The sequence below is a fragment of the uncultured Algoriphagus sp. genome (genome assembly GCF_963974365.1).
GTDB lineage: Bacteria > Bacteroidota > Bacteroidia > Cytophagales > Cyclobacteriaceae > Algoriphagus.
The window spans coordinates 173,015-230,685 of sequence record NZ_CAXBBX010000008.1 but is presented as its reverse complement, the minus strand read 5'-3'; the positions used below and the strand labels follow the sequence as shown (position 1 = coordinate 230,685).

Sequence of the window (57,671 nt, the reverse complement as noted above, 5' to 3'; positions counted from 1 at the left end):
AGTGACCTTCGATTCTACGGTCCAGTGCCAAATACTGTCACGCAAAGCATCCATTCCATACATGTCATTGGATACAGGACGGGTAAATCCTGTAGCGGCAGCTGTTTTATAGTAATCACCTCTCCAGCTACCAGCTTGCACCGTCCGGGCATAATAGGGAATAAAAGCTACCAACCCAGCCTCATGAGCCATTACGTCGCTAAGAACCATCTTCCCTTTATTCGTTCCTTTAAGCTCTGGTAAGTAGTCTTCCAGCGAATTTTTCATATTTATTTCCCCTCGACTTTCTAGGAACATTACCGCTTGAGTAGTTGCCAAAACCTTTGTAATGGAAGCCAAATCGTAAACTGTTTCTGAATTGACCTTTGGACTATCCTTGTACTCCAATTTCCCATAGGACCTTTCAAAGACAACTTTTCCATCCTTCACCACCAATACATTAGCTCCAGGTGTAGCCTGGATCCTGATCGCCTTTTCAGCGACAGCATCTATTTTATCCAAAATTGAACCATCCAGTCCCACACTCTCTGGGGTGCCGTAAGAAAGTCTATTACTAGGTGCCAAATAACCTCCGACACCATGGGAAAATTGCCCATTTATCGTCACGGGCAAGATACCTTTGGCAGCTCTACCACCAAATAAGACCTGAGGAGCAAGTTCTTGAGTTACGTTATTATTCTCATAGGCAAATACCACGTTGCCAAGGCCCTCCAATTGCTGGGATGCATATGCGTTTCCAAAAAGAACGGTCACTACCTTTTGGCGCTTTTCCAAATCTCTGATTAACTGAACGTCTGCAGGAGCTACGCCAAACTTTCTTTTTGGGCTATTCGTCACACCCATCAACCCGATCACGATCACGTCGTAATCTTCCAGTTTTTTCAGGGTGTTATTGTGCGTAGTTTCATTCGCTGCCTTTTCTATGCTGAAATGATCAAACTTTGCATACTTGCTCAGGTACTTTTGAAATTGCTTGCCTTCATCCCCAATACTTAGGCTTGCAAAACTTTTCAGGTCAAGTTGCTTGAAGGGAAGTAAATCATCCTTGTTTGTCGCCACGGTGAATGCATCTGCATACAAGTCCTCGATGATAGTCTCAGTATCAGGTGTATCCAACCTTTCCACCAGTTTGTGGGTGTTTATGGGCTTATATTTGTTGAGGCCAGCCCAGTATTTTGCCTTCAGTATTTTCTTCACCCTTCGGTCAATTTCCTTTTCCGAAATTCTCCCATCAGCTACCGCTTGTTTTATCAATGCTTTGGCTTTTGGCACATCCTGAGAATAAAGTAAAACATCATTCCCCGCCAATAAGGCCTTCAGATCCACTTCACCGGGAGAATTCGCTATTGCTACTCCTCTCATATTCAAGGCATCTGTGAAGATCAAACCCTGGAAATTCATCCGATTTTGAAGTAAATCAGTCACCACTTTCTTGGAAAGACTGGTTGGAATATTACCAGTATCATCTAGGCTAGGCACATTCAAATGAGCAACCATGACTGACATTAGCTTTTCCTTGAAAAGCTCCTCATACGGGTATAAATCCACATCCCAAATCCGCTGCTCTGGATTTTTGATCACGGGCAAAGAATAATGGCTATCCGCTTCTGTATCTCCATGGCCTGGAAAATGCTTGGCATTGGCAATCACGCCATTGTCCTGAAGCCCCTTCATGTACGATACGGCATGCTGTGCAACTACTTCTTTTTCTCCTCCAAAAGCGCGGTAACCGATTACCGGATTATCAGGATTGGAATTCACATCCACCACCGGCGCAAAGTTGATATGCATTCCCAGCTCTTTGAACTGCCTTGCCATTTCCTTACCCATGGCATACACTAGTTTTTCATCTTGCACAGCACCAAGTGTCATGGCTTTTGGAAAGTCCGGAACCGAATCCAAGCGCATGCTGATTCCCCACTCGGCGTCCATGGCTATGAATAGAGGCGTTTTAGCTTGTGCTTGGTAATAATTGGTAAGACGGGCTTGTCGATCTGGACCACCTTGGAAAAAAATCAAGCCTCCTAAATTTTCTGTTTTAACCAAATTGCTGATCTCATCAACATGCTTTTGGTCCTTGTTGGAATAGGCAGCCACCATAAAAAGCTGTCCTAAACGCTCCTCAAACGTGAGACTGTTAAATACCGAATCCACCCAATTTACCTGGGCCACTGGATCGCCCGTGATCAAGGGATCCTCTATTAATAATGATTCGTCGAGTTTTCCGGAGGAAAAAGTAAGTGCTACACATCCTATTGCGAAAACTCTCCAAAGCTTGCTGCTCATTCCTAGGTAAATTTTTAATCCTTAACTTTTAAAATAAATTTGTACATCGATAGCATCGATTTCCTTATGGCCTTTGCAAACCAACCAAGTTCCGTGGCTACCCCATTTACGAAGTTTGGAACTTATATAGTTGAAGATACTGAAAGATAAGGTAACATTATGCCCTAATTCAGGTTAAAAAGGTCATAAATTTGATATCTGGTCAATATGCCGGAACTTATTCCTCGAATGTACTTTTACTTAACGTGAGGCTCACATATAAATTCTCAACGACATGAAATCGAGCATGGGGAAGCCAACAAACAATTGGAAGAATAAAACCAATGCGAGACTCAATATGACCAGTGAAAACCAACTTATAATCCTATGAAATTCCCTTCAGTATTTCGTACCGCGGCTCCAATGAGATTTGATATCAAACCTAGATATTATGATCCAGTAAAGGAGGAGATCGAGCAGAGAACTTCCCAGATTAGAAAAGATCTGGAAGCTCAGGGACTTTTGGAAAAAGGGGATGGCTCTTCACAGGATATTGGATCTTATGGAGCTGGTATCAGAGGTTCTTTTGCGCAGCACAAAGGCATCAAAGAACGTGGTGGAGTAAACATGTTTGCTTCCACAGCAATGATCAGAACGTTCATTTTTCTTTTACTTCTAGGCTCCATTTTTGGATACGTTTATTTGGGTCCTGTGATATTCGAATACATCGCGTATGTGGCAGTTCTCGTAGGAGCAATTTATTTTTTCTTCAGGCTAAAACCCAAGAAGAAATATGAGTGATATTATCCAACTCCTTCCCGATGCGATCGCTAATCAAATCGCAGCAGGAGAAGTAGTTCAAAGGCCGGCATCTGCACTAAAGGAGCTTCTTGAAAATGCAGTAGATGCCGGTGCTACCCACGTACAGGTGGTGGTAAAAGAATCTGGAAAACAGCTAATCCAAGTAATAGACAACGGAAAAGGCATGTCTGCCACGGATGCGAGGATGAGTTTTGAGCGTCATGCTACCTCTAAAATCCGTAGCTCAAATGACCTTTTTTCGATCAGAACTTTTGGCTTCCGCGGAGAAGCACTGGCTTCCATCGCTGCGGTGGCACAGGTAGAATTAAAGACCCGACAAGCTGAATCTGAACTTGGAACACTCATACAAATCGAAGGTTCTGAAGTGAAAAAGCAAGAGCCTTTTGCAGGAAATGTAGGAACATCAGTTTCTATGAAAAACCTATTTTATAACGTCCCTGCGCGCAGAAATTTCCTGAAATCAAATCCTGTGGAAATGCGCCACATTGTGGATGAATTTCAGCGGGTAGCCCTTTCTTACAATGAAATCGGATTTTCGCTATTTCAGCAAGATCTGGAAGTATATAGCCTCACACCAGGCAAACTCAGTCATCGAATCGTTGGCCTTTTTGGTAAAAACTATCAAGGTCAACTTGTACCATGTGAAGAACTGACCCCACATGTAAATGTGAAAGGTTACATAGGTAAGCCTGAAAATGCGAAGAAAACCCGTGGTGAGCAGTTTTTCTTTGTGAACAATCGCTTCATCAAAAGTAGCTACCTGAATCATGCTGTAAGCTCAGCTTTCGAAGGGTTGTTGCAATCAGATCAGCATCCATTTTATGTGCTTTTCTTAGAAATCGACCCTTCACATATCGATATCAATGTCCATCCGACTAAAACGGAGATCAAGTTTGACGATGAGCGGACGATCTATGCAGTCATTCGATCTGCGGTAAAGCAGGCGCTGGGTGCACATCACGTGGTTCCATCGCTGGACTTTAGCCTCGATGTGAATTTCAATGAAAAATGGGACAATGATCCAGAAAAAAAGGCTCAGGTAGATCGGGAATACAGCTACAAATCTTTCAATACCCCGGAGTTCAAGCAGGCCAGCACTTCAGGATGGGAAAGGCTATTTGAAGGAACTCAACAAGAAGCTAAAGCAATCGACAGATCTACTCAATCCGAAGAAACAGAAATTTTAACTTTTGAAAGCAGAGCTAAACCAGACGAAGCCACTGAATTTATTCCAAGACCGACAAATACCGAGTCAACCGGAACTACTTTTCAGGTAGAGTTAAGCTATATAGTTGCGCAGATGTCCACGGGCTTTCTGATTATTGATCAGCAGACAGCACATGAGCGCATATTATATGAGCGCTATTTGCGTCAGCTGAAACTCGCCCAAGGCACTTCCCAGCAATGTCTTTTTCCGCCTACTGTCAACCTCGGACCTTCAGATTATGCCTTGGTGATGGATATCATGCCTGAGCTCCATAGTTTGGGATTTATGGTATCGGAGTTTGGTAAGGATACCGTGCTGATCCAAGGCGTCCCGGCAGATTTGCCAGTGAAAAATGAAAAGGAGCTTTTCGAAGGGCTTCTGGAGCAATACAAACATTTCAAAAGTGAGCTTTCCCTTGATACCAGAGAAAATCTAGCGCGTTCTTTGGCTCGCAAATCGTCCTTGAAAAAAGGACAAAAACTAAATTCACAAGAAATGGAAACGCTCGTTGGACAGCTTTTTGCCTGCCAAAACCCAAATTATGGACTGGGCGGGAACAAAACCTTCGTGAAATTAGATTTAAGCAGTATTCATTCCTTCTTCGGCAAATAGCATGTTTAGAAATATTACACCGGTAGTAAAAAATCTACTTATTATCAATGTTGGGCTACTTATCGTGTCCAAATTTATCTTTCCCCAATTGAATCAGTGGTTTGCGCTATATTATATCCACAGTCCATATTTTAAGCCTTTCCAGTTTCTGACCTACATGTTTATGCATGCAGATTTCTGGCACTTGTTCGGCAACATGTTTGGATTGTTGATTTTCGGACCCTTGCTAGAGCAGTTTTTGGGGCCAAAGAAGTTGTTGACTCTCTGGATGGTTTGCGGTATTGGCTCGGGTGTGCTTTACTCAGGTTATACTGCTTACCGGATGAATAACCTGGAAGAAAAAGTTGCGATGTTTCAAAGCGATCCAAATCCAGATGCATTTAATAAATTGGTGATAGAAAATAGCGGGTTTTTCAAACGGACGATTTACGATTTTGTAGATGACTACAGCCGTAATCCCGATGATCCAAATAAAATCAGTCAAGCTGAGCAAACCTTAGAAGCAATTCTCGAAGTACAAGGAAATGTGCCAATGGTAGGTGCCTCAGGTGCTTTGTTCGGCGTTTTGATTGCTTTTGCCATGCTTTTCCCCAATACGCAATTATTCTTACTCTTCCCGCCGATTCCTATCAAGGCAAAATATATGGTGCTATTCTACAGCCTTTACACCATATATAACGTATTGGTGAATAATCCGCTGGATAATGTAGCACACTTTGCCCACCTCAGCGGACTTGTGATTGGTGGTGTTTTGATTTACTTCTGGAAAAAAGACAGAAACAGCTTTTATTAATTATGTACGGTAACTTTTGGGATAATCTTCGAAACGCGTTTAAGCACAGCGACAACAGCCTTTTCAAGCTGATTGCCATCAATATCTTGGTGTTTTTTGTTGTGCTTATAGTCGAGGTACCTATGACATGGGGTGGTGCTGAGCTTTTATTCAACAAAGCTCTGAGTAACCTTATGATACCTTCTTCTTTGCCTAAATTAATAACACAACCATGGAGTATTTTCACTTACATGTTCTTGCATGAGAGATTTTTTCATATTCTAGGGAATATGCTTTTTCTTTATTGGTTTGGGCTATTAATTCACCAGTTTTTAGGAAGTAGAAAGTTGGCAAATTTGTATATTCTGGGAGGCTTGTCTGGAGCACTATTATATATCATAATTTATAACCTTTTTCCTTTTTTTAATGATAAAGTAGATGGTGGGTTAATGTTAGGGGCAAGTGCGGGAGTTTTAGCAATAGTGGTTGGAGCTGCTACTTTAAGCCCTAATACGACATTTCATTTACTGCTAATTGGTCCCGTAAAAATTGTTTACATAGCCGCATTTTATGTTATCTATTCGTACGTACAAACAATCGGGCCTAATGCTGGAGGAAATATTGCTCACTTGGGTGGGGCACTTCTTGGCTATTTATATATTATTCAGCTGCGTAATGGAATAGATTGGGGTGTTCCTGTGCAGAAAGTAGGGATCTTTTTTGAGGATCTTTTATCCGGGAGAAAAAACAAGGTAAAAGTCTCCTACCGCAGCAAAGCTAAAACTTCTAATGGAGGCGGATTTTCTTCGTTCAAAAAGACCCCAAAATCCACCCCTGCTCAAGTCAGTTCTGACGAAGCAACTCAGGAGGAAATCGATAAGATATTAGACAAAATCGCTGATCGCGGCTACGAAGCGCTGAATAAGGAAGAGAAGCGGAAGTTGTTTGAGTTTTCGAAAAAGTAGAAAAAGTATCAAGTAGTTAGATACAAGACTTTAGACTGCTGCAACTTGCCCTTTTATCTTGGCTCTCGACTCTAGTGTCTTATATCTAAAGTCTTACGTCTTGATACTTTAAATTACAATGGTAAAGCTAAGCCAACTCTAAATCCCACTTCTCTTGGGTAGGGACTTTGGAAGCGGAATTCTGTACTCAGTCCTATTCCTTCAGTCAGGGCGATATATGCCCCCACGCCTACATTTGCACCTTTTTCATTTCTCTTTGCACCCGCGCCATCTGGCTGAGTGTCTTGCCATGTCTGACTGTATCCTGCCATAAAGTAAAGTTGGGAGGAACCCTCCGAAACATAATAGCGAAGATCAGCACTGAAATTACTCTCTTTTCCTACTTGGGGGAAAACAAAAGTAAAACTCGGCATCAATGCGAATTTATCCACAAAGAAGTATTCAATTCCCGCTCCTGCACCGAAATTCTGATAGCGAAGTCCGTAAGTACCATAGCCATGAAATCTAGCATTTCCCTGCTCCTGAGTTTGGGCAAAAGCAACAAATGAGAGCAAAAACGTGGCACAAAAAATCAGTAAAGCCTTTTTCATAAAATGGGTAGTTAGATTTGAATGAGAAATTAGTTGGCTTTAGGGAAGAAAGCAAATATTACTTCTCCGTCAATTCACCCACTTCATTCTTATTCGCCAATTGTCCACAGGCAGCATCAATGTCCTGACCGCGGGATTTTCTTACTTTGGCAATGATGCCTTGCGATTCCAATACTCTTACATACATATCCACAGCTTCCTGCTTAGCCTGTCGGAATTCTCCCTCGTCGATAGGATTGTACTGGATCAGATTGACTTTAGATGGAATGATTTTACAGAATTTGGCCAATGCCCGGGCATGTCGCTCATCGTCATTGATTCCTTCCCAAATCACATATTCGTAGGTGACTTTGCGTTTGGTCTTTTCATACCAATATTTCAGAGACTCACCCAACTCTTCTACCGGATTGCTATCGTTGATTGGCATGAGTCGAGATCGGGTTTCGTTGATCGCAGAGTGAAGTGAAACAGCCAGATTGAAGCGAACTTCATCATCGGCCAGCTTGCGGATCATTTTGGTGACACCCACAGTGGAAACAGTAATCCTTCTTGGCGCCATTCCCAATCCTTCCGGTGACGTGATTTTATCTATCGCTTCCAGCACATTCGCATAGTTCAGCAGCGGTTCACCCATTCCCATAAAAACAATATTGGTAAGCGGACGCTGGAAGTAGGTTTCTGCCTCATCTTTAATAGCCACCACCTGATCGTAGATTTCATCAGGGTTTAAGTTTCTCATTCTTTTCAATCGTGCAGTCGCACAAAAATTACAATCCAAACTGCAACCCACCTGAGAAGACACACAAGCTGTAATTCGCTTAGTTGTAGGGATCAATACAGACTCCACAATCTTATTGTCATAAAGCTTCACCGCATTCTTGATCGTTCCATCAGAGGAATGCTGCATCAGATCCACAAGAATATGATTGATCTCAAAATTCGCTTTAAGCATTTCCCGAGTGCTGAGGGAGATATTACTCATCTCATCGAAGTTCTTCAAAGACTTATTCCACAGCCATTCATATACCTGCTTAGCACGGAATTTCTTATCCCCCTGCGCCAAGAAGAATTCTTCCAACTGCGCCAGAGATAGCTTACGGATGTCTTTTTTCTGAATTGCTTCCATGATGCAAAGGTAAGGGATTCTGAAGTATCAAGTAGCTAGATGTTAGTATCAAGATTAGAGAGTCAAAATTATAGATCCAAGATTTTAGAATCAAGAATCAAGAGGGTATTCCTTAAAACGAAAACGCTAGGATGATTCCTACATTAATTTAAAATACGGCTCAAAAAAGTCTCAAAATTCACCAAATACGGCTCACTTTACACTAGTTTTGATCCGTATTTTCGTATATTTTGAGCTGAATGAGTTGTTATGAACAAGAATCATCTAATCGTATTGGAATTCATCCAAGGTAATAAACTGGTCTCACGAGCTGAAATTAGTGCTAATTCAGCTTTGGAGGTAAGTGACGCAACTATCAAAAGAATTATTTCTGACTTAGTCAAGGAAAATTGGATTATATCTCTTGGAAAAGGGAAAGCAACAACTTACACATCAGCTCCAAAGTTGGAAATTCTTTTTCCAATTGACTTGGATACTTACTTCTTGGTAGAGCAAGATGTTAGATCAATAAAAGAAAGATTTGACTTCGACATTTTTGAGAAATTATCCCGAACAACACTTTTCACTACGGTAGAGCAAAATCATCTTTCCGACCTCCAACAGAAATTTCAAAGCAAAACATCCGAGTTAACATCCTTGCAATACCAGAAAGAAATGGAGAGGCTTGCTATTGACCTAAGCTGGAAATCTTCTCAAATAGAGGGAAATACCTATTCGCTTCTAGAGACTGAGCAACTTCTAAAAGAAAAGAAGACAGCTTCGGGAAAAACCAAAGATGAAGCTGTCATGCTACTTAATCATAAAGACGCGATTGATTTTCTGTTGGCGCAGCCAGAATATGGAGTTAATCTGTCATTAAAACTCATTGAAGAATTACATAGCCTGTTGGTAAAGGAATTGGGTATTAATAGAAATATCCGAAAACGCAGAGTTGGAATCACCGGGACTAATTACAATCCTCTTGACAATGAATTTGAAATAAAAGAAGCGCTTGAAAAAACATGTGTTCTAGTAAATTCCAGGAAGTCGATTTATGAAAAAGCTTTTCTGACACTAGTTCTAATCTCCTACATACAGCCCTTTGCAGATGGAAATAAGAGAACTTCCCGAATCCTTTCAAACGGAATTTTGATAGCAGAGAATTACTGCCCACTTTCCTTCCGGACGGTCGATCCTCTTGAATATAAGAAAGCTATGCTGGTTTTCTATGAGAAGACTAACATTACGCCCATGAAAAGGCTATTTATTGAGCAGGCTGAGTTTGCTGTAGACACGTATTTCTAATTCAGTAAATGGAACTTCCAGATTAACTTGTCAGAGATTAAACAATTCTCCCCTTCCTTTTTCCTACTTTTGCGGCATGAATTACCTTTCGGTCGAAAACCTCAGCAAAGCGTTCGGTGAGCGCAAGCTTTTTTCCAATATCTCTTTTGGCATTTCCCAAGGTCAAAAAATCGCCCTTGTCGGTATCAATGGTGCAGGCAAATCCACGTTGATGAAAATCATCATGGGCTTGGAGATCCCTGACACAGGTCAGGTGGGAACTAACCAGCAGGTGAAAGTCGCTTATGTGCATCAAAACCCGGTTTTTGAAGGTACGATGAGTATTTATCAGACAATCTTCGATCAAAGTAATTCTGAAGTGCTCAAAGTGATTGAGGATTATCACAAGGCAATGCTGGAAGCGGAGCGTGGTATTGACAACTCAGATAAGATGTCCGTGCTTTTTGAGAAAATGGATGCTTTTCAAGCTTGGGATTTTGAATATCAGGTGAAGGAAGTACTCGGCAAATTGGGGCTTCATGATACCGATCTTCCTGTTGGGACGCTTTCCGGGGGACAGCGAAAGCGGGTTGCTTTGGCGAAAGCAATCCTGGAAAAGCCTGACTTACTTTTACTTGATGAGCCTACCAACCATCTGGATCTGGAAACTATCGAATGGCTGGAAGACTATTTGGCAAAAGCCAATCTTGCACTCTTCATGGTTACTCACGATAGGTACTTCTTAGAGAAAGTAACCAATGAGATCCTAGAACTCGATCAGGGAAAAGTGCATCGCTACTTAGGCAACTATGGCTACTTCTTGGATAAAAAAGAAGAGCGAATGGAGATCGAGGATATAGAACTCGAAAAAGCCAAAAGCCTTTATAAGAAAGAATTGGATTGGATTCGTCGTCAGCCAAAGGCGAGAAGCACCAAAGCAAAATATCGTGTGGATGCGTTCGAAGAGACCAAAGAAAAAGCCTCTCAGAAGCGTGAGGAACGTGATATTCAATTGACCGTGACAACTCAGCGATTGGGTAACAAAATCATTGAGATCGACAAAATAAACAAGTCATTTGGTGAAAAAACCATCGTCAATGACTTTTCTTATACCTTTAAAAAGAAAGACAGAGTTGGAATCGTTGGTCCAAATGGCGCTGGCAAAACTACTTTTTTGAATATGATCACGGGCCAAATGGCTCCTGATTCTGGGAAAGTTTCCATTGGACAAACTACCGCTTTTGGTTACTACAGACAGGAAGAAAGTAGTTTTGATGAGGAAAAACGTCTGATAGATATCGTAAAGGAAGTGGCAGAGGTGGTAACTATCGCCGGAGGATCTGAGATCACGGTTTCACAGTTTTTGACGCAGTTTGGATTTCCTCCTAAGCAACAACATACGCCAATCGCCAAACTCAGCGGTGGGGAGCGTAGAAGATTGCAGCTGCTGATGGTGTTGATCAAGAATCCTAATTTCCTGATTCTAGATGAGCCTACTAATGATTTGGATTTGATGACGCTGAACACGCTTGAGGAGTTTTTGGATACCTTCCCAGGTTGTTTGATCATCGTATCCCACGATAGATATTTCATGGATCGCTTGGTGGAGCATTTGTTTGTATTCGAGGGAGAAGGAGAGATCTCTGATTTCCCTGGGAATTATTCTGAGTTCCGGGAAGTGGAAAAGGACCGAAGTCCGAAGACGGAAGACGGAAGTAAACCAGCACCAAAGAAACAAGAGGAGAAAGTTGAGGCAAAAGAAATTGCTCCGACGAAAGTAAAAGCCAGCTTTAAGCAGAAGAATGAGTTCAAGGAAGTGAATGCTTCCATGGCCAAATTGGAAAAAGAAAAAGCAGAAATCACTGATAAAATAGCCGCAGGAATAGCTGATCATGAAGAACTAATCAAGCAGTCCAATCGAATCGGTGAAATCGATTATGAATTGGAAGAATTGGAATTGACTTGGTTGGAATTGAGTGAGTTGGACGGGATAGAGTAGGTAAAGGCTACGCGTCATTGCGAATGACGCAGGAGTGATGCAATCTTTATCAAAAAATAAAAGAGAAATTTAAATAAGCGAAATGGAAAGTAATCATTCCTATCATTTACTTTTTAAATATGTGCTATTAGGCGCTGGTTTAGTATTAATATCACTGCCTTTGCTCTCACTTCTTTTTCCAAACCTAGTTGAGATAAATGGTAAAACTGGAGCTATGAGTCCTATTTCATCTAGTTTATTTGGAATTATTGGAGTGATTCTGATCGTACTTTTTCTTTCAATAAAGGATAAGTTTGCAGTGGTTGAGATAGGAAATCAAACAATAACGATTAAGCAAAATGGAAAAGTGAATACTTTCCAATGGATGGAGATCGAATCAGTTTCTCAGTTTCAGTTTGTCTTTCCTCCTTTGTATAAACTTACTATCAAAGACAATGAAAAGACAGTTTGGTTTAATACAGAGCCAAACTACACAAGTATTGGAGGTTATTCTACAGACAATAGTGAAATGGGAAATTTGATCAAAAAAAAGAAAAGAGAGTTGAGTCTTTAAATTCTAAAACTACACCTTTCTAAAATCCCCTGCCCCCTTTAAATTACTTTTCGGTTCCAAGCAAACTATGCAATCTAATGGGGAGCTACGGCAATGAAGAGTTGCGCAAGTCTTGGCTCTCGAATCTTGCTACTAATATCTATTGTCTTCCGTCTTGCTACTAATGTCTAGCTATCAATACAAAAACGCCACTTTCACTCCACCATACCAATTTCTCTCAGGCGCTGGCTGATAATACCTACCACCGAAAGGATTCAAATCATTCCCTAACGAATAAAGCTCATCTGTCAAGTTATCCACGCCTGCAAAGGCTTCCAGTTCCCACTTTCCAGCAAAACTTCTTGCCCAGCCAAAACGCATATTTACTAGGTTATAAGCATCCTGATACACTGTATTAGCATCATCGAGCGGGATTTCATCTACGTACTGATGCGTGAAGTTCAAGTAAATTCCAGGTTTGGTGCGTATATCCAATCTAGTTACTAAGTTATTTGGAGGTACTCCCGTTAGCTCATTTCCTGAAAAATCATCGTCTCCTTTCTGGTAATCAGTGAATGTGAAATAATTCCCTGTGAATGCTGTTCCGATTTTTAGATCTCTCACAAAAGCTGTTTGATTTCGGATCAAAGCATAATCTATCGCTGCTTCTATTCCTTTTTGATCAGTGGAACCTGCATTTCTGAATAGCACCACACCCTGGAAATTAGTATAAGTCGTGATTGTTTGGTCAAGCTTGAAATAGAAAGCAGTCAGATCCAGGTTTAATTTCCCTTTACCTAGCCTATAGCCAAGTTCATAATTGACCCCTTTTTCTGCTTCCAAATCAAGATTCAAACTCCCTTCATTTGTCCGAACCTCATCGATGGTCGGTGGAGAAAAACCGCTGCTGATACTTCCATAAACTCCAGAGAACTCATTTAATTGATAATTCAGCGCGAAACGTGGAACTACAATGGGGTCGAATTTCCGGCTTTGCAAACCAGTATCTCCTCCGGAAGCGTCGATTTGTCGGTCCACTTCCAGGCTGCTGAAATTCTCACTAAGTGCAAAAGTCACCATGAAATTTTCCGTCAAATCCCACTCTGCCTGTTGAAACAAAAAGCCAGTAGCGGCCCGCAGTTTATCAGCAAACCGAACGGTGTCTGCTACTCCATTCACATTTCCAAAATTCTGTGCATCCGTCAAACTGCTTTGATATTCACCTCCAGCGATGATTCTCAGGTCTTTTCCGGCTAATTTTCCATCATAGGTGAATTTCGTTCTTCCTCCAAAACCAAATCCAAGTTCCTTTTTGTAATCCAAAAGAAATGGATTTTCGAAATCATTGGTGTTTAGATAAAGAGTAGTTGAGTTCTTGATTTTGGAAGAAAAACGATACAAATGAGCAATGGAGGCGAATACTGATTGTTGGGAAATTGAACTGTTTTGGTTTACTGATCCAGGTCTGGCTTGAGTTGGGTCTTCTGCCACCTGATCTGCATTGAGTCCTCCGGGGATTTGATAATTCAAGTCAGAGATTAACAGCTGAGTTCGGATCTCCTGCTTGTCTGAAACCCTGAAAAATCCTCCCAATTGGAAGACTTGTCTATCCATTGCTGATTGCTCACGATAGCCATCAGATTTTTGGCTAACGTAGGAAGCTTCGAATCCACCATTTCCCACTTGCTGAGAAACTCCCAATCTGTAGCGCGTCATTCCGAAATCTCCTACCATAAAATCAGCTGAAGCTCTACCGCCGATAGCGCTTGTAGGAGTGTAGAGATTCACTACCCCACCATTACCGGCACCATAGATACTACCTGAAGGTCCCTTGATGACTTCAGCCGTTGTGATATTGGATAGATCGAGCAAATTCAAAGCAGTGGTGCCGTCTGGTGCTGTAAAAGGAACTTCATTCCAATACACCTTCACATTTCGCACACCGAATGGAGCACGGATGGAACTGCCACGAATGGAAATTCTATAACTCGCCGGCGCACGCTCTTCTATGCGAACACCTGGTTTGGTGTTGAATGAATTGACAATTGACGTTTCGTTAAAGCGATTAAAATCCTGCTCGGAAACAACTACGATCGCTGCCGATTGCTCTAGGAGTGGGCGCTCAGATTCAAAGGCTGAAACGGTTATTTCGGATAGGTTAAGCGATTTTCCGATTAATTCAACGGTATGCTCACCTTCTCCCAATGCCGCAGTGAGAGGTTCATAACCCGATTTGAAGAAAGAGAAACTCTGATTTTCCGACCCTGAAAAAGCCAAAATTCCTGATGGATTGGTGAGTAGTGCTTTACCTGCTTCGGGTTGTACTCGTACATTTTCCAACGGGGTCTGAGTTTGTGAATCCACCACTTTAATCTGAATTTGCGCCTGACATAAAGTGGAAATCAGCAGAAATAATAACGTAAAAATTCTATTCATAATCACAAATTAAAGCCTTTAGCCCGAAGATAACATTGAGAATCCACCAAAGGTCATTTCTATTGTCTTTAGATTAGATACTTCTTTCAATCTTGAGGCAAAAGCCCTAATTTTCTCACATAATTTATTCCTTATGAAAAAAATACTTTGGCCTGCACTTTTGTTGATTCTTACTTTCTGTCAAGAAAAAGTTGCTCCACCTGCCCCTGTTCTTCCCGTCCCAGATGCAAAGCAGATTGCTTGGCAAGAATTGGAATATTACGGTTTTGTGCACTTCAATATGAATACATTCTCAGATAGAGAGTGGGGATTTGGTGATGAAAAACCAGAGATGTTTAATCCAACTGATCTTCAGCCTAGGCAATGGGCTCAGGTAGCTGCTGAAGCTGGTATGAAAGGATTGATTATCACGGCTAAGCATCACGATGGATTTGTCCTTTGGCCTTCAGCTTATACGGAGCATTCTATCAAAAACAGCCCTTGGAAAGACGGAAAGGGTGATTTGATCAAGGAGCTCGCTGAAGCTTGTGAAGAATACGGATTGAAATTCGGAATATATTATTCCCCTTGGGATAGAAATCATCCTGACTATGGCAAGCCGGAATATATCACCTACATGAGAAATCAGTTGACGGAATTGCTTAGCAACTATGGGGATATTTTCGAAGTTTGGTTTGACGGGGCCAATGGCGGGGATGGTTATTATGGCGGTGCAAATGAAGCTAGAAAAGTAGATAAACTGACGTATTACGACTGGCCAAATACCTACAAACTAGTGCGTGAGTTACAGCCAGGAGCGATGTTGTTTAGCGATGGCGGTCCAGATGTACGTTGGGTAGGAAATGAGCATGGATTTGCGTACGAGTCCACTTGGTCAAATTTGATGCGGGATTCTGTCTATGCTGGCATGCCTGATTATCCACAGAAATATGCGACTGGTCAAGAAAATGGGACGCATTGGGTACCTGCCGAAGCAGACGTTTCTATTCGTCCGGGGTGGTATTACCACAAATACGAAGATCATAAGGTCAGAACACTTCCACAGTTGATGGAGATCTACTATAATAGTATTGGGAGAAACAGCTCCTTGTTGATCAATTTCCCGGTAGATACACGAGGTCTAATCCATGAAAATGACGTGGAGGCGATTTTGAAGTTTGGTGAAAAAATAAAAGAGGATTTCTCAGTAAACCTGGTCTCCCAAGCAAGTATAAGTGCAGATTTGGAGCGAGGAGCTGGATATGAAGCCGAAAATGTTCAGGATGAAAATTATGAAACCTACTGGACTACTCCCGATGGTGGCAAGACTGGAGAAATCACTATGGACTTTGGTGCAGAGACGACTTTCAATAGACTGTTAATTCAGGAATATACACCTCTTGGTCAGCGGGTGAAAGCCTTTGTATTGGAGAAAGAGTCTGACGGAAACTGGGACAAAATAGCTGAAGGAACTACTGTAGGGCACAAAAGAATTCTTCGATTCCCTGATGTCTCAGCGGCAAAGGTTCGGGTGAGATTCACGGACGGGAAAGAGATTCCTGTTATTTCAGAGATTGGAATTTACAATGCACCTAAGCTCTTGCTCCCTCCAGCTTATTCCAGAGCTACGACTGGTGAAGTGACTTTGAGCGCTCCGGATGAAGGTTTGGAAGTTTATTACACTGTAGATGGCTCAGAGCCAAGAGAAACTAGTCAGAAATATTCGGAGCCTTTCCAAATCGAAAAAGCAAGCACTTTGCTAGCCATATCTGTAGATCCAGCGTCTGGAAAGAAAAGCGAGCCACTTCGGGTTGATGTGGATCTGGCAAAATCAAAATGGGGGGTCTCTAATGAGAAAGCAGCTAAAGCAATTGACGAAAACGCTGGATCCTACTACACCAGTGAGGAGAACAGTCTCACAGTTGATCTGGGGGAAGAAGTAGCTCTGAAAGGATTCACTTATATGCCTATGCAAGCCAGATATCCAAGTGGATTTATCACCAATTATGTTTTTGAGGTAAGTACTGACGGGAAATCCTGGAAACAGGCTGCTTCAGGTGAATTCTCAAATATTGTCAATAGCCCAGTAGAACAGGTAGTTCATTTTGATGCAGTAAATGCACATTTTATCCGATTGAAAGCAACAAAAACTGCAGATGGAAATCCTGCGACTTTTGCTGAAATAGGTATCCTGACAAAATAAAATCACAAAGTAAATTAAAATGAAATCCCAATTAGGTCTAATTCTGGGAGCTGTGCTTTTGCTAGCTTCTTGTGCCAAAGAAGAAAAGAAAGTAACTCCATCTAAGCCCAATGTCATTGTAATCCTTTCCGATGATCAGGGCACACTGGATTTGAACAGTTATGGGTCAACAGATTTGGCTACACCTAATCTTGACCGGTTGGCAGCTTCAGGAGTACGATTCACGCAATTCTACGCTGTTGCTCCAGTTTGTTCACCTTCTCGGGCAGGCCTTTTGACTGGCAGGTATAATTATAATGCAGGACTCTATGGAAACGTGGATATTCCTGCTCATGACCCGGAAGGAAAGTCAGGCATGCCAACCGAGCAAATTACGATGGCGGAGCTATTCAAGCCGGCAGGTTATAGAACAGCTTCCATCGGTAAATGGCATTTGGGACATACCCCAGAAAAGCTTCCAAACGGTCAAGGCTTCGATTATTTCTTCGGGCACCAAAGAGGTTGTATCGATAATTACTCCCACTACTTCTTTTGGAGTGGACCAAATCTTCATGATTTATATCAAAACGAGAAAGAAATCTATCGGCCAGGAGAATTCTTTGGCGACTTGATGGTGGAGGAAGTGAAGGCGTTTACTCAACCCTCTGCAGATCCTTTTTTCATCTATTGGGCGATCAATATGCCCCACTATCCATATCAGGGAAGACCAAGTTGGTTGGAGCATTACAAGGATTTACCAAGTCCGCGAAAAGAATATGCAGCTTTTATTTCCACGTTGGATGAATTAGTGGGAAATGTATTGGATCACTTGAAGGAAACTGGTCAGTTGGATAATACAATCATCGTATTCCAGTCAGACCATGGACATAGCACAGAGGAAAGAGCATACTTTGGCGGGGGAAATGCAGGACCATTCAATGGAGCTAAGTTCAGTATGCTTGAAGGCGGTATCCGAGTACCTGCGATAATTTCCTGGCCAGGCGGTGATCTTCCGAAAGGAGAAGTTAGAAATCAATGGGCAGGAAGTGTGGATTGGTTTCCAACCTTAGCGGATTTGGCTGAAGTAGATGTGCCAAACCCAACAGAGATGGATGGAGTCAGTTTGAGAGATGTAATTTATGACAACGCAGAATCTGGACATGATGTGATGCATTGGGCCACCGGTAACCCAGAAGTTACGACTAACTCATGGGCAGTGCGAAAAGGACCATGGAAACTACTAGGTAATCCCCGGGATCCTGCAAAAAAGTTGACTTTTACTGAGCAGGACAAACTCTACCTTGTCAATTTGTCTCAGGACAGCACAGAGTCTAAAAATCTGAAAATGCAGCACCCTGATGTTGCATCAGAACTATTAACGCTTCATGAGGACTGGCTAAAGGGTGTTCTGGATAGGCGATCAAAAATAAGTGGTAATTAATCGTTGATTTGGCTACATTCAAGCCCCAATTTGCAACCCAAAACCTATTAAAACCATGAATAGAAGAATCGCCCTAAGGCATCTTGCATTGATTTCTGGCGGATTGGCTCTTATTCCATCCTGTGATTTCAGCTCAGATGATATCCTGGTAGCATACGAGAATCTTAAAGTCACCAATTCGCAAAAACAATTATTAGGACAAATTTCCAATACAATTATTCCTTCCGGAGAGCTCAAAGGAGCCTTAGACTTGGAAGTGCCGGACTTCATTCTTGTAATGGTGAATGATTGCATGAAGAAGGAGGATCAAGAACTTTTCACCCAAGGACTTGCTGCATTTCCCGCTTATGCAAAAAATACAGGCGGAGCCAAATTTGAAAAGTTAGGAGCTAAGGAGAAAGAAGATCTTATCCAAAGTGGCCTTAGTCTAGAAGGAGAAGAAAACAAGGCAGTTTCTTATTTCCTCAATACAACCAAGAGATTTACAATGCAGGGATACATGGCTTCAGAATACATTCAAACTGAAATTATCCCTTACTCACTTATTCCAGGCACATACAATGGTGCCGCCCTAATTTCCGATACCCAAAAACCTAGAATTAATGGCTAATTTAAATATTAAAAATAAGCAAGAACGCACCTATCAGGCCATTGTCATAGGTTCTGGAGCAAGTGGAGGTTGGGCTGCAAAGGAATTTGGAGATCTGGGAGTAAAAACCCTCGTTCTCGAAAGAGGAAGAAATGTAGAGCATATCAAGGATTACCCAACGACCAATATGCTTCCATATGAATTCAAGCATAGGGGGAAGCTGCCCCAGAAAGTATTGGACGAAAACCCGATCGTAGCGAAGTGCTACGCATTTGGAGAGGATTCAGAGCATTTTTTTGTCAAAGACGCAGAACAGCCATATATCCAGGAAAAACCATTTGACTGGATCAAAGGATATCAGGTAGGTGGGAAATCTCTACTTTGGGCTAGACAGGTACAACGTTGGTCAGACTATGATTTCGAGGGTCCAGCTCGAGATGGATTTGCGGTGGACTGGCCGATACGCTATAAAGACATAGCTCCTTGGTATAGTCATGTAGAGAAATTCGCTGGAGTCTCAGGAAATAGAGACGGAATAGACACATTGCCAGACGGTGAGTTTTTGCCTGGATACGATTTAAATATCGTGGAGAAGCATTTTGCCCAAAAGCTAAAGGAAACGTATGGTGGGGATCGTCACATGATTTCTGCCAGATGCGCACATATCAATGGTCCTCACGAGCAATTCACCGAGCAAGGCCGTGCCTTCTGTCAAAATAGAAACCTCTGCCAGCGGGGATGCCCTTTTGGAGGGTATTTCAGCAGTAACTCTTCTACTATTCCTTGGGCACTGAAAAGTGGAAATGTGACTTTAAGGCCGGATTCTGTGGTTCATTCTATTATCTATGATGACGAAAAAGGCAAAGCAACCGGAGTAAGGGTGATAGATGCGCATACCAAAGAAATGGAAGAGTTTTATGCAGATGTGATCTTTGTAAATGCCGCTGCAATTAACTCCAATGCTATTTTGATGAATTCTACTTCCACTAGATTCCCTAACGGACTAGGAAATGACAGTGGTGTATTGGGTAAGTATTTTGCTTTTCACAATTACAGAGCTGGTGTAAGTGCCTCTTACGATGGATTTATGGAATACACTACCACTGGCGGTCGCCCAACAAGTGGCTATATTCCTAGGTTCCGAAATGTGAAAAAGCAGGAGACCGATTTCCTTCGTGGCTATGCGGGTGGGTTCAGCGCCTATCGCGGTGGAGGCTATGTAGCTGATGCTAGAGTAGGTATGGATCTGAAAAATAATATGTTGAATCCAACTCCTCCAGATGGACCATGGAGAGTAGGCTCGCACATGATGGGAGAGACAATTCCAAAAGAGTCAAATTTCATTTCTTTAGAAAGAGAAAAACTTGATCCTTATGGACTTCCGACATTGAAATTCAATGTGGCTTATGATGACAACGATGAGAAGATGATCATAGATTATCAGGAACAAATCTCAGAAATGTTTGAAAAAGCAGGTTTCACTGATATTTCCGTACGTGATGATCATCGTGTTCCAGGACTTGATATTCACGAAATGGGTGGAGTAAGAATGGGCAAGGACCCAAAAACATCTATGCTGAACGGAAACCACCAGCTTCATGCAGTGCCAAATGTCTATGTCACTGACGGCGCCTCGATGACTTCTACTTCTACACAGAATCCTACGCTTACTTACATGGCTTTTGCCGCCAGAGCAGCGCATCATGCCGTTAATGAAAGCAAGAAATAAATAGTAAAGTCTAAAAGCTAAAATCTGAAAAGTTAAAAAACCCTCTTAGAAGTAATTCTGGGAGGGTTTTTTAGGATTTGTACTTCAACTTATGGTTCAAAAAGGCAATTTTCCCAAATCGACATTTCCTCCAGAAAGGATAATACCGACTTTTTTTCCTCGGAATCTATCTTGATTTGCAAGCAGAGCTGCTAATGGAACAGCACAAGAAGGCTCAATAACTATTTTCATGCGCTCATAAATCAATCGCATTGCTTCTATGATTTGCGGATCTGTGGCTAAAAGAATATCCGAAACATAGGCTTCTATCAGTTCAAAATTCAAAACTCCCAACGAAGTCAATAATCCGTCTGCAATGGTGTTTGGACCAGATTGAGGAATGATTTTTCCAGCATGGAAAGACTGAAATGCATCGTCTGCCCCCTGAGGTTCAGCAGCGATTACTTCTATGTTTGAATTTAGGTAATGTGCCGTTAGCGCCGTTCCACCTAGCAAACCTCCACCGCCGACCGGAGCCATTATAATATCTAGATTGCTTTGGTCTTCGATTAGCTCAAGAGCGCAAGTTGCCTGCCCTTCGATCACGTCCATAAAATCATAAGGAGGAATAAAAGTAGCTCCGGTTCTTTCAACAACACTTTCCAAGGTAGTCTCTCGAGCTTTCAGGTTAGGCTCACATTCTATGATTTCACCACCATAGCCTTTAACGGCTTTCTTTTTGATTTCCGGAGCATTTGAAGGCATTACAATGTAAGCTGGAATCCCAGCGACAGAAGCCGCCCTAGCTAAAGCCGCCGCATGATTTCCGCTGCTGTGGGTTGCTACTCCTTTTGATTTTTGTGAATCCGTAAGTTTCATCACTGCATTTGCCGCTCCTCGAGCTTTGAATGCTCCAACTTTTTGGAAGTTCTCACACTTAAAAAAAATCTCACATCCTGCGATCTCATTGATTGCTGATGAAGTCAAAATAGGCGTGCGATGAATAAAAGGCTGAATGCGATCGTGTGCAGCTTGGATATCCTCAATTGTTGGAAAAGCAGTGTTCATGGGCTGAAATTAAAGAGAAAAAGATAAAAGAGATTTAGAGATTGAAGAAATAGTTAATCCAGATTGAGATGATTATCTATCTTCAGGACATGAATTGGAATGCGTTGGATTTTTTCCCGGTGATGGGAGAAAAGCTGAATTTAGGAAATAGTGTCAAATTGGACTTCAGTCCATCAAATCCAGATTTAGAAAGTTTGGACTTATCAAATACTGCTGCATTTGATGATTATGTGACTACCCAAATCAAGAACTCCGGCAGTACCTATGGAATTGGTGGGTATTTAGAGCATAGGGCTATTTACCGTAGAAGTGCTGTGTTTGCGACTTCAGAAGCTGATTTCCGTAATATTCATCTCGGTGTGGATATCTGGACTGAAGCTGGAGCACCAGTATATTCTCCTTTTGAAGGAAAAATTCACAGTTTTCAGGACAATGTCGGTTTCGGGAATTATGGAGCTACGATCATTTTAGAGCATGAGGTTTTTGAAAAAAAGCTCTATTCCCTTTATGGTCATCTTTTTCTGTCTGATCTAGAAGGATTAGAGATCGGCCAGGAAGTGAAAGTTGGAGACCTCATCGCTCATATTGGTCCTTTTCCGGAAAATGGCGATTGGCCCCCGCATTTACATTTCCAATTGATGTGGGATTTGATGGGGAATTTTGGTGATTTTCCAGGAGTTTGTTCCAAGCGAGACATGGACATTTATCAAGCGAATTGCCCAGACCCTAATCTCATTTTGCGAAGCGAAGTACTTTAGGAATTCGCTTCTGTAATCAATCGCAATCCCTCCAAGGTCAAGTTTCTGTCGATTTCCTCGAAAACTTCCGCTAATGGAGTTAAAACCGAGGATAGTCCTCCCGTGGCAATTACTTGGAATTTCTGCTTGGTTTCATTTTCAATTGCTTCCAGCATTCCTTTTACCAAGCCTGTGTATCCATATAAAATCCCTGCTTGAATCGCATGAATGGTGTTTTGGCCAAGTGCCGATTCCGGCATTTTCAAGGCTACTTCTGGGAGTTTTGAAGTATTCTGAAAAAGCGAATTGAGCGCAGTTTTCAGCCCTGGAACAATGTTTACCCCTATAATTTCACCTTTGTCATCTACTACAGTAAACGTGAGTGCGGTTCCAAAATCCACTACTATTAATGCCTTTCTGTACTTAGCATGGCCCGCCATCACATTGCACATCAGGTCAGTACCGATTTCATTTGGCCGAAGGCTTTTGATCGGAAGCTTTTTAAAACTTGCTGGTGAAATAAGGTAAGGCTGAGTACCGAAGTAATTCTCACAAAATTGAAGAACCTGCTCATTTATCTCTGGCACTACAGAGCTGAACCCGATCTGATTGATATCTGAGGGACTGATGCCATGCTCCAAAAAGTACATCGGGACTTTCTTGTGAAGCTGAGCAGCGAATTTTGCGGCATGCGTTTCGATACGGAAGTGATTTTTCCAGCTTTCATTCTTTTCATCGTACAGCGCAAAAACCACATTTGAATTCCCCGCATCTATTGCTAAAAACATTGTTTCTCGGATTTGATTAAATTAGCCTTTCCCAAAATTAATCGGATTATTAAACTTTGAACATGTATACTTTAAGAGAAGGAAAAATCGAGGATCTCCCTCGGGTGTTGGAATTGATAAATGAGCTCGCACTTTACGAAAAAGCTCCTGAGCAAGTGACGAATACCATAGCCATGATGGAAGCTGATGGATTTGGTCCGAACCCTGTTTTTGGAATGTTTGTCTGTGAGAAAAACGAAACGGCTGAGATTGTAGGAATTGCCATTTACTATTATCGATACAGTACTTGGAAAGGTAAACGTATTTATCTGGAAGACCTGGTAGTCACTCAATCTGAGCGAGGACATGGTGCAGGGAAATTACTTTTTGACCGCATCATGAAAAAAGGCTTGGAGGAAAATTGCACTGGAATGATGTGGCAAGTGCTCGACTGGAATGAACCAGCAATCAATTTTTACAATAAATATGGCGCCACCCTAGAAGCTGGCTGGCTAAACGCCCACCTGCAAGATTATGAAATCAAAAAAATTCTAAAATAAGAGTCTTGTTGCAAATGCAATATAATGGTATTGCATTTGCGATAAATATATGTAACTTAGTGTGGGTTAATTGAATAGCTATGACACACACATGGAAAATATCGTTTGGAGAGGCTGGTGCTGAGACCATACTTACAGGTCATGATTCTTATTATTTTTTCCAAGAAGCTATTTCCATGGTGAGCGAGCCAGCCGCAGTTTATGATGTTGCGGTTTCATTTCATGATACAGGAGAGATTTTTGACTTTTTAGATTTTACCCAGCAGGATGTATCTGAGATGCTAGAGGTAGATCCGAGTACACTTTCGCGCTGGCGCAAAGAAGATAGAAAACTCTCCAAAATGCTTACAAAGAGTATTTTGGAGATGGATCAAGTCATTGCCAAAGGCATCAGGATTTTCGGTTCCGAAGAGTTGCTATCGCAATGGCTGCACACGGAGAATTCATCCCTTGGAGGTCAAAAGCCATCGATACTTATGAAGAATCCTTATGGTGTCGATCGTGTGAATGAGGCCATTGAGGCTATGTCTTATGGTTCTATTCTGTAGAAAGTGAGGTATTTACGACTAATTGAAAATCTTGCAGGTAGAAGTTCACTCGGCTTTGGTATTGGGGCAGGAAGGTGGAATCAATACGGGACACCAATTATCTATGGATGCAGTGCGTCATCCCTTAATTTTCTGGAGCTTCTCAGTATTAAAGGGGCAGTAGTAACACAAAGTAAGTGGAAGCTGGTCATACTTGATATAGAGGGACAAATACCGGAATTAGATGCTACACTTTTGCCGACTGACTGGAAAAATAGGCCCCATCCTAAATCAACACAGGAGTTTGGTACAGCCTGGGCAAAAGGGATGATTTCTCCTGTTCTTAAAATCCCCTCCTGTCGAATTCCTTTAAAAAGCTATCCAAGTGAGCATAATCTGTTAATCAATCCTCTCCATCCTGATTTTCCAAATTCAGTGAAAATAGTGGAAGAATGGGATGTGAGTTTTGAGGTGAATTCTTAGAATTCTAAAATTGGAAAATTGGAAGATTAAAAATTCTATTGCTAGTAAAACAAAAAACCGGCTAATGCCGGTCTCTTGTCAATATTTCTATTCTCCTAGCTTGTTATCCTTTCAAGCTATAGTTAGGAGCTTCTCTAGTCACAGATACATCGTGAGGATGTGATTCTTTCACACCTGCTGCAGTGATTTTTACGAATTTTCCGTTTTTCTGAAGATCTTCAATAGTCTGAGTTCCGCAGTAACCCATACCAGCCTGAAGTCCGCCTACCAACTGATAAAGAACCTCCGAAACTAATCCTTTGAAAGGAACACGTCCTACGATTCCTTCAGGAACCAGCTTTTTGATATTGTCTTCAGCATCTTGGAAGTAACGGTCTTTGGAACCTGACTCCATTGCTTCAAGCGAACCCATACCTCTGTAAGATTTGAATTTTCTTCCTTGGAAAATGATCATTTCACCTGGAGCTTCCTCTGTTCCTGCTAGCAAAGAGCCAATCATAATGGAGCTTCCACCTGCAGCAATCGCTTTAACCAAATCACCTGAATAGCGAATTCCACCATCTGCGATTACGGGAACTCCGCGACCTTTTAATGCCTCAGAACATTCAAACACCGCAGATAATTGAGGAACACCTACACCTGCAATAATTCTAGTAGTACAGATAGATCCTGGGCCAACTCCTACTTTTACTGCATCTGCACCTGCATCTGCTAGTGCAATTGCTGCTTCAGGAGTCGCTATATTTCCTACAATCACTTCCAGATCAGGGAAAGCATCTTTTATTTTTCTACAAGTTTCGATTACTCCCTTCGAGTGACCATGTGCTGTATCAATAGAAACCACGTCAACACCTGCATTTTTCAATGCTTCTACTCGCTCCACAATATCTGCCGTCACACCAACTGCTGCTCCTACACGTAGTCTTCCAAACTCATCCTTACAAGCATTTGGCTTGTCTTTTCTCTTCAAAATATCCTTGTAAGTAATCAAGCCAGTTAACTTGTACTCCTCATCAACGATTGGAAGTTTTTCGATTTTATATTCCTGAAGAATCTCTTCAGCTTGCTCTAGCGAAACACCAGATTTAGCTGTAATGAGATTGTCAATGGTCATTATTTCCATAATAGGTCGACCTTGATCTTTGATAAAACGAAGGTCGCGGTTGGTAATAATACCTTTCAAAACTTTGTTTTCATCAACCACTGGAATGCCACCAATATGATATTCACGCATGATAGCCTCTGCATCTTTCACTTTTGCATCTACATGCAAGGTGATAGGATCCAGGATCATACCTGCCTGCGAACGCTTTACTTTACGAACTTGCGCGGCCTGCTGCTCGATTGACATGTTCTTGTGAACAAATCCAAGACCACCCTCAAGAGCAATGGCAATAGCCAATTCAGCCTCAGTAACCGTGTCCATAGCAGCGGAAACTAAAGGAATGTTTAGCCTGATTTTCTTGGTGAGTTGGGTAGAGGTATTCGTGTCGCGTGGAAGGACTTCTGAATAACCTGGGACAAGAAGCACGTCGTCGTAGGTGAGTGCTTCGTAGAGGAACTTGTCGGAATTTCTATTCATGGCAAATATTGGTATGGAGGTAACCCTATTTGCCCGTCAAAGTTACACACAAAATTCAATGCCAAACTAATCCTCTCCAAAATAAATTTGGAATACTGGCCTGTTTCTAGTCTAAACCAAATATGAAGGCAGGAAGAAAATAGTTTGAAATTGAATTATGTGGATAGCTAACTTCTTTTTATGTGTAAAATGAGGTATTGTGAAAATCTACTTTTTCTGAAGTCTAGCAATATAGAATCCATCAAACCCGCTTTCCTGCGCTAGTACTTTCTGATCTTCAATTAACTCGAAATCTTTTCCGGCTTCACTAGACAAGAATTTGGCGATTTGGTCTTGATTTTCAGAGGGTAAAATACTGCAAGTAGCATAGACCATCTGGCCACCTGGCTTCACCATGGAAGGATAGCTTTGGAGGATTTCCTGCTGCGTCTGACGCACTTTCTCAATAGACTCTTCACTCAGCTTCCACTTAGTATCAGGATTTCTACGAAGAACTCCCAAGCCAGAACAAGGAACGTCTAATAGTAATCTATCAGCCGTTTCTTTCATTCTTTTGATCGTCTTAGAACCTTCAATCACCTTTCGCTCAATGATGGAAACACCATCTCGGCGCGCTCTAAGCTTGGTTTGCTGTAGTTTCCATTCTTCCACGTCCATTGAGAGAACTTTTCCTTTGTTCTGCATCAAAGCGGCTATGTGAAGGGATTTTCCTCCAGCACCTGCACATGCATCGATTACCCGCATTCCCGGCTCCACAGCAAGTGCAGCGGCAACTAATTGCGAAGAGGCATCTTGTACTTCAAAGTGACCTTCTTTGAAAGCAGGATTTCGGAATACGTTTGTACGTTCATCCAGAATCAAGGCATCCGGATAACCTTTGATAATATGGGTGTGGATATTATCCTCGGCCAATCTGTTTTTTAAGCGCTCACGGGTAGTCTTAAGCGTATTTACACGCAAAACTACTTGAGCTTCCTGATTCAAACTGTGGATTTCAGCTTCCCATTTGTCTCCTAATTCTTTCTTTCCTAGATCAAAAAGCCAATCAGGAACAGACTCCAATTTGGCTGGATCATCCAGTTTCTCGTACTTTTCTTTAAGCTTATCAGGGTTGATTTTTGCAAACTCTTCCCATGGTGGAAGTGTGTGTCCCTGCATCAACCAATAGGTTCCAAAAAGATCATAGGGCTCCTTACTTGGGCTCAAATAATTGATTAAACGCCACCAGCGAACCATCTCATACGTAGTCTCAGCAATGAAAGAGCGATCTCTCGCCCCCCATTTTGGGTTAGATTTTAGTGTTCTTTCGATTACTTTATCAGCGTACTGACCTTCTTCAAAAATGGCTGCAAGTGCGGTATGAACTCCGCGGATGGTGTTGTTGTGTAGCTTCATCTGTTTGTTTATTGTTCTTTATTGGCCAGATGGAATCTCGCAACATTTATTCATCTCTTTGTGTGACCCTAGAGTTGTGCTCGATTTCATGGCAAATAAATTCTGCACAAAGGTAGTTTTTCTTTCTGAGTCTGTCAGAATGAGATTTTGAAAAGGACTGAAAAACTGTGTCTTGAGAATATGACTTGAGTGTTTAAAATAGAAATTTTGGTTTTGATACCTTTACACTTTTAAATCTTCCAAAATCTATCTTACCATGTCAACCTTTCAAGAGCTTCTGTCTTCTTGGGCTTCGAAACTTTCCATTTATGAGAAACAGGAAGCAGAATCTCTGGTAAGTTGGCTTTTGGAGCATCATCTGGGATGGAGGAGAACTCAGATTTTGGATCAAGTTGATGAAGAGACTTTTCCAACCAAGCTAGTTGAAGACTTTGAGCGATTGAAAACCGGAGAGCCCATTCAGTATATTATGGGAAAAGGACCTTTCTATGGCAGAGAGTTTATCGTTAGTTCGGCTACTTTGATCCCAAGAAATGAAACAGAGGAGTTGGTTCACATGATCATCAAAGAGAATCCGAAAGCTGGGTTGAGGATTTTGGATATTGGCACCGGAACTGGCTGCATTCCTATTTCATTGGCATTGGAGATGAATAATCCTGAGGTTTTCGCAGTGGATATTTCTGAGGAAGCTTTGGAAATCGCCAAGAAAAATGGGGATGTGTTGAATGCAAATGTCACTTTTTCTACCTGTGATATTCTGACACAAACTCCAGATGTCTCGGAGCTGGATATTTTGGTAAGTAATCCTCCCTATATTCCTGAGCAGGAGAAAACAGAAATGCATAGAAATGTACTGGATTTTGAGCCCGAATTGGCCTTGTTTGTCAGCAATGAAGATCCACTGATTTTTTACCGAACAATAGCAGAGAAAGGAAAACAACTCCTGAAGTCAGGTGGGAAGCTGTATTTTGAAATCAATGAAAAGTATGGGGAAGAAGTTGCAGAATTGATGCAGAACTCGGGTTATTCCGAAGTTCAGATATTGAAAGATCTGAATGGGAAATATAGAATTGCAGTAGGTAGGCGCTAGCTTTGAGTAGCAAGATACTAGACTTAAGTATCAAGTAATTAGATTGTAATAATGACAGAAAAAATTCAACAAACAGAGAATCATCAATATCATTTTGTTTCATATCTGAAAAGGATAATGCTCATCCTTTTCTTATTAAGCCTTCCGACTATTGGATGGACTTGCACCTGCATGTCCCTAACTAAAAAAAATGTAAAAAAAATCACAAAGAATGCTGACTATATTTTATTGGGCACTGCTGTTGAAAATGTTCATCATAATGACTCTATAAAAGATACTTTGGATAGCGAAAAGTTCGGAATAGATGTAAAATTCAAAGTAGAAAAGATTTATAAGGGAAACTTAAAAACTGAATTCGTTTTTATCAATCAGTTTGAAACTGGCAACTGCATTCAAGTCTTCAGGTTTGGTGAAAAGTATATCATAGTTGGTACTCGAATAGAAAAATTTGAAAACCTCCGCCCTTTCAGTGAAGCAGTTTATAAAGAAGATAAAATTTTTGAGACCGTCGCTTCTCCACCCCCGCCACCAATCGGAGGGTTGACAATTAGGAAGATGAAATGTTACAATATTGAAATGGAACTTGTAGAACATTGGAATAAAATTGCGGAAAATGAAATCGTAGTATATACCAACCAATGCTCTTCATTCAATGCAGAAAGTACTTACGGAAAATACTTTAGCAAATGATTAAAATAATCCAAAATGAAGCGATGTATCTAAACTATCTAGCGAGAATAGATGAGATATTTGATGCTGAACAAGGAACACAGAAAGGTGATGAGTTAGAATTATTAGTAACTCTAGTCAAACTCTATGAACAAGAAAATTTTCAGTTACCTACTCTTGACCCGATAGAAGCAATTAAAATTCGATTGGAGGATTTGGGCTTGAAGAACAAAGACCTGGAACCCATAATGGGGGATCCAGGTAACATTTCAAAAATTTTGAAGGGGAAAAGAAGCCTGACTGTTGATATGATTCGTGGATTAAGTGAGAAGCTTGATTTACCAGTCGATATATTGGTAGGTAAATCAAGTAAAGCGGTAGTATAAGCTTATGAGTCAGAAGAAATGTCCCCATTGCGGTGAATGGTCTGTATGGACAAACAATTACGAGGATCGCTGTGAGCATTGCGGAGAGTTTCTGTCTCCAGTAGAGCTTGAGCGGAAGGAAAAATTTATTCAAGAGCGAGACCGCCAAGAAAAAGACTGGATGTTTTACATCAATCCTGAAGATTCTGGGGCTAAGAAATTCTTTAAGAAATCTGGAAACTTATTTTATACCGTTTTCATGGCTATCATGACCTTTATCATGTGGTTGATTGCAGCTTTACCAGGATGATAGATCTATTCAAAAACCCAATTTTTATTTTTGCTTCCATTGCTTTTTGGGCAAATCAATACCTAGAAAAATCAATGGGAATTTTTGTTCCATTCTACCATGCATATGGTGATGATTTGATGGCAATGCCTGTAGTTTTTGGACTTTGCCTGCAGCTAATGAGATGGTTTCATCCGATGGGCGATCAACTTACATTTAGCAAAAAACAGGTTTTAATTGGTCTGGTTTATTTTTCAGTTGTTTTTGAAATCGTATTACCTCTGTTTTCAAAGACTTATACAGCAGATCCAATCGATGTGTTTTGCTATGGATTGGGAACGTTAGTGTTCCTAAAGTTTATGAATAAACCTGCTCCCCAATCCAAAAAATCCCGGGCGCTTTGATCTCTGTAATTCCTTCTGGAACTTCCAGCATAGTCGCATAGGTGATGGGTAAAATCAATTCTCCATTTTCATTCTGAATCTGTATAGGCATACCTTCCTTACCATGGATGTGGATGCTACTTTCTGCAAACCATTTTTTGAATTCCCCCGATTTCACCGGGTAATATTTCCAATCTCCATCCAAAATCGTAAGATTCATCAGTTCAAGTTTGTCCTGAAGATCAAGCGCTTCCAGATGTGAAATCCCTACCAAATGCACTGCTTTGTGCTCGGTGGAGACCAGGTAATCCAACCCTGATTGCAAATAATTTTCATCGAATATGTTGATGAATTTCACAGGGTACTGCTCTTCCAGTAAGTGTTGGTTTTCTGCTTGAAAAGCCTCAGAAGCAAGAATTACATCTATTTTAATTCCCCAGCTCAACACTTGGTCAAGCACTTTTTCACTCACAAGCACCGTCGGAACCCATTCTAGAAGAGGTGAAACCTGATCAAATCGGATTTGGTCAAGTTCCAAAATCAGCACAGCTGGCTCCTGCTTATCTTTTACGAAATGATGTGAAGACATTAGGATTGGATTTTTCGATAGAATTCTAGCGCATTTCTGTAAGCTAAGTCTTCCAGGTTTTCAGCGCTTAATTTATCTTCCATACTTTTCAGCAGTGAAGGATATTTTCCAGCATTTTCTACTAATGGAAAATAAAAAGGATGCCTCTCAGGATCGCCAAAATCCTTGGTGTAAAAATAATCTGCTCCAAAACAGATTGATTTTTCTCCACCAATCTGGAACCCATGGAAAATATGATCAAATAATCGCTCCGGAACCTCAGGATCCAAGAAAGCTCTCAAGAAATTTACTCCTATGATTCCTCCACGATGTATGATTTCTTTGGCAAACTCATCGGTTAGGTTGCGTGGATGATTCCAGATTTCTCTGAAATTGGAGTGACTTGCAATCACTGGGATATCCAGTTGATTAGTATCAATGTGATTCAAAATACCGGCAGCAAGCAAATCAGAGGTGTGCGATAAATCAACCGGAATTCTTTTGCCGGCCATGTAATCAAGCAGCTTTTTCCCGTCGTCCTTCAATCCAATTCCTTTGGTATAATTTCCCCCACCAAAGCGGTTTTCAGTATGATGGGTTAGGCTGATGTATGCAAGAGATTTTACTTTTTCTAGAATTGCATCAAACTGACTGTAGATTTCCTCCCAAGTAGCATCTTCACTACCAATACCAGCAGCGTTTTCCACAGAACCTTTTATTCCAACACAGTTTTGTTTGTCCCAATTTTTCAAAAAATCAGCATCAGCAAAGGCAAGATCATTCTCATGCTTTTCTAATAATTCTGAGAAAATCTGAGCTTGTCTAGTTGCCAAACTCATGCTTTCTGGCTTTACATCAGTGTAAATCGCCAAGATTTGCATGCGCACATTGCCATCCTGCAACCAAGGGATTGCACAGGCGATTTCATCTTTTGCATAGGCATTTGCACCTGGAATTTTTGCCAAATAGGACAGTAAATCACAGTGCATGTCGATTATTGGGAAGCTCATCATTTTTTGGGGTTATGGCAAAGTAAGCCAAAAAAGCGTATGTTTTTTAATACTTTTAGGGAGGATTACACTTTGGTAATCTTCAGATAGATTTTCACTTTCACCAGAAAAATAAGCGATATGGCATTAGCTCAACCGTTCAACTTCAAAAAATGGATAGACGAAAATAGACATTTGTTGAAACCGCCAATTGGAAATCAGCAAGTTTATAAAGGAAATGATGACTTCATCGTAATGGTGGTTGGTGGTCCAAATTCCCGAAAAGACTACCATTCCAACGAAGGAGAAGAGTTTTTCTACCAAATAGAAGGAGATATTGTCCTGAAAGTTATTGAAGAGGGAAAACCTAAAGACATTCATATCCGCGAAGGAGAAATATTCTTACTTCCAGCAAAAGTGCCACATTCTCCCCGTCGTCCGGCAAATACAATTGGTTTGGTGATAGAGCGCTACCGAAGGGCAGGTGAAGTAGATGGGTTTATCTGGCACTGTGAAAACTGTGGTGAAAAGCTTTATGAGGAATTTTTTGAAGTTACGGACATTGTTAAGCAGCTCCCTCCAGTTCAAGAAAGGTTTTGGGGAAATCCTGAGAATCACACGTGCAAAAATTGCGGAACAGTAATGGAAAAATAGAGGTTAGGATGCCGGGTGACCGATGTCCGGTGTAGCCTTAACGATAGAGTCAATCATTTTCTAGACACAACAATCTGTCACCCTCAGAAACTAAAACAACCCAAATAGATTAGAATGAACTACCAATATTCAGCTGAATTTGCGCGTGAGATGGATGAGAAAGATTCTCTTTCACACTTTCGGGATCGTTTTCTTTTTCCGAAAGTTGATGGAAAAGATGCGATTTATCTCTGTGGAAATTCTCTGGGCTTACAGCCAAAATCGGCTAAAGATTACATAGCAAAGGAATTATCCAATTGGGCAGAAATGGCTGTTGATGGACATTTTCATGGAGAAGATGCCTGGATGTTTGCGAAGCAAAAATCAAAGCCAGCTTTAGCTGAAATCGTGGGAGCTCATGAGCACGAGGTGGTAGCTATGAATAACCTATCAGTGAATCTTCATTTGTTGATGGTTTCATTTTATCAGCCCACGAAAGAGCGTTACAAAATCATCGTAGAAGCTGGCGCTTTTCCCTCAGATCAATACATGCTGGAAACTCAGGTGAAGTTCCATGGCTTAGATCCAGAAGCAGCAATCGTGGAGCTTAATCCAAGAAAAGGTGAGCATACGCTTCGTACCGAGGATATTTTGGCAGAAATAAGAAATCAGGGTGATTCCCTGGCTATGGTGAATATGGCTGGTTTGCAATATTATACCGGACAGGTTTTCGATATGCAAGCCATTACGGCAGCCGCCCATGAAGTTGGTGCTTATGCGGGATTTGATCTGGCGCATGCAGTTGGAAATGCTCCACTGAGCCTCCACGATTGGGATGTAGATTTTGCGACTTGGTGTAGCTATAAGTACATGAACTCCGGCCCTGGGAACGTTTCTGGGGTATTTATCCATGAACGATTTGCGGAGCGTCCAGATATGAATCGCTTTGCCGGATGGTGGGGACATGATCAGGAGCAACGCTTCAAGATGGAAAAGGGATTTGTGCCAATGCATGGAGCAGATGGCTGGCAGCTTTCCAATTCCGATATTATAGGTTTAGCCGTTCATCAGGCATCCTTGGATATTTTTCAGGAAGCTGGAATTACAAATTTGAGGAGAAAATCAGAACAGCTGACAGCATATTTAGCCTATCTAATTGAAGAAATCAGCGGAAATTCAGGGGTTTTGGAAATTATTACTCCTAAAAATCCTGTAGAAAGAGGCTGTCAGTTATCTTTGCACATTCATCGCGGAGGCAAGGCTGTATTCGATGAATGGTATAAACACGGAGTCGTAGGCGACTGGCGCAATCCAAATGTGATACGTCTAGCACCTACACCGCTCTATAACAGCTTCCTAGACGTGTTCCGATTTGCACAGATTTTGGAACAATCTCTGAAGAAATTCGCTTAAAGGAAGCGTGGATAAAACAATCCAAATGGAAAAGAATCAAGTTACCGTATTAGGAGCCGGATTGATAGGTTCTCTAATGGCTATATATCTGAAGCGCCAAGGCTTAGAAGTTGCTGTTTTTGACAAGAGGCCAGATAAGCGCAAATCAACTTTTGAGGAAGGAAAAAGATCCATTAACATGGCGCTAAGCCATCGAGGATGGAAGGCACTGGAGGAAGTTGGACTCAAAGAAAAGGTAATGCCGTTGGCTATTCCCATGTATGGTCGCAAAGTGCACGACGAGCATGGTGGAACTACTTTCATTTCCTACGGAAAAGAGAATCAAGCAATTTATTCCCTTTCTAGGGGAAAATTTAACCAGCTTCTGGTAGAAGAAGGAGAAAAGCTTGGGGCAAAATACAATTTCGAGCATAAATGCCTGGAAGTGGATTTCAATTCTCAAGAAATCACTTTCCAGACTCCAAAAGCAGAGGAAAAAATCAAAGCCCCTGTGTTATTTGGGGCTGATGGAGCTTATTCTTCGCTTCGGCTGGCTATGCAAAAGCAAATCCGTTTCAACTACAAGCAGGAATACATCACTCACGAATACAAGGAGCTAACCATTCCAGCAACTGCTGATGGGGAATTTGCAATGGATCCGAATGCCTTGCATATCTGGCCTAGAGGCAAGTTTATGCTGATCGCACTTCCAAATCCGGACAAGACATTTACATGTACTTTGTTTTTGCCTCACAGTGGATCAAAAGTTTGCTTTGACAAAATCAATGATGAGCATGATCTTGAGATCCTTTTCTCCAATTATTTTGACGATGCCTATAAGCTCATGCCAGATCTGAAGACTGAGTTTTTTGCTAACCCAACTTCGGCGCTAATCAATGTGGAATGCTTCCCATGGGTTCAGGGCACAAGTTTGCTGATGGGAGATGCCAGTCATGCGATGGTTCCTTTCTATGGGCAGGGTATGAATTGCGGTTTTGAGGATTGCTCTATTTTGAATGGTCTAATAGATAAGTATGGGACTAATTCCTGGGATTTGGTTTTTGAGAAATTCCAGAAAAAACGCAAGGTAGATACCGATGCCATCTGTCAGTTGGCAATGGAGAATTTTGAAGAAATGAGAGATTCTGTGGCAGATCCGAAGTTTGTGCTTCGCAAAAAAATCGAAGCCAAGCTATACGAATTGTACCCAAATGACTGGATTCCGCTCTATTCCATGGTTACTTTTACTGATATGAGGTATTCTGAAGCTTATACTCAGGGAAAACTTCAGGAAGCAATTATGGATAAAGTCATGGCTGATCCGCTGATTACAGAGAATTGGAATAAGCTCGACTACGAGGATATTATTTATAAAATGGAAACAGCAAAAGCGGTGTAGTTTTTTAACCGCAGAGCACGCGGCGTCCCGATAGCCATCGGGATCGCAGAGTTGGCACAAAGAGAAATCAGGTTCAAGTCGGTAGATTTGAGCCTATTTTTGTCCTAAAATTTGACATTGTTGCTGTTTTCAAGGATTGCAAAAAGCAGTTTTTAAAGCCATAAAATCTTCCGCCGCTGTTCAGCTCACGAACAGCAAAAAAATGCTTTCTCCGCAGAATGATTATGTTATGAGAGAAAGTATTCTATCTATTTAGTTTAGAAATCAACTCACTAAGCTCTTCTTTAGAAATCGTACTTTTCTCTGTTTTGGAATAAAGGGATAGCAAAAACACTTCCTCACGTATAACTTTGACAAGTGAAATTACTCTTGCCCCTCCTGATTTCCCCTTTCCAGTAGAACCGATTGCAAGACGGATTTTATAGAGATCATTACCAAGAGCAGTTCCTTGAGTTGGATTAGTTTCAAGTGTCTCTATAAGGTGCTGAAGGTCAGATTTAATTGAAGGATATTTTTTAAAAAGTCGTTTAGTATCCTTTTGAAAAGTGCTAGTGACTAAAACTTTATAGCTCATCTAAAAAAGCCTTAGCACTTTTCATCGTTCGGTTACCAGCTTCGTATTCTTTTACTTCTCTTATGCCATCAGCTACATTCTCAAGAAGTTCAGCTTTACTAGGCTCGTCCAAATTTTCTTCAGACTTGATTTGAATGAAATCCAGACTTTTGATAAAATTCAAAAAGGCAGATGCCTTATTATCTTTTATTTCTAATGTGATTTTCATGCGTTTATACTTTGATTTTTAGAAGTCACATGGAATCTCGCAAGGTTAAAATCATCCAAGTGTCTGCCTTTTTTGTCATTACTGTTAGCATCAACCTGGCTCGATTTCATACAGTTAAGTTAAAGTAATTTTGTTTACGAAAACTATCTAAAGAAAGGTTCAACTGAATTTTGCTAAAGCAAGGGCCTAAACTGCCTCAGGAATCTCACATCATTCTCCGTAAATAAGCGAAGATCTTTAATTTGATATTTCAGCATAGCAATTCGCTCTATACCCATACCGAAGGCAAAGCCAGTATATTTCTTAGAATCAATGCCACAGTTTTCCAACACATTCGGGTCAACCATTCCAGATCCTCCAATCTCTACCCAGCCGCTGCCTTTGCAGACATTACAGCCTTTGCCTCCACAGATCAGACAGGTGATGTCGATCTCTGCACTTGGCTCTGTAAAAGGGAAATAAGATGGTCTGAATCGCACTTTGGTTTCCTTGCCAAACATCTCTTTAGCGAAGTGATAAAGCGTATTCTTCAAATCAGCAAAACCAACATTTTCATCCACGTATAATCCTTCTACCTGGTGGAAAATACAATGTGCACGGGCTGAAATGGCTTCATTTCTATAAACTCTTCCTGGTGAAAGGGTACGAATCGGAGGTTTCTGATTCTCCATCACTCGCACCTGAACAGATGAGGTGTGCGTTCTCAACGCGATATCAGGATTTTTTTCAATAAAGAAAGTATCCTGCATCTCCCGAGCTGGGTGATTTTCAGGGAAATTCAGCGCAGTGAAGTTATGCCAATCGTCTTCGATCTCCGGACCTTCGGAAAGGTTGAAACCGATTCGCTCGAAAATATCTATGATGCGCTGACGGGTAGCAGTCAGCGGATGAATTCCTCCCAAACTTTGATTGGACGGAGGTAGAGTCAAATCGATACCAGCGGATTTTGACTTCTTATTGGCTTGATTGACTTTTTCGATCAGCTCCTGAAACTTCGCTTCTGCCAATTGCTTAACTCCATTTACCAGCTGACCATAGGCTTTTTTCTCCTCATTAGGAATTTTACCCATGCTTGCAAAAAGCTCTCCCACCACAGATTTCTTTGAGATATACTCCATTCTGTAGGCTTCTAGCTCCTCTGGATTAGTTGCGTCAGCGGCTGAAATAGCGGCTTTGATAGATTCAATTTTCTCCTGATACATTGGATTCCATTTATTCGAGGGACAAAGCTACCATTTTTGAGGTCTTTTGGAAAGGATCAAGGTTGACTTTAGGTTGTGAAAAGCTAGAAGATCAGAAAATCGTCCTACATCTACCATCAAAAGGCCTGAAGGGTAAGGAAAGGATGGAGTCAGATGATCTCGTAAATCAACCTTCGGAATTCGTAAATTTTTTAATCTCGGTAAATCCAGAGACTAGTAATCTCCCGTATCTCCTCCCAAATAAGAAACCAAAAAAATCATCAAACTAACAAGATCATGAAAATTCAAAATTTCTTCAAAGTGGCTTTAGCAGCCTTTATTTTTCTTTCTGCAAACATGGCTTTTGCTCAAATGGAAAAAACAAAAATGGTAGGTGGCGCAGAAATGTATCCCTCAAAAAATATAGTGGAAAATGCAGTGAATTCTGCTGATCATACAACCCTGGTAGCAGCTGTAAAAGCAGCTGGTTTGGTGGAGACACTTCAAGGTGCTGGTCCTTTTACTGTATTTGCTCCTGATAACATGGCTTTCGATAAACTTCCAAAAGGAACGGTAGAGACACTTTTGAAGCCAGAAAATAAAGCTACACTACAGGCTGTACTTACTTATCACGTGGTAGCTGGTAAAATGGGATCCAAAGAAATCGCTGCTGCGATCAAAAAAGGAGATGGTAAAGCTGTACTTACTACAGTTCAAGGCGGAAAATTAACTGCTTGGATGAAAGGCAAAGACCTTTATATCACTGACGAAAACGGAGGAGAATCTAAAGTGACTATTGCGGATGTATGGCAATCAAATGGTGTGATCCACTCAGTAGATACTGTGGTTCTTCCTAAAATGTAATTGTTGCTGGTTGGTCAATTGCTAAGCCGACTCCGTAAGGGGTCGGTTTTTTTGTTTTAAGCCGCAGAGCGCACAGAGCTTTTCGCGGAGGGCGCTAAACTTTTGTTTGCCTGCTTCTCCAGAAGCCGGTCGTTAAAAATACTCTACTCTATTTTTTGGAGATGTGATTGGCAAAAAATTTTTGTCAGAAAAGCTCCTCAGGAATTTTAAAAACCGCAATTCCTGAGTCTTCATCTGTAGTGAGTCCGTAGATTTCGTTTGTAGCTTCATTCAGTAGTACACTAGAATTTAGACAATTGATCTGTACAGAGTCAAAAAAAGGATTCTATTGATAATAAAAAAACCGACTGAATTTCTCCAGTCGGTTTGAAGATCATTTGATCCCGTAAATCTTAATTCAAAGTTCGTATTTAAGAACTTACCAAGTTCTTCCACCTCTTGGAGGTCCACCTCTCCAAGGCATCTGCCCACCGTCGTTTTCCGGCTGCTTGAAGTTACCCAAGATATACGTGAATGTCAGCAAGCCATAACGCGTCAATACATTGGTATAAACATCGGATACTGACACATCTGAGATTGTACGGGAGATGCTATTGTTTTGATTGAGCAAATCGAAGATTACGACTTTTAGCTCAGCCTTGTTGTTTTTGGTGAATCTGTAACCTGCTTCGATATTCCAAAGCCAAACTGACTGATCAAATCCTTCAGAAAGTCCGCGATACAAACTATTGTTGATTGTATTTCCCATGAAAAGCTTGCCCCCATTGGGAGAATAATACAGGCGAAGATTTGATTCTTGGATGTAATAATTGTTTTCCAATGCAGTCTGCAAACTAGAATTTACAATTGTGTAGGTACCAGTAGTACTTATCGTAAAGTCAAAATCCTTACTAATGTTAGATGTGAAAGTAATTCCTTGACCTAGGTTGATATTTTCATTGATATTCTTCTCACCGTTGATTAGGCCTGGAGATCTGTTGAAACCAATTCGTGTGTTTAGATTGATATTGGTTTTGATTCCTTTGATTGGTGCACCATAGCTTAGAAATAAGCTACTATTCATGTTTCCATCTAAGTTAACCGGTTGAGAAATCTGACCTCCAGGACGAAGCAATACTTCATTATTGATCAATGTATCCTCTGCGGCAATGTAGGTGCTGCTACCAATATAATTTTTAGTAGCCGAAACGTTTACAAACATGAATAGACTGCGATTTTTCTCCATGTTGAATTTGCCAATATTGGCAAAAATACTGTTCTGAAAGCTTTGCGCCAAGTTTGGATTACCCACACTTAGATTAAGTGGATTTTGATTGTTTATCACATTTTGGAGCTGACTTACCGAAGGCTCATCCGTACTGGTTCTATACCTCACACGGAAATTCAAGCCTGTCTCTCTATTCCTGAAGCTGACGCTTGCACTTGGCAAAAGATTATTGAAATCACGCACAAATACACCTTCTGTTGGGAAAAAAGCTTCGTTGTCCAATTTGGCATATTGGTAATCCAAATTTGCGCTCAAATTCCACCCTGCACTGTTGTAGGCATACCCAGTTCTCAGTCTTTGCGTGATGAATTTGTTATTGAATTCATTGCTCAAGGCAGTGTCCAGCACCGAAATATTTTCGTCGTTCAGTACTCTTGTCTTTTGATCAGAATCCGTCTTATTATTACCCACCTGATACCCAAAAGTAGCTATAGATTTTTCACCGAGTGGCTCAGTAAGTGTTGCGTTTATACGATAGTTGAATCCTTTCGAAAGTAAGTAAGTTTCTTGCAAGGTTGTATCCAACTGATTTTTACGATAGTCTCTACTGGCACCTAAAAGCTCAGAATCTTGGTCTCTGTTGCTCCAAGAGGTATTGATGTCAGTAGAGAATGTTCTACCTTTCTTATCAAACTTATATCGGTAGGTGATGTTGTTACCAAAATTATATGAACTGTTTGAAGCGTTGGTAACCGAGCGAAGAGAAGAAAGGGAATCGGTATCGTTCGCCAAAGTTAAGGCATCTCTATCGCTGAATGTATTGCTACTCTGAAAAGAGATATTCGGAGTTATGATCAGCGAGTTTTTCTCATTTAGATCTGCTTCGATGCGAGCATTAGCTCTGTGATTGAAGTTCTCTACCGAATTGATCAAATTTTCCTGATAATTCTGAGTAGTGGTCTCATTGATTACCGTCTGGCGATTTGTGATCTGTCTAAGTGTATTTTGTGTATTATTGAAAAAATAACTTCCAGTAAAATTGACTTTTGAACCCCATTTGTCACTATAGTTTAGTCCCATAGCATTGGTTGTGATGGATCCAATGTCATTTCCTCCATAGAAATTATTATTTCCACCGCCAAAACCACCACGACCTCTACCACCACCACCAGATGAATTTGCATTTACTCCGGCAAGATCATCACTTGAGAAGTTCTGCTGATTGATGTTGTTAAATAACCCAAGAATAGACAGTCTTCTGTCTCCACTAAAGAGGTTTAAACTTCCTCCTGCATTATATTTATCGTCTGTTCCATAGCCAGCATAAGCTCTACCGAATTGTCCATTTTTTCTGTCTTCTCTCAGGATGATATTGATTGTCTTGGTATAAGTACCGTCATCAAACCCAGTCAAACGGCTTTGATCAGACCGTTGGTCCAAGACTTCTACCCGATCTATTGCATCAGCGGGAAGATTTCTTAGTGCGATGTTTGGGTCAGAACCGAAAAACTCTCTTCCATCTACTAAAATCTTTTGAACATTTTCTCCTTGTGCTTGAACCTGACCATTCAGGATCGTTACTCCTGGTAATTTTCTCACAAGATCCTCTGCCATACCGTTTTCTTTGGTTTTGAAAGCACTGGCATTGAAAGAAGTGGTATCACCTCTCATTTCACCAAGAGGATTTTGACCTTCTATAATAACTTCGCCTAAAACTTGAGCGTCTTCAACCAGGGTCAACACGCCCAAATCCACAGGTTCTCTTCCTGTGTGAACCTTAGAGATAGTTTCGTAACCTATAAACTTGATTTCGATTTTCACAGAAGGAATTTGTGGTCTCACTATCTCAAATTGTCCCTTTGCATCTGTGACCGTACCTGCCAAAAGTGAATCTGTCACTGTTTTTATCAGTACGTTCGCTCCGGCCATAGGAGTATTTGCGCTTCCGTCCATGACGGTACCTGTGAATTTCCTTTCTGGACGATCTTGACCTGTAGGTCGCTGTCCGAAAGCTGATGTGCCAGTTAACAGGCTAAAAATCAGGATAATTAATGCGTAGTTTTTCTTCATGTGTATGCAAATTTCTACTTCTTTGACCGTATAGCCATGTCAAAGGTTTATTCTGCATCTGAGGAAAAATAAGAATGGGTATTGTAGCGGATAAATGGTATTAAAACCATTTAAAAATCAAAAAACTAAATTTTTCCCATTAGGTCTGCATACGAGATTCCAAAGTGGCTGTTATCATAGACAGCATTGCCGCTTTTGATCAACAGTACTTGAGGAGATTCATGCGGTACACCAAATTCTCTTGCGACCTGATTCGACAAATCTCTATTGGCAATCAAATCCAAGTAATAAGGCTCCACTTTCTCATTATCCGAGGTTTGCCATTTTCGTGTCAAACGATCCATAGACATACTACTAATAGAGCAACTCGTGCTATGCTTAAAAATCAAAACAGGTTTTTCCTTGCTCAAAGTCTTTATTTCTTCAATTTGGCCAGCTTCAGTAAGTTTATTCCAATTCATATTCTCGAATTTTTATTTTTGGGGCAATAGTTGTAGATGAAAGATGACCCATTGAAAACCAAACTTCAATTATGAAATTACAGTTCCACCGGAGATTTATAAACCTTTCTTTACCTATTGCCTTAATTGGTTTTGCCTTGTTTTCCTGCAAAAGTATTAATCCTGCTGCAAATCCAGGACCATCCACACCTCCACCTATTGCTTCAGCAGGAGTAAATGTGCCGTTGAAAATACCGAAGGAAACATTAAGCAAATTATTGAATGGTCAAATCCCCACAACCTTACTCCAAGAAAAAGGAATGGACATGGGAAGTGGAATTACTGGTGATTTAGAACTCAAGAGAAATGGAACCATCAAATGGTCGGCTCTGGATAGTCAGCGAATTCAATTGACTGTCCCAATAAATGTAGTCGGAGAATTAGGTCTCAAGCCGAAAGGGCTGGGAAGCTTATTTCAGTCCAAATTGCCTCTGAATGAAGATTTTTCACCTGTTTTTATTATTGACCCTGTGATCAATGCTAATTGGGGAATCGGTGCTGAAAGCTTTGAATTGGTAGAACTGGGAGGAAATTTAGCCATAGATGTATTAGGAATGAAGGTGGATCTAAGTGGCCTACTTAGTAAGGAATTACGGAAATGGGGCAATGATAATCTTACTGGCGGAAAGGAAATAGCAAGTTTGAAAACTCTAGTGGATTTAGCCTGGGCTCAGATTGGGAAGCCTTTTTCCATAGAATGGATTGGAGGAAATACTGCATTTTCTATCCAACCTCAGCAAGTAAAAATTAATGAATTTTTTGATGCTGACCAGAATTATAACCTCTGGCTAGGAATGGATGGGAAAGTAAATTCTCATCCTGCTGATGCTGCGCCTACACGAGCATTTCCACTTCCTGGTCTCAATTCGAATGAAAACTCAGCAAATGAGCTAGAAATACTCATTCCTCTAGGTGTGAGCTATTCCACTCTGGATGAGCTCTTGCAGCAAAATTTGGATGGGAAAGCATTTCGAGTGGATAAAAAGACTACAATGATTCCCTCCAATATCAGTACCCAAGCTTTCGGAGATTTATTAGCTATAAATATGGACTTCAAGGCCGAGCAGACCAATGGGAAAATGGTCAGCGGGACACTATTTGTAGTAGGCAAACCAGCATACGATCCAGATTCTCAAAGCCTCAAATTTGAAGACATCAACTTTAAAATGGAAACGGGAAGCTTCGGAGCGCAGACTGGAGTTGGGTTGAAAAAACGCAAGATTATTCGTAGGATTGAAGACAGAGCCATTTTCCCTATTGGGGATGTTTTGGAAGAAAGCTTCGGGAGTATCACAGAACGATTGGGTCTTAGTACCCCAATCCTTAATTTAAAAATTGCTGACCTCACTATTCAGCCTTCCGGATTTTACCCGATGGCGAAAGAATTGGTAATTCATATGAAAGCCAGTGGAGAAGTGGATGTGAAGTGGAAATGAGGTAGAATAGAACAGCGAAACTTGGATTCTCTGCCACGTTGACAGCTTGATTAATTGGAATAATAATTGGTAAATTCCTGTAAATCACTGCCAATGATACCATTTCGCAAAATTTTTAGACCTGCCCGCCGGTTAGTTTGGGCCTTGATTGTGGCCTTCATGGTGGGCGTCCACAACTTCTACAAGCAAGAAATGGATTCTGCCGATTCTATTGTATCATCTATTCAAATGGACGAAGAGCAGGATGATTCTTCTCCCAAAGATTAAAAAAAGAGCCAAGACTGTTTATTCTAAAGTCTTGGCTCTTGGCTTGGAAGTTTTGGTTCCAAATTTACTTTTTCCCTTCAATAATCTTGGTCACTACATCCGGATCAAGCAGCGTGCTGGTATCGCCCATGTTATCAAGTGAGCCTTCTGCCACTTTGCGCAGGATTCTTCGCATAATTTTCCCAGATCGCGTTTTTGGGAGCCCTGGAACCAACTGGATTTTATCCGGTTTGGCAATCGGGCCAATGATCTTCGAAACCATCTCTTTAATCTCATTGATTAGATTATCCTCCGTACGATTAGTCAAATCAGCAATTACATAAGCATAGATTCCTTGACCTTTGACCTCATGTGGATAACCAACCACTGCGGATTCAATCACCTTTGGATGCTCATTAATCGCATTTTCCACTTCGGCTGTACCCATTCTATGGCCTGACACATTGATTACATCATCTACACGACCAAGAATTCTGTAATATCCATCGTGATCACGTTTCACACCATCTCCTGTAAAGTACATTCCCTTGTAAGTCGAGAAGTAAGTTTGTTTGCAACGCTCATGATCTCCGTAGGTAGTTCGGATCATAGATGGCCAAGGGAACTTGATGCAGAGATTTCCCTCCACAGAATTTCCAGTTAGCTCATTTCCTTCTGGATCTACAATACAAAGCTGAACTCCCGGAAGTGGCAGCGTGGCGTAAGCCGGTTTGGTAGGGGTAATTCCAGCAATTGGCGAAACCATAATTCCACCTGTTTCTGTTTGCCACCAAGTATCGACTATAGGACATTTGTTCTTACCAATATGCGTATGATACCAATGCCAAGCTTCTTCATTGATTGGTTCGCCTACCGAACCCAAGACTTTCAAAGAGCTTAAATCGTATTTCTGAATTGGTTCTGTGCCATAGGCTTGAAGTGCTCTGATTGCCGTAGGAGCAGTATAGAAGACATTTACTTTATGTTTCTCCACAACAGCCCAGAATCGACCTGCATCTGGAAAAGTAGGAACCCCTTCAAACATCAATGTCGTTGCGCCAGCTAAAAGTGGCCCGTAAACTATATACGAGTGTCCTGTAATCCAGCCCACATCGGCGGTACACCAATAGACATCCCCTTCGGAATATTGGAATACATTGTCAAAAGAATACTGGGAATACACCATGTATCCACCTGTTGTATGAACCACGCCTTTAGGCTTGCCTGTAGATCCAGAAGTGTAGAGAATGAAAAGCATGTCTTCACTGTCCATTTCTTCCGCAGCACATTCCTGAGACTCCTCAGCTATCACATCATGCCACCAGAAATCACGACCTTCTTTCATCGTCACCTCTTGCTTGGTGCGCTCATAGACAATAACAGTTTCCACTGTGCTTTTTTCCAAGGCCTCATCCACAACTGCTTTCACAGCTATTTTCTTGCTGCCACGGAAATTCCCATCAGAAGTCAATATCGCTTTTGCCTCGCAATCATTTACTCTATCTGCTAAAGCTGAACTGGAAAAACCAGCAAAGACAACGGAGTGAATTGCACCTATTCTGGCACAGGCAAGCATTGCAATAGCAGCTTCCGGCACCATTGGCATGTAGATAATTACCTTATCCCCTTTACCTATTTCTTTCCTTTTCAGCGCATTTGCAAAGCGATTTACTTCATAAAAAAGCTCTTTATAAGTAAGAGTTCTGCCAGCTTCATTGGGGTCATTAGCTTCCCAGATAATTGCTGGACGATCTCCAATAGTAAATAGGTGGCGTTCAAAAATATTCTCCGTGATGTTGAGTTTTGCATTCAAGAACCACTTTACATCAGGCTCGTCGAAGTTCCATTTCAATACCTTAGACCAGCGTTTTCTCCAATGAAATGAATCTGCAATTCTAGCCCAAAACTCCTCAGGCTGGGTTACACTTTTTTGGTATTCGTAGAGGTACCCGCTGAGGGTATGAATTCTGTCACTCATGATAATCTTGGTTTATTGTTTTCAATTTCGGGTTAAATCAGCCCTAATTTAATGATCCTGCGCTTTACCAGCACCACGTGGAATCCTAATTTCCTCCACCATGTCCTGCACCTCTTGAGGTGGTGGTGGCGTCAAGTGGGAAATAATCCCACATACTAGAAAATTAAGAATCATACCTATAGATCCTATTCCTTCAGGAGATACTCCAAACCACCAATTATCCGCAGTATTCATCTCTGGGCTAATAAATTTGAAATAAACGATATAGACAATTGTAAATACCAAGCCGGTAATCATTCCTGCGATAGCTCCTTCTTTGTTTATTCTCGTAGAGAAAATACCCATAATAATGACAGGAAAGAAAGATGCAGCCGCTAAGCCAAAGGCAAAAGCCACTACCTGAGCGACAAAACCAGGAGGATTTACTCCGAAATAACCGGCAAGAAGAACAGCACCGGCAGCTGCAAAACGTGCAATCCTTAATTCCTTTTTATCCGAAATATCAGGTCTGAACGTCTTAAATAAATCTCTCGAAACCGAAGTAGAAATCACCAATAATAAACCAGCAGCGGTAGAAAGTGCGGCAGCCATCGCTCCGGCGGCTACTAATCCAACTACCCAGTTTGGAAGCTTGGCAATCTCCGGACTTGCCAGCACCATAATATCTCTATCAATCGTCAGTTCGTTTGCATCCGGATCTGCGACATACTGGACTTTCCCATCTCCATTCTTATCATCTACTTTGATCAGGTCTGTTTTTTGCCAAGTGGCAATCCACTCAGGAAGCTCAGAAATATTTTTCTCTGAAGTAGTATCTATAGCATTATACATTCCAAATGCAGCTATCGCAGGAGCAGTGGTGTATAGAATAGCAATAAATACCAAAGCATAGCCCGCAGAAAGTCTTGCATCTTTTACTCTAGGGACAGTGAAAAAGCGAACAATCACATGTGGCAAACCAGCCGTCCCCACCATCAAAGCCAACGTGATCATAAACATGTCCGTGATACTTTTCCTTCCGGAAGTATAAGCAGCAAAACCAAGCTCAGTGAGCACTCCATCTAATTTATCGAGAAGCGGAGTTCCATCTGCTACAGATCCTCCCAGACCAAGTTGAGGAATCGCATTTCCTGTCAGCTGCATAGAAATGAAGATCGCAGGCACCATATACGCGAAGATCAACACACAATACTGAGCTACTTGCGTGTACGTGATGCCTTTCATTCCACCCAAAACAGCATAGAAGAAAACTATACACATTCCGATGACCACACCCCATTCGATAGGAACTTCCAAGTATCTGGAAAACACGATTCCAACTCCCCGCATCTGCCCAGCTACATAGGTGAAGGAGATAAATAAGGCACAGATCACTGCAACCACCTTAGCAGTTTTAGAATAATATCGGTCTCCCACAAAGTCCGGAACAGTGAATTTTCCGAATTTCCGAAGATAAGGAGCGAGTAGAAGTGCAAGCAAAACGTAGCCACCAGTCCAGCCCATCAAATAAACCGAGCCATCATATCCCGCAAAGGAAATGATGCCAGCCATAGAGATAAAGGAAGCGGCGGACATCCAGTCTGCAGCGGTTGCCATGCCGTTTGCCAAAGGTGAAACGCCTCCACCAGCAACGTAAAATTCTTGGGTAGATCCAGCTCTAGACCAGATAGCAATGCCAATATAAAGTGCGAAAGATAAGCCTACTAGAATGTAGGTCCAGGTTAAAATTTCCATAGTTTTTTAGCTTAAAAAGTTATTCCTCGTCCACATCAAATTCCCTATCCAACCTGTTCATCCGAACTACATAGACAAAAATCAGAATCACAAAAGCGAAAATTGATCCTTGCTGGGCAAACCAGAATCCAAGCTTGTATCCGCCAAGTCGAAATTCATTAAGTTCATTAACGAAAAGAATGCCGCAGCCGAAAGAAACGATAAACCAGACGAGTAAGAGTATAAAAAGTGTTTGGAGGTTTTTCCTCCAGTAAGCTTTCATTTTGTCATTGTGTGTGGGCATATTTTGGGATTTAGGTTGAGAACGTAATAATCCCTTGAAACTAGTCAATGCAACCGTAGGAATGCAAACTGTTTTCTGTGAAATATTCAAAAACTAGCCGTATTGAAAGAAAAAACTAAGTACTGACAAACTTAGCAGATACTATTGTGAATTAAACCTTCAAAAATGAGTGCTGTAAAAAGCTAATCATTTCATAAAAAACTCTGACAGAATTGCCAGACCAGCAGCGAGAAAACTCACTAACAATTTGTTGAGCTGAAACTTGTGATGAGGGCTGCTTTCAAAAAAGATCGTGGTAGAAATATGCAAAAAACCTCCTGCTACTAAACCGTATAAAATTCCTATTCCTTGTTTTTCGAGAATTCCACTTTCAAATAAAAATGAACTTGACATCATCCCAAGCGGAGAAGCCAAGGCAAAAAGCGTCAGTAATAGTAAAGTTGTCTTTTTACTCAAAGAACTGGAAAGCACCGCTGCTAGCGCAAATGCCGCAGGACCTTTGTGTAGAATTATCCCCAGTAACACCGTTTTGCTATTGTGCACATGACCAAGGACATGCTCTCCTTGATCCATCAATTCTCCATGGGAAAGCAACGTACCCTCCAGAAAAGCATGAATAAACAAGCCTACCATAATGGTCATCATCGCTTTGCTGCCCTGATGCTCATGTGCGTGAATATGCCCATGCTCAACTCCACTGGACCAGAATTCCAGCAATTGCTGTAGCAAAAATCCGATAAGAATGTACAGACCCATTCTTTTACTGGAAAATCCACTGTCAAAGAGTTCGGGCAAAATATGGAGAATGGTAATCGCAAAGAGATAGGAACCTGCAAATACCAGAACCAGACGGAAATATTTCTCTCTGAATTTGGGAGCAAAAAATACCAATGATCCGGAGATCATCGCTGTGAGAAATAAAAGTAAAAATTTGAATTCCATCGGCCTGAGTTACTTTTCTTTTTTCTATTGAAAAGGAGAAAGTGATAACTCAGGCAAAGGTAATAAAATTCAATAATGTTGCATTTAAAATTAATTTTCCTGTACAAAAGACAAGAATGGCTTCAAGCTTTCACTTGCAAAAGTCTTAAATCCTCCTTGCCCATCATCGTAAATCAAGAATACTTCTATTTCACTAAGTGCAGAATCCAAGGCGATGGCTTTGTCTTTTCCCATCACCATCATTGCCGTAGCATAGGCATCTGCGGTCATACAATTATCCGCCAAAACAGTCGCACTTAGCAAAGTATGATTAACAGGATAACCTGTGGCAGGATTGATGGTATGTGAGATTTTTACAGAATCACGCACATAGTAATTTCTATAGTTTCCCGAAGTAGCCATTCCACGATCTTGCAAAGCGATGATACTAATCAAATCTGAGGCATTGGCGGATTCCTCTGGGCGATTGACACCGACTTTCCAAAGCTCACCTTTTTCGTTTGTCCCGTTAGCCACAAGCTCGCCTCCGATTTCCACCAGGTAATTTGATACTCCTTTATTTTTCAAAAACTCAGCAACTACATCGGACCCATAGCCTTTTGCGATAGCAGAAAAATCCAGGTAAATACCTGACACTTTTTTGCGAAGCTGCTTCTGATCAAACTCGATTTTAGAAAAGCCAACTGTCGCCAGCAAATTTTTAATATCCACGCTGTCCTTAAGTTCTGGTCCGCTTGGGCCAAAACCCCAGATGTTCACAAGAGGCCCTACAGTCGGATCAAAGGCGCCATCTGTGTTGTCGAAAACAACCTTAGACTGCTGCAATACCGGAAGTAAATAGGGCAAGTTAAAATCCAGCGTGTCTCCTTGATTAAACTGGCTTAGTTCGGAGTCTGGGATGTAAGTAGAAAGGCTTTGATTGAAAACCACCAGAAGTGAATCGATAGAATTTTGTAAATCGCGGCTTTCCTCATCCAGATAGGTGATGTTATAAGTTGTCCCCATGGTTTTACCCGAAAGAGTCATTTTCCCAGCAACCGTAACTGTAGTTTCCGTTAATTCTGTCTCGGTCTTGTCACGATTGCGCCAAGAGTAAACCAGCATAATAGCTACTAGGAGAACAATGGAATAAATGATGTTTTTACGGGTGTTAGGGCGCATGAGCTTATGAATTTGAGGGCAAATTTAAGGCTTATTTTTTGGTTTCGCAGGAAAGCTAGCAATTCAAAAAGGGAGAAGAAGGCGTTCGTATTTTTCTATATTTGTGTGCGTACGGACAAACTATGAGAGAAGATTATTTAAGTGGCGATGACGAAAGTCTAAGCCCAAAAGACAAGGATTTCGAGAAAGCATTAAGACCCTTAAGCTTTGAGGATTTTACGGGGCAGTTCAAGATCGTAGAGAATTTACGGGTGTTTGTACTGGCGGCAAAAAACAGAAATGAGCCTTTGGATCATGTACTTCTACATGGCCCTCCTGGCTTGGGCAAAACAACGCTGAGTCACATTATCGCAAATGAGCTGAATGCTGGCTTAAAAATCACCTCGGGACCAGTACTTGATAAACCCTCTGATTTGGCAGGTTTACTTACCAATCTGGATGAAGGTGATGTGCTATTCATAGATGAAATTCACCGGCTAAACCCAATTGTGGAAGAATATCTGTATTCTGCGATGGAGGATTTCCGGATCGATATCATGCTGGATTCTGGTCCGAACGCCCGTTCGGTACAGATCTCTCTAAGTCCATTTACGCTGATTGGAGCGACTACTCGCTCTGGATTGCTGACTTCTCCACTTCGTGCGCGATTTGGGATCAACTCCCGATTGGAATATTACGATGCGAAATTATTGACAGATATCGTGATGCGCTCAGCAGGTATTTTGAATACACCAATTGATGAAATCGCAGCATATGAAATAGCAAGAAGGAGTAGGGGAACACCCAGAATTGCGAATATGCTTCTTCGCAGAACACGTGATTTTGCAGAAGTAAAAGGCAACGGTACTATTACACTTGAGATTTCTAAAATCGCCTTGGATGCACTGGATGTAGATGTAAATGGCTTGGACGAAATGGACAACCGAATTTTGCTGACTATTATCGAAAAATTCAAAGGCGGGCCAGTTGGACTAAGCACGATCGCTACGGCATGTAGTGAGGAAGCGGAAACTATTGAGGAAGTGTATGAGCCTTTTTTGATCCAAGAAGGCTATTTGAAAAGAACCGCCCGTGGTAGAATGGCAACTGAATTGGCTTATAAGCACTTGAAGATTAAACCAGCTCAGGGAATAGGCGGGTTGTTTGAAGGGATGTAAAAATTTAAAATTGAAAATGGAGAAATGAACTATGGCTCCATTTTCAATTCTACATTCAAATCATCCTTCAATAATCCGATTTTTCACCGCCTTCTGCACTGCTTCGAGCTTGCTGTGAACCTGCAATTTCTGGTAGATATTCTCCGTGTGCTTTCGGACAGTTTTCGGAGAGATAAACAAATTTTCGCCGATCTGATTGTAATTCAAACCTTTTGATGTCTGCTCCAAGATCTCGATTTCCCGCGCAGTAAGCTTGATATCCTCCACCGGTTCTGAAAAATCCGGTGGATTGCGGAGGAGTTTTAAAGCCTTCATTGCTACTGATGGAGTCATTGCTGCTCCTCCTTCTAAGGTATCTATGATTCCCTGCATTAACGTTTTCGGATCCACCTCCTTTAAGAAATAGCCATTTGCTCCTGCTTGTATCGCTTTGAAAATATACTCATCGTCATCAAACACCGTCAACATGATGGTTTTGATCTGTGGGTATTTTTGAGAAATCTGCGCGACGGTCTCAATTCCATTCATCTTTGGCATTTCTATATCCATCAGAATCAAGTGAACATTTGAGTCTTTCTCCAATTTCTCCAACAGCTCCAAGCCGTTATAAGCAGAGAACTTCACTTCAATATTTTCAAAAAATGAAAGTTTTTCTAAGATGGTTTTGAGCAGAAAACTGTTGTCTTCGGCGATAGCTATTTTTATTGACATTGATAATAGGTTTTAAAAAGCACCTAAAAGATACAAACTTGTGTGCCCTGACCAAGCTCCGAATCAATTTTCAATTCTCTCCCTATTCGCTCAGCACGATTGCGCATATTACCTAGGCCATTTCCAATCCCTGCTTGATGTATGCCTTTGCCGTTATCTTCGATGCAAACACGGATTTGCTCATTATGCTTAGAAAAAACAATTTTAATTTGACTTGCTCCAGAGTGCTTGATAGCATTATTCAAAGCTTCCTGAGCCACGCGATAGTAATTCACTCCTTCCATAGAATTGAGTAACAAGTCCATTTCTAAGTCATCAGGAATTTCCAGCTCAAAATTGATTTGAGGACAGGCAGACTTTGCTTTTGCAATCAAACCTGCTAATCTAGCCTGTAAATCACCCAAGCTGATATTATCCTTATTCATCGCCCAGATAGTATCACGGAGCTCATTAACCGTCTCCACTGTAAAGGCTGAAATCTGATCGATTTTACTTGCCATTTTCTCCTTGCTTAACTCAAAGAATTTAAGGTTATCCAAGGAAGAAACGATGAAAGTCAACTGAGCTCCGATATTGTCATGAAGGTCTGAGGAAATCCTATTTCGCTGCTCATGAAGTTGCTTTTGAGTTTCTTGCTCGGCATAGATTTGCTGCAACTTGGCTTCTTGCTCCAGGTGCCTATTTTTGGTTTTTTGACGATAATAAATAAAGAAAGCAACGCCTAGAATAATCAATAAAAATACCGCAAGTAGTAAAATCTGATTGTTCCTGTTTTTGACCAGCAACTCATTTTCCACTAACGCAGCACGTGATTCGGCAAGCTCTCTTTCTTTGGTCTGAACCTGATACTTTGCCTCCAGTTCGCCCAGCATTTTCACCCGCTCATCTTTAAATATAGAATCCTTTAGCGTGGAATATTGCTCCAAGTAATCCATTGCGGCATTAAGCTCTCCCTTAGCTTTGTGAAAGCGATATTGCTCTTCCAGATAATCGCGCATTTTCTCCGTAGATTGACTTTCCTCCACATATTTGTAAGCAGAATCCATCATTATCTCTGCTTTCGAGAAGTCGCGAAGTTTGTAGGCAATTGTAGCCAAATTGGTATAATTAGCTGCCAAACTATACTGATCCTGATCTTTCCGATTTAGGTTTACAGCTGTCTTTATCCAGGATTCAGCTTCATTGTATTTTTCCTGTTTGAGGAGTGTGTTGCCTATATTATTGAAGGTAAACGTAATCCTGGAACTGTCTAATTTATCTATGTTATCGAAGATCTTATAGTGATAATAAAGTGCAGAATCCGGTTTGCCCCAATCGTCAAAATTTATCCCTATCGCATTTAAGGAAAAGGCCACAAAAGTTGGATTCGCTTTAGTAAAATGTGTAAGCAATTCATGGGCTTTCTTTCCATACTCCACTCCTTTGGCATAATCCTCCATGTCATGATAGACCACAGAAATATCCAACAGGGCATAACCCATATAATTGCTATCCAATCCTATGGTAGCGTTTTCCAGTCCTTTTTGAGAATAAAAAAGAGCTTGATCCCAGTTGCCTGAATTCGCTTCCAAACGATTCAGTCGGATGTAACACAAGCTGATCAAATCATTACTTTCTTTGGGGTCTAGAAGTGAAGCAGCTTTCAAAAACGTCTCATGTGCAAGTGTGTTCTCAAAAGCTCGATTATACTTTTCTGCTACAAAAAAATAGTAGATTCCACTGTCGTTCGCCGAATGTAAATTCTTCTTTTCGAGTTCAAAAATAATATCGACAGAGTCCGGATTGGAATAAGTCCTACCAAGCCGATTCCTAAGATCCTGAGGAAAAGCCGTCGAACAAATTAGTATAAATATGAGACTTAGGGCGTAAAGTCTTTGCATTTATCAGCGTTTATGACTGGTAAAATACAAAAAAATGCCGTTGGTCGACAAAGGTCCAACGGCATTTATAGAAATATTTTTTATGCTTACCCGTAGATTTCTTCTAAAATCTTCGCCAATCGTATGCTTGCAGCAATTAATCTCTCTTCGATTGTATCTCTGGTTTCGTATCCATAATTATAGGAAAGCTTCTTACTTTCTGGAAGGTTGTAAACCATCGGTCTTAAAGAAACTGCCTCTGCAAGCCAGGTATTCATCCCACCTGCGCCATATCCAGCTATCAAATCCTTATTAATCCGTCTAGAAAGTTCATCACCGATTTCGGTATAATTCATATTCCATCCTTCAATTATACTGGAATCCCAAACTGCATGGAGATTCGTAGGTTTTCCGAAATAATCAACTTTCACATCGTTTCCACCTTTATCTTCTCCCGTGCCTACATGAAGTGGCTGATGAATATCCTCTACCATGTGGATCAGCATTTTGAGCAATTCCGCTTCTTTCTGAGGATCAAGATTTCCAGCCTTCAGTTCTATTTTAATACGATTGATTTCGGCATATACATTCCCGCCTTTCTCCTGGATGGATTCATCATATTCCCCAGCGATACTGGTCATGTAGTGCCAAGAATATGCATAATCGAAAGCATGATCAGACTTGATTTCATCCATCCAAGTTCCGCTTCTTCCTATAGACATTGGGTAAAGGACTTTCTCAACTTTCTTCCGAACAGATTTCTTCAACTGCTTCTCCGCCATATAGCCAATCAGATAATGGCCTAATTGCCCCCAGGCAAAGCTTTGCGTAGCTATAAGTAAAACAAAAATTGTGGTAGCAAGGAATTTTTTCATTTTCGTCTAGGATGAGAAAGGCGAAGATACTTCAATAAAGAGTAATGAAGGTTATTGTAAGATTATGCTTTTTCGAGTTCGGATACAGCCAAAAATGCCATCAATCCTGCTCCTATCTCCAGCGCATCCTCGTCAATATCAAATGTAGGGGTGTGTACACCGGAAGTAATTCCTTTGGACTCATTTCTTGTTCCCAATCTGTAAAAGCAACCTTCTACTTCCTGTGAATAGAAAGCAAAATCTTCAGCCGCCATCCAAATATCCAGGTCAAGTACATTTTCCTCACCTAGGTAAGCTATTGCCGCCTGATGTGATCTATGAGTCAGTTCAGGATCATTTTTCAAAAATGGATACCCTTTCTTAATCTCAAAATCTACTTCTCCACCCATACCCTCTACAATACCGTGAGCAATTGATAGCATTTTCTCATGAGCTTTAGCTCGCCACTCTTCATCTAGTGTGCGGAAAGTACCTTGAATCTTCACTTCATTCGGAATCACATTCGTCGCTCCCAATGCCTCCACTCTACCGAAAGAAAGCACAGATGGTATCTTAGGGCTTGCAGCTCTACTTACCACTTGCTGCAACGCAACAATCATATGGGAAGCGATCAAAACTGGATCTATCAAGGTCTCAGGCATTGCCGCATGACCACCTTTACCTTTCACCGTAACATAGATTTCATCAGCACTTGCCATGTAGATTCCAGGACGGAAACCTACTTTACCAACTTCGATAAAAGGCATCACGTGCTGTCCAATAATTCCATTTGGACGTGGATTCTCAAGTACTTTATCAGCGATCATTAATGATGCACCTCCAGGAGCTACTTCTTCTCCAGGTTGAAAAATAAGTTTTATTGTTCCTTCAAAGTCGCCTTTGACTTCATTAAGAATTTTGGCAGCGCCCAATAAAGATGCAGTGTGCGCATCGTGACCACAGGCATGCATTACGCCTGGGTTCTTAGATATATAGGAAACGTCATTTGCCTCAATGATCGGCAAAGCATCCATATCTGCTCGAAGAGCTATTACTCGCTTACTTGGGTTTTTACCTTCAATCAAAGCTGCCCAGCCAGTATCCGCTTTGGATTCTATCGTAGTAATTCCTATTTCCTGGAGCTTTTCCTTTACAAATTTTGACGTATTGTACTCTTGAAAAGAGAGTTCGGGATTTGCATGAAGATGACGACGATTTGCAATTACTTCTTCTTTGTAGGCCTTAGCCAGAGATTTAATTTTGTCCTTCAACATCTTCTTGATTGAGTTCGTTTAGCGTCTTGAATTCTTCACGCTGAAAGCGATCTTGAATTATTCTCGCTGTTGGGAATTGTGTTTTTACTTCTGCGAAGCTCTTTTGAGCCTCAATTTTATGAATATACTTTCCAACTTTAACAAGATACCTTGGCTGCTGGTATTGCATTTCAGGTGTAAGGTCAGGGAAATTCATAGCCAAATCATCACGCGTTTTGAAGGCTTTTTGACGATCTACTCCTGAATAAACCAAAACTGAAAATCCGCTAAAATAAGGTTCAGATTTATTCTTACTAACTAAGCTAGCTTGAACTTGATCTAATTGTCCATCAATGGCCTCGGTAGACTCATTAGATTCAAGAGATGAACTTACACCCATCTGAGCACGGTAATCTGGATAAACAGGAAGGGAAGAAGTTAAATTTTCCTGGTAGCTCGCGTAGTTTGATGCAGAACTTGAAGTATTCCGGGTCGTTTTGCAGCTCGCCAATATCAATACCAATCCTAAAATCCAGAAAATTCTCATGCTTTGCTTAATTGTCTATGATTACACACTTTCCTTCCTGCACATCCTGTTCCACACTTTTATATTTCACATCAGATTTGGTGGTTCCATTCGTGTATTGAACAGAAACTTTATCATTTCTTCCGTAAGCTTTATCAGATTTTCTAGGAGCAACTACCTGTGGAGCTGGTCTACCAGCATTCGATGCTGCCACTGCTGCACGGTTTGCACCAGGATTTAACGTACTTCCAGCATCTTCTTTGGATGCTTGGACTTCAGCTTCAGCCACTCGCTGTGGAGCAGCAGCATGTACTTGATTAGGATCTTGCTTTGGCAAATCAGCTCGAGTCAAGAAAGAAGTCATATCCTCATTCAATTTGCCGATAAAACGCTTGAACATCTCAAATGCCTCGAACTTGTAGATCAATAGCGGATCTTTTTGCTCATAAACGGCATTTTGTACCGACTGCTTCAAGTCATCCATATCTCTCAAATGCTCTTTCCAGTTTTGGTCAATGATGGCAAGGGAAACATTTTTCTCGATCGCTCTTACCAATTCTCTTCCTTCTGTATCCACAGTAGATTCAAGATTCACTACTACTCCGATCTGCTTGATTCCGTCAGAAATCGGCACCATGATATCTTTCACAGTAGCTCCTCTTTCTTCCTGCACTCGCTTGAAAATCGGAAGTGCTGTATTCATCATCACTTCACTTTTCTTTTGATAGCTTTCAAAAGCAATAGTATAAAGCTCCTGTGTCAACTGACCGGCGTCTTTGGATTTGAGGTCATTTTCAGAAACATTGTAATCTATACCTAGCGTAGTGAATACATTCATTCTGAAATCCTCCGGATCAGAATTTGTTTTGCCCATATCTACCAAGCCTTCACAGACATCATAGAGTATGTTCAAAATATCCAGCTCTAATCTTTCGCCTTTCAGCGCATTTCTTCTTCTCTTATAGACCACCTCACGCTGCGAGTTCATCACATCATCATACTCAAGTAGTCTCTTTCTTGTACCAAAGTTATTTTCCTCCACCTTGCGCTGCGCACGTTCGATAGATTTAGAAATCATGCTATGCTGAATCACTTCTCCTTCTTCAAGGCCCATTCTATCCATCAACTTCGCAATACGATCCGAACCAAAAAGACGCATCAAACTATCTTCCAAAGACACAAAGAATTGGGATGAACCCACATCTCCCTGACGTCCAGATCTACCACGAAGCTGTCTATCGACACGACGAGACTCGTGGCGTTCAGTACCGATAATCGCCAGACCTCCCGCTTTTTTTGCTTCTGGAGAAAGCTTAATATCTGTACCTCGCCCAGCCATGTTAGTTGCAATAGTTACTGTACCAGCTTGACCAGCAATGGCAACCACATCTGCTTCTCTAGCATGTTGCTTCGCATTCAATACCTGATGAGGGATTTTCTTCAACGTCAGCATTCGGCTGAGTACCTCGGAAATTTCTACCGAAGTAGTACCCACCAAAACTGGTCTTCCTGCTGCTACTAGCTCATTGATTTCGTCACCGAC

The 57,671-nt window shown here is 41.2% G+C and carries 53 protein-coding genes (2 of these 53 running past the window's edge); 27 read left to right on the top strand and 26 right to left on the bottom strand.

The genetic code is table 11. The features are described 5' to 3' along the window. Positions 1 to 2,286, bottom strand: partial view of a glycoside hydrolase family 3 N-terminal domain-containing protein gene (locus tag AACZ87_RS12660; RefSeq protein WP_339867653.1) — the 5' portion only. Its footprint begins 675 nt before the window's first position; 2,286 of the gene's 2,961 nt are visible here — the first part of the coding sequence; its start codon is at positions 2,284 to 2,286; its stop codon lies off the left edge, out of view. A 366-nt stretch (positions 2,287 to 2,652) separates the two neighbouring features. Here AACZ87_RS12660 and AACZ87_RS12655 point away from each other — a divergent pair, with 366 nt between their 5' ends. Genes AACZ87_RS12655 through AACZ87_RS12640 form a run of 4 tightly spaced genes read left to right on the top strand, consistent with a single transcriptional unit; the run spans position 2,653 to position 6,643 of the window. Beyond that, positions 2,653 to 3,066: a hypothetical protein gene (locus tag AACZ87_RS12655; RefSeq protein ID WP_339867651.1), complete on the top strand. Its 414-nt coding sequence runs from the start codon at positions 2,653 to 2,655 to the stop codon at positions 3,064 to 3,066. Then, positions 3,059 to 4,906, top strand: a complete 1,848-nt coding sequence (gene mutL / locus AACZ87_RS12650) for a DNA mismatch repair endonuclease MutL (RefSeq protein ID WP_339867650.1) — start codon at positions 3,059 to 3,061, stop codon at positions 4,904 to 4,906. The genes AACZ87_RS12655 and mutL overlap by 8 nt, the downstream gene beginning before the upstream one ends. A gap of 1 nt (position 4,907) precedes the next feature. Further along, positions 4,908 to 5,699, top strand: a complete 792-nt coding sequence (locus AACZ87_RS12645) for a rhomboid family intramembrane serine protease (RefSeq protein ID WP_339867648.1) — start codon at positions 4,908 to 4,910, stop codon at positions 5,697 to 5,699. Between the two features lie 2 nt (positions 5,700 to 5,701). Then, a complete protein-coding gene (locus AACZ87_RS12640; RefSeq protein ID WP_339867646.1) occupies positions 5,702 to 6,643 on the top strand; it encodes a rhomboid family intramembrane serine protease in 942 nt (313 codons plus the stop codon). A 113-nt stretch (positions 6,644 to 6,756) separates the two neighbouring features. Here AACZ87_RS12640 and AACZ87_RS12635 read toward each other — a convergent pair whose 3' ends face one another. Further along, positions 6,757 to 7,233, bottom strand: coding sequence for a hypothetical protein (locus AACZ87_RS12635; protein WP_339867644.1), 477 nt, complete (start codon positions 7,231 to 7,233; stop codon positions 6,757 to 6,759). 58 nt (positions 7,234 to 7,291) lie between these two features. After that, entirely contained in the window at positions 7,292 to 8,359 is a 1,068-nt protein-coding gene (gene rlmN / locus AACZ87_RS12630; protein WP_339867643.1) for a 23S rRNA (adenine(2503)-C(2))-methyltransferase RlmN, read from the bottom strand. A 249-nt stretch (positions 8,360 to 8,608) separates the two neighbouring features. On the opposite strand from rlmN, the gene AACZ87_RS12625 reads away from it, so the two are divergent. From AACZ87_RS12625 to AACZ87_RS12615, 3 genes are all read left to right on the top strand, one after another. Next, positions 8,609 to 9,643, top strand: a complete 1,035-nt coding sequence (locus AACZ87_RS12625) for a Fic family protein (protein WP_339867642.1) — start codon at positions 8,609 to 8,611, stop codon at positions 9,641 to 9,643. A 76-nt stretch (positions 9,644 to 9,719) separates the two neighbouring features. Next, a complete protein-coding gene (locus AACZ87_RS12620) occupies positions 9,720 to 11,621 on the top strand; it encodes an ABC-F family ATP-binding cassette domain-containing protein (RefSeq protein ID WP_339867640.1) in 1,902 nt (633 codons plus the stop codon). A gap of 82 nt (positions 11,622 to 11,703) precedes the next feature. Next, positions 11,704 to 12,174, top strand: a complete 471-nt coding sequence (locus tag AACZ87_RS12615; RefSeq protein WP_339867639.1) for a hypothetical protein — start codon at positions 11,704 to 11,706, stop codon at positions 12,172 to 12,174. 174 nt (positions 12,175 to 12,348) lie between these two features. Here the strand turns inward: AACZ87_RS12615 and AACZ87_RS12610 are convergent, their stop codons facing one another. After that, on the bottom strand, positions 12,349 to 14,589 hold the full coding sequence (locus AACZ87_RS12610; RefSeq protein ID WP_339867637.1) for a TonB-dependent receptor: 2,241 nt from the start codon (positions 14,587 to 14,589) through the stop codon (positions 12,349 to 12,351). Positions 14,590 to 14,722: 133 nt separating this feature from the next. Between AACZ87_RS12610 and AACZ87_RS12605 the strand changes: the two genes are divergently transcribed. Genes AACZ87_RS12605 through AACZ87_RS12590 form a run of 4 tightly spaced genes read left to right on the top strand, consistent with a single transcriptional unit; the run spans position 14,723 to position 20,509 of the window. Then, on the top strand, positions 14,723 to 16,771 hold the full coding sequence (locus AACZ87_RS12605; protein ID WP_339867635.1) for an alpha-L-fucosidase: 2,049 nt from the start codon (positions 14,723 to 14,725) through the stop codon (positions 16,769 to 16,771). A 19-nt stretch (positions 16,772 to 16,790) separates the two neighbouring features. Further along, complete coding sequence (locus AACZ87_RS12600) at positions 16,791 to 18,191, top strand: sulfatase-like hydrolase/transferase (protein WP_339867633.1); 1,401 nt, start codon at positions 16,791 to 16,793, stop codon at positions 18,189 to 18,191. Between the two features lie 55 nt (positions 18,192 to 18,246). Continuing rightward, the gene (locus AACZ87_RS12595) at positions 18,247 to 18,801 is read left to right on the top strand and encodes a gluconate 2-dehydrogenase subunit 3 family protein (RefSeq protein ID WP_339867632.1); all 555 of its coding nucleotides are present in this window, start codon (positions 18,247 to 18,249) and stop codon (positions 18,799 to 18,801) included. After that, entirely contained in the window at positions 18,794 to 20,509 is a 1,716-nt protein-coding gene (locus tag AACZ87_RS12590; RefSeq protein WP_339867630.1) for a GMC family oxidoreductase, read from the top strand. The genes AACZ87_RS12595 and AACZ87_RS12590 overlap by 8 nt, the downstream gene beginning before the upstream one ends. Before the next feature lie 96 nt (positions 20,510 to 20,605). Here the strand turns inward: AACZ87_RS12590 and AACZ87_RS12585 are convergent, their stop codons facing one another. Next, positions 20,606 to 21,556 (bottom strand): pyridoxal-phosphate dependent enzyme, encoded by a 951-nt coding sequence (locus AACZ87_RS12585; protein ID WP_339867628.1) that lies wholly within the window; start codon positions 21,554 to 21,556, stop codon positions 20,606 to 20,608. Between the two features lie 68 nt (positions 21,557 to 21,624). Here AACZ87_RS12585 and AACZ87_RS12580 point away from each other — a divergent pair, with 68 nt between their 5' ends. Then, positions 21,625 to 22,314 (top strand): peptidoglycan DD-metalloendopeptidase family protein, encoded by a 690-nt coding sequence (locus tag AACZ87_RS12580; protein ID WP_339867626.1) that lies wholly within the window; start codon positions 21,625 to 21,627, stop codon positions 22,312 to 22,314. Here the strand turns inward: AACZ87_RS12580 and AACZ87_RS12575 are convergent. Then, entirely contained in the window at positions 22,311 to 23,081 is a 771-nt protein-coding gene (locus AACZ87_RS12575) for a type III pantothenate kinase (protein WP_339867624.1), read from the bottom strand. The genes AACZ87_RS12580 and AACZ87_RS12575 overlap by 4 nt on opposite strands. A gap of 62 nt (positions 23,082 to 23,143) precedes the next feature. Between AACZ87_RS12575 and AACZ87_RS12570 the strand changes: the two genes are divergently transcribed. The 3 genes from AACZ87_RS12570 to AACZ87_RS12560 all read left to right on the top strand — a co-directional run bounded on the left by AACZ87_RS12570 (position 23,144) and on the right by AACZ87_RS12560 (position 24,630). After that, positions 23,144 to 23,620, top strand: a complete 477-nt coding sequence (locus tag AACZ87_RS12570; RefSeq protein ID WP_339867622.1) for a GNAT family N-acetyltransferase — start codon at positions 23,144 to 23,146, stop codon at positions 23,618 to 23,620. 80 nt (positions 23,621 to 23,700) lie between these two features. Further along, entirely contained in the window at positions 23,701 to 24,168 is a 468-nt protein-coding gene (locus AACZ87_RS12565; protein WP_339867620.1) for an antitoxin Xre/MbcA/ParS toxin-binding domain-containing protein, read from the top strand. A 3-nt stretch (positions 24,169 to 24,171) separates the two neighbouring features. After that, on the top strand, positions 24,172 to 24,630 hold the full coding sequence (locus AACZ87_RS12560) for an RES family NAD+ phosphorylase (RefSeq protein ID WP_339867619.1): 459 nt from the start codon (positions 24,172 to 24,174) through the stop codon (positions 24,628 to 24,630). Between the two features lie 103 nt (positions 24,631 to 24,733). On the opposite strand, the gene guaB is transcribed toward AACZ87_RS12560, so the two are convergent. Together guaB and AACZ87_RS12550 are read right to left on the bottom strand one after the other, a co-directional pair. Continuing rightward, positions 24,734 to 26,212, bottom strand: coding sequence for an IMP dehydrogenase (gene guaB / locus AACZ87_RS12555; RefSeq protein WP_283411993.1), 1,479 nt, complete (start codon positions 26,210 to 26,212; stop codon positions 24,734 to 24,736). A 207-nt stretch (positions 26,213 to 26,419) separates the two neighbouring features. Next, the gene (locus AACZ87_RS12550) at positions 26,420 to 27,607 is read right to left on the bottom strand and encodes a class I SAM-dependent methyltransferase (RefSeq protein ID WP_339867618.1); all 1,188 of its coding nucleotides are present in this window, start codon (positions 27,605 to 27,607) and stop codon (positions 26,420 to 26,422) included. Between the two features lie 256 nt (positions 27,608 to 27,863). On the opposite strand from AACZ87_RS12550, the gene prmC reads away from it, so the two are divergent. The 5 genes from prmC to AACZ87_RS12525 are packed head-to-tail and all read left to right on the top strand — an operon-like array spanning position 27,864 to position 30,424. Beyond that, complete coding sequence (prmC, locus tag AACZ87_RS12545) at positions 27,864 to 28,697, top strand: peptide chain release factor N(5)-glutamine methyltransferase (protein WP_339867616.1); 834 nt, start codon at positions 27,864 to 27,866, stop codon at positions 28,695 to 28,697. 51 nt (positions 28,698 to 28,748) lie between these two features. Continuing rightward, complete coding sequence (locus AACZ87_RS12540) at positions 28,749 to 29,387, top strand: hypothetical protein (RefSeq protein ID WP_339867614.1); 639 nt, start codon at positions 28,749 to 28,751, stop codon at positions 29,385 to 29,387. Further along, positions 29,384 to 29,752 carry a helix-turn-helix domain-containing protein gene (locus AACZ87_RS12535; protein ID WP_339867613.1) on the top strand — a complete coding sequence of 123 codons (369 nt, stop codon included), beginning with the start codon at positions 29,384 to 29,386 and terminating at the stop codon, positions 29,750 to 29,752. The genes AACZ87_RS12540 and AACZ87_RS12535 overlap by 4 nt, the downstream gene beginning before the upstream one ends. A gap of 4 nt (positions 29,753 to 29,756) precedes the next feature. After that, positions 29,757 to 30,041 carry a class I tRNA ligase family protein gene (locus AACZ87_RS12530; RefSeq protein WP_339867611.1) on the top strand — a complete coding sequence of 95 codons (285 nt, stop codon included), beginning with the start codon at positions 29,757 to 29,759 and terminating at the stop codon, positions 30,039 to 30,041. Beyond that, positions 30,038 to 30,424, top strand: a complete 387-nt coding sequence (locus tag AACZ87_RS12525; RefSeq protein WP_339867609.1) for a magnesium citrate secondary transporter — start codon at positions 30,038 to 30,040, stop codon at positions 30,422 to 30,424. Before AACZ87_RS12530 ends, AACZ87_RS12525 begins: the two co-directional genes overlap by 4 nt. Here the strand turns inward: AACZ87_RS12525 and AACZ87_RS12520 are convergent. Continuing rightward, the gene (locus tag AACZ87_RS12520; protein WP_339867607.1) at positions 30,378 to 30,992 is read right to left on the bottom strand and encodes a thiamine pyrophosphokinase; all 615 of its coding nucleotides are present in this window, start codon (positions 30,990 to 30,992) and stop codon (positions 30,378 to 30,380) included. The genes AACZ87_RS12525 and AACZ87_RS12520 overlap by 47 nt on opposite strands. Continuing rightward, positions 30,992 to 31,984 carry a membrane dipeptidase gene (locus tag AACZ87_RS12515; RefSeq protein ID WP_339867605.1) on the bottom strand — a complete coding sequence of 331 codons (993 nt, stop codon included), beginning with the start codon at positions 31,982 to 31,984 and terminating at the stop codon, positions 30,992 to 30,994. Before AACZ87_RS12515 ends, AACZ87_RS12520 begins: the two co-directional genes overlap by 1 nt. A 117-nt stretch (positions 31,985 to 32,101) precedes the next feature. On the opposite strand from AACZ87_RS12515, the gene AACZ87_RS12510 reads away from it, so the two are divergent. From AACZ87_RS12510 to AACZ87_RS12500, 3 genes are all read left to right on the top strand, one after another. Further along, on the top strand, positions 32,102 to 32,614 hold the full coding sequence (locus tag AACZ87_RS12510) for a 3-hydroxyanthranilate 3,4-dioxygenase (RefSeq protein ID WP_339867603.1): 513 nt from the start codon (positions 32,102 to 32,104) through the stop codon (positions 32,612 to 32,614). A 114-nt stretch (positions 32,615 to 32,728) separates the two neighbouring features. Next, positions 32,729 to 34,006, top strand: a complete 1,278-nt coding sequence (gene kynU / locus AACZ87_RS12505) for a kynureninase (protein ID WP_339867601.1) — start codon at positions 32,729 to 32,731, stop codon at positions 34,004 to 34,006. A 25-nt stretch (positions 34,007 to 34,031) separates the two neighbouring features. Continuing rightward, a complete protein-coding gene (locus AACZ87_RS12500; RefSeq protein WP_339867599.1) occupies positions 34,032 to 35,384 on the top strand; it encodes an NAD(P)/FAD-dependent oxidoreductase in 1,353 nt (450 codons plus the stop codon). Between the two features lie 244 nt (positions 35,385 to 35,628). Here the strand turns inward: AACZ87_RS12500 and AACZ87_RS12495 are convergent, their stop codons facing one another. The 3 genes from AACZ87_RS12495 to pheS form a co-directional block, all read right to left on the bottom strand. Beyond that, positions 35,629 to 35,958 carry a type II toxin-antitoxin system RelE/ParE family toxin gene (locus AACZ87_RS12495; RefSeq protein ID WP_283411982.1) on the bottom strand — a complete coding sequence of 110 codons (330 nt, stop codon included), beginning with the start codon at positions 35,956 to 35,958 and terminating at the stop codon, positions 35,629 to 35,631. After that, a complete protein-coding gene (locus AACZ87_RS12490; RefSeq protein ID WP_283411981.1) occupies positions 35,948 to 36,166 on the bottom strand; it encodes a hypothetical protein in 219 nt (72 codons plus the stop codon). Before AACZ87_RS12490 ends, AACZ87_RS12495 begins: the two co-directional genes overlap by 11 nt. Before the next feature lie 173 nt (positions 36,167 to 36,339). Further along, positions 36,340 to 37,368, bottom strand: a complete 1,029-nt coding sequence (gene pheS / locus AACZ87_RS12485) for a phenylalanine--tRNA ligase subunit alpha (protein WP_339867597.1) — start codon at positions 37,366 to 37,368, stop codon at positions 36,340 to 36,342. Positions 37,369 to 37,644: 276 nt separating this feature from the next. Between pheS and AACZ87_RS12480 the strand changes: the two genes are divergently transcribed. Further along, positions 37,645 to 38,211, top strand: coding sequence for a fasciclin domain-containing protein (locus tag AACZ87_RS12480; protein WP_339867595.1), 567 nt, complete (start codon positions 37,645 to 37,647; stop codon positions 38,209 to 38,211). 418 nt (positions 38,212 to 38,629) lie between these two features. Here the strand turns inward: AACZ87_RS12480 and AACZ87_RS12475 are convergent, their stop codons facing one another. Further along, positions 38,630 to 41,488, bottom strand: a complete 2,859-nt coding sequence (locus AACZ87_RS12475) for an outer membrane beta-barrel protein (RefSeq protein ID WP_339867593.1) — start codon at positions 41,486 to 41,488, stop codon at positions 38,630 to 38,632. Positions 41,489 to 41,613: 125 nt separating this feature from the next. Next, entirely contained in the window at positions 41,614 to 41,949 is a 336-nt protein-coding gene (ytxJ, locus tag AACZ87_RS12470) for a bacillithiol system redox-active protein YtxJ (protein WP_339867592.1), read from the bottom strand. A gap of 71 nt (positions 41,950 to 42,020) precedes the next feature. On the opposite strand from ytxJ, the gene AACZ87_RS12465 reads away from it, so the two are divergent. Then, on the top strand, positions 42,021 to 43,424 hold the full coding sequence (locus AACZ87_RS12465) for a DUF4403 family protein (protein WP_339867590.1): 1,404 nt from the start codon (positions 42,021 to 42,023) through the stop codon (positions 43,422 to 43,424). Positions 43,425 to 43,517: 93 nt separating this feature from the next. Continuing rightward, positions 43,518 to 43,691, top strand: coding sequence for a hypothetical protein (locus AACZ87_RS12460; RefSeq protein WP_339867588.1), 174 nt, complete (start codon positions 43,518 to 43,520; stop codon positions 43,689 to 43,691). A gap of 64 nt (positions 43,692 to 43,755) precedes the next feature. Here AACZ87_RS12460 and acs read toward each other — a convergent pair whose 3' ends face one another. The 5 genes from acs to AACZ87_RS12435 form a co-directional block, all read right to left on the bottom strand. Then, positions 43,756 to 45,648, bottom strand: a complete 1,893-nt coding sequence (acs, locus tag AACZ87_RS12455) for an acetate--CoA ligase (protein ID WP_339867586.1) — start codon at positions 45,646 to 45,648, stop codon at positions 43,756 to 43,758. A gap of 48 nt (positions 45,649 to 45,696) precedes the next feature. Beyond that, positions 45,697 to 47,382 carry a sodium:solute symporter family protein gene (locus tag AACZ87_RS12450; protein ID WP_339867585.1) on the bottom strand — a complete coding sequence of 562 codons (1,686 nt, stop codon included), beginning with the start codon at positions 47,380 to 47,382 and terminating at the stop codon, positions 45,697 to 45,699. A gap of 19 nt (positions 47,383 to 47,401) precedes the next feature. Further along, positions 47,402 to 47,665, bottom strand: coding sequence for a DUF4212 domain-containing protein (locus AACZ87_RS12445; protein ID WP_283411972.1), 264 nt, complete (start codon positions 47,663 to 47,665; stop codon positions 47,402 to 47,404). Between the two features lie 186 nt (positions 47,666 to 47,851). Beyond that, complete coding sequence (locus AACZ87_RS12440; RefSeq protein ID WP_339867584.1) at positions 47,852 to 48,607, bottom strand: zinc permease; 756 nt, start codon at positions 48,605 to 48,607, stop codon at positions 47,852 to 47,854. A 90-nt stretch (positions 48,608 to 48,697) separates the two neighbouring features. Next, complete coding sequence (locus tag AACZ87_RS12435) at positions 48,698 to 49,768, bottom strand: FAD:protein FMN transferase (protein ID WP_339867583.1); 1,071 nt, start codon at positions 49,766 to 49,768, stop codon at positions 48,698 to 48,700. A 122-nt stretch (positions 49,769 to 49,890) separates the two neighbouring features. Between AACZ87_RS12435 and ruvB the strand changes: the two genes are divergently transcribed. After that, positions 49,891 to 50,925: a Holliday junction branch migration DNA helicase RuvB gene (gene ruvB, locus AACZ87_RS12430; protein WP_339867582.1), complete on the top strand. Its 1,035-nt coding sequence runs from the start codon at positions 49,891 to 49,893 to the stop codon at positions 50,923 to 50,925. 60 nt (positions 50,926 to 50,985) lie between these two features. On the opposite strand, the gene AACZ87_RS12425 is transcribed toward ruvB, so the two are convergent. The 6 genes from AACZ87_RS12425 to secA all read right to left on the bottom strand — a co-directional run. Further along, entirely contained in the window at positions 50,986 to 51,636 is a 651-nt protein-coding gene (locus AACZ87_RS12425; protein ID WP_339867580.1) for a response regulator transcription factor, read from the bottom strand. 23 nt (positions 51,637 to 51,659) lie between these two features. Next, positions 51,660 to 53,516 (bottom strand): tetratricopeptide repeat protein, encoded by a 1,857-nt coding sequence (locus AACZ87_RS12420; protein WP_339867578.1) that lies wholly within the window; start codon positions 53,514 to 53,516, stop codon positions 51,660 to 51,662. Between the two features lie 86 nt (positions 53,517 to 53,602). Beyond that, the gene (locus AACZ87_RS12415) at positions 53,603 to 54,370 is read right to left on the bottom strand and encodes a S1/P1 nuclease (protein WP_339867576.1); all 768 of its coding nucleotides are present in this window, start codon (positions 54,368 to 54,370) and stop codon (positions 53,603 to 53,605) included. A 62-nt stretch (positions 54,371 to 54,432) separates the two neighbouring features. Then, on the bottom strand, positions 54,433 to 55,623 hold the full coding sequence (locus AACZ87_RS12410) for a M20 family metallopeptidase (protein ID WP_339867575.1): 1,191 nt from the start codon (positions 55,621 to 55,623) through the stop codon (positions 54,433 to 54,435). After that, entirely contained in the window at positions 55,604 to 56,149 is a 546-nt protein-coding gene (locus AACZ87_RS12405) for a hypothetical protein (RefSeq protein WP_339867574.1), read from the bottom strand. The genes AACZ87_RS12410 and AACZ87_RS12405 overlap by 20 nt, the downstream gene beginning before the upstream one ends. 7 nt (positions 56,150 to 56,156) lie before the next feature. Continuing rightward, on the bottom strand, positions 56,157 to 57,671 hold the 3' end of the coding sequence (secA, locus tag AACZ87_RS12400) for a preprotein translocase subunit SecA (RefSeq protein WP_339867572.1). The gene runs 1,866 nt beyond the window's last position; 1,515 of the gene's 3,381 nt are visible here — the last part of the coding sequence; its start codon lies off the right edge, out of view — the gene reads right to left on this strand; the stop codon is at positions 56,157 to 56,159.

Excerpts from the sequence above, each read along its gene's own strand:
- AACZ87_RS12645 (WP_339867648.1), top strand. The coding sequence starts at position 4,908 with ATGTTTAGAAATATTACACCGGTAGTAAAAAATCTACTTATTATCAAT.
- AACZ87_RS12600 (WP_339867633.1), top strand. The coding sequence starts at position 16,791 with ATGAAATCCCAATTAGGTCTAATTCTGGGAGCTGTGCTTTTGCTAGCT.
- AACZ87_RS12585 (WP_339867628.1), bottom strand. The coding sequence starts at position 21,556 with ATGAACACTGCTTTTCCAACAATTGAGGATATCCAAGCTGCACACGAT.
- AACZ87_RS12530 (WP_339867611.1), top strand. The coding sequence starts at position 29,757 with ATGAGTCAGAAGAAATGTCCCCATTGCGGTGAATGGTCTGTATGGACA.
- AACZ87_RS12615 (WP_339867639.1), top strand. The coding sequence starts at position 11,704 with ATGGAAAGTAATCATTCCTATCATTTACTTTTTAAATATGTGCTATTA.
- AACZ87_RS12625 (WP_339867642.1), top strand. The coding sequence starts at position 8,609 with ATGAACAAGAATCATCTAATCGTATTGGAATTCATCCAAGGTAATAAA.
- AACZ87_RS12415 (WP_339867576.1), bottom strand. The coding sequence starts at position 54,370 with ATGAAAAAATTCCTTGCTACCACAATTTTTGTTTTACTTATAGCTACG.
- AACZ87_RS12420 (WP_339867578.1), bottom strand. The coding sequence starts at position 53,516 with ATGCAAAGACTTTACGCCCTAAGTCTCATATTTATACTAATTTGTTCG.
- AACZ87_RS12410 (WP_339867575.1), bottom strand. The coding sequence starts at position 55,623 with ATGTTGAAGGACAAAATTAAATCTCTGGCTAAGGCCTACAAAGAAGAA.
- AACZ87_RS12525 (WP_339867609.1), top strand. The coding sequence starts at position 30,038 with ATGATAGATCTATTCAAAAACCCAATTTTTATTTTTGCTTCCATTGCT.
- AACZ87_RS12425 (WP_339867580.1), bottom strand. The coding sequence starts at position 51,636 with ATGTCAATAAAAATAGCTATCGCCGAAGACAACAGTTTTCTGCTCAAA.
- AACZ87_RS12460 (WP_339867588.1), top strand. The coding sequence starts at position 43,518 with ATGATACCATTTCGCAAAATTTTTAGACCTGCCCGCCGGTTAGTTTGG.
- acs (WP_339867586.1), bottom strand. The coding sequence starts at position 45,648 with ATGAGTGACAGAATTCATACCCTCAGCGGGTACCTCTACGAATACCAA.
- ruvB (WP_339867582.1), top strand. The coding sequence starts at position 49,891 with ATGAGAGAAGATTATTTAAGTGGCGATGACGAAAGTCTAAGCCCAAAA.
- AACZ87_RS12520 (WP_339867607.1), bottom strand. The coding sequence starts at position 30,992 with ATGTCTTCACATCATTTCGTAAAAGATAAGCAGGAGCCAGCTGTGCTG.
- rlmN (WP_339867643.1), bottom strand. The coding sequence starts at position 8,359 with ATGGAAGCAATTCAGAAAAAAGACATCCGTAAGCTATCTCTGGCGCAG.
- AACZ87_RS12575 (WP_339867624.1), bottom strand. The coding sequence starts at position 23,081 with ATGTTTTTAGCAATAGATGCGGGGAATTCAAATGTGGTTTTTGCGCTG.
- AACZ87_RS12465 (WP_339867590.1), top strand. The coding sequence starts at position 42,021 with ATGAAATTACAGTTCCACCGGAGATTTATAAACCTTTCTTTACCTATT.
- AACZ87_RS12495 (WP_283411982.1), bottom strand. The coding sequence starts at position 35,958 with ATGAGCTATAAAGTTTTAGTCACTAGCACTTTTCAAAAGGATACTAAA.
- kynU (WP_339867601.1), top strand. The coding sequence starts at position 32,729 with ATGAACTACCAATATTCAGCTGAATTTGCGCGTGAGATGGATGAGAAA.
- pheS (WP_339867597.1), bottom strand. The coding sequence starts at position 37,368 with ATGTATCAGGAGAAAATTGAATCTATCAAAGCCGCTATTTCAGCCGCT.
- AACZ87_RS12445 (WP_283411972.1), bottom strand. The coding sequence starts at position 47,665 with ATGCCCACACACAATGACAAAATGAAAGCTTACTGGAGGAAAAACCTC.
- AACZ87_RS12610 (WP_339867637.1), bottom strand. The coding sequence starts at position 14,589 with ATGAATAGAATTTTTACGTTATTATTTCTGCTGATTTCCACTTTATGT.
- AACZ87_RS12640 (WP_339867646.1), top strand. The coding sequence starts at position 5,702 with ATGTACGGTAACTTTTGGGATAATCTTCGAAACGCGTTTAAGCACAGC.
- mutL (WP_339867650.1), top strand. The coding sequence starts at position 3,059 with ATGAGTGATATTATCCAACTCCTTCCCGATGCGATCGCTAATCAAATC.
- AACZ87_RS12565 (WP_339867620.1), top strand. The coding sequence starts at position 23,701 with ATGACACACACATGGAAAATATCGTTTGGAGAGGCTGGTGCTGAGACC.
- AACZ87_RS12655 (WP_339867651.1), top strand. The coding sequence starts at position 2,653 with ATGAAATTCCCTTCAGTATTTCGTACCGCGGCTCCAATGAGATTTGAT.
- AACZ87_RS12435 (WP_339867583.1), bottom strand. The coding sequence starts at position 49,768 with ATGCGCCCTAACACCCGTAAAAACATCATTTATTCCATTGTTCTCCTA.
- AACZ87_RS12595 (WP_339867632.1), top strand. The coding sequence starts at position 18,247 with ATGAATAGAAGAATCGCCCTAAGGCATCTTGCATTGATTTCTGGCGGA.
- AACZ87_RS12515 (WP_339867605.1), bottom strand. The coding sequence starts at position 31,984 with ATGATGAGCTTCCCAATAATCGACATGCACTGTGATTTACTGTCCTAT.
- AACZ87_RS12635 (WP_339867644.1), bottom strand. The coding sequence starts at position 7,233 with ATGAAAAAGGCTTTACTGATTTTTTGTGCCACGTTTTTGCTCTCATTT.
- AACZ87_RS12405 (WP_339867574.1), bottom strand. The coding sequence starts at position 56,149 with ATGAGAATTTTCTGGATTTTAGGATTGGTATTGATATTGGCGAGCTGC.
- AACZ87_RS12500 (WP_339867599.1), top strand. The coding sequence starts at position 34,032 with ATGGAAAAGAATCAAGTTACCGTATTAGGAGCCGGATTGATAGGTTCT.
- AACZ87_RS12590 (WP_339867630.1), top strand. The coding sequence starts at position 18,794 with ATGGCTAATTTAAATATTAAAAATAAGCAAGAACGCACCTATCAGGCC.
- AACZ87_RS12535 (WP_339867613.1), top strand. The coding sequence starts at position 29,384 with ATGATTAAAATAATCCAAAATGAAGCGATGTATCTAAACTATCTAGCG.
- AACZ87_RS12605 (WP_339867635.1), top strand. The coding sequence starts at position 14,723 with ATGAAAAAAATACTTTGGCCTGCACTTTTGTTGATTCTTACTTTCTGT.
- ytxJ (WP_339867592.1), bottom strand. The coding sequence starts at position 41,949 with ATGAATTGGAATAAACTTACTGAAGCTGGCCAAATTGAAGAAATAAAG.
- AACZ87_RS12440 (WP_339867584.1), bottom strand. The coding sequence starts at position 48,607 with ATGGAATTCAAATTTTTACTTTTATTTCTCACAGCGATGATCTCCGGA.
- AACZ87_RS12475 (WP_339867593.1), bottom strand. The coding sequence starts at position 41,488 with ATGAAGAAAAACTACGCATTAATTATCCTGATTTTTAGCCTGTTAACT.
- prmC (WP_339867616.1), top strand. The coding sequence starts at position 27,864 with ATGTCAACCTTTCAAGAGCTTCTGTCTTCTTGGGCTTCGAAACTTTCC.
- AACZ87_RS12540 (WP_339867614.1), top strand. The coding sequence starts at position 28,749 with ATGACAGAAAAAATTCAACAAACAGAGAATCATCAATATCATTTTGTT.
- AACZ87_RS12490 (WP_283411981.1), bottom strand. The coding sequence starts at position 36,166 with ATGAAAATCACATTAGAAATAAAAGATAATAAGGCATCTGCCTTTTTG.
- AACZ87_RS12480 (WP_339867595.1), top strand. The coding sequence starts at position 37,645 with ATGAAAATTCAAAATTTCTTCAAAGTGGCTTTAGCAGCCTTTATTTTT.
- guaB (WP_283411993.1), bottom strand. The coding sequence starts at position 26,212 with ATGAATAGAAATTCCGACAAGTTCCTCTACGAAGCACTCACCTACGAC.
- AACZ87_RS12450 (WP_339867585.1), bottom strand. The coding sequence starts at position 47,382 with ATGGAAATTTTAACCTGGACCTACATTCTAGTAGGCTTATCTTTCGCA.
- AACZ87_RS12620 (WP_339867640.1), top strand. The coding sequence starts at position 9,720 with ATGAATTACCTTTCGGTCGAAAACCTCAGCAAAGCGTTCGGTGAGCGC.
- AACZ87_RS12550 (WP_339867618.1), bottom strand. The coding sequence starts at position 27,607 with ATGAAGCTACACAACAACACCATCCGCGGAGTTCATACCGCACTTGCA.
- AACZ87_RS12580 (WP_339867626.1), top strand. The coding sequence starts at position 21,625 with ATGATTATCTATCTTCAGGACATGAATTGGAATGCGTTGGATTTTTTC.
- AACZ87_RS12570 (WP_339867622.1), top strand. The coding sequence starts at position 23,144 with ATGTATACTTTAAGAGAAGGAAAAATCGAGGATCTCCCTCGGGTGTTG.
- AACZ87_RS12510 (WP_339867603.1), top strand. The coding sequence starts at position 32,102 with ATGGCATTAGCTCAACCGTTCAACTTCAAAAAATGGATAGACGAAAAT.